Below are 55,237 nucleotides of genomic sequence, written 5' to 3' on the forward strand. Positions count from 1 at the left end.
TGGCAGGCGGGCGGCGGCGACTGGCTGCTGCGGGTCACCGGGGCATCGAAGGATGTGGCGATCAGCGCGGCGCGCTTCTGGTCGCTCAACTATTTGGTGTTCTACGCTTACTATCTGTTTTGCGTCGGCGTGTTTGCGCTGTTCTGGTTTGTCTACTGCCCGCATCGCTGGCAGTACTGGTCGATTCTCGGCACGTCGCTCATCATCTTCGTCACCTGGTTTCTGGTGGAAGTGGGGGTGGCGATCAACGCCTGGTATGCGCCGTTCTATGATCTGATCCAGAGCGCGCTGGCCACCCCGCATAAGGTCAGTATCAACCAGTTTTATCATGAGATCGGCATCTTTCTCGGCATCGCGCTCATCGCGGTGATCATCGGCGTGATGAACAACTTTTTCGTCAGCCACTACGTCTTCCGCTGGCGCACGGCGATGAACGAACACTACATGGCCCACTGGCAGCATCTGCGCCATATCGAAGGCGCCGCGCAGCGTGTGCAGGAAGATACCATGCGCTTTGCCTCCACCCTGGAAGATATGGGCGTAAGCTTTATCAACGCGGTGATGACCCTGATCGCCTTCCTGCCGGTGCTGGTGACGCTCTCCGAACACGTTCCTGACCTGCCCATCGTCGGTCACTTGCCGTATGGCCTGGTGATTGCCGCGATCGTCTGGTCGCTGATGGGGACCGGCCTGCTGGCGGTGGTGGGGATTAAGCTGCCGGGTCTGGAGTTTAAAAACCAGCGCGTGGAAGCGGCCTATCGTAAAGAGCTGGTCTACGGCGAGGACGATGAAACCCGCGCCACGCCGCCGACGGTGCGCGAGCTGTTCAGCGCGGTGCGTCGCAACTATTTCCGTCTCTATTTTCACTATATGTACTTCAATATTGCCCGCATTCTCTATCTGCAGGTGGATAACGTTTTCGGCCTTTTCCTGCTGTTTCCGTCGATCGTTGCCGGTACGATTACCCTCGGGCTGATGACGCAAATTACCAACGTTTTCGGCCAGGTGCGCGGTTCGTTCCAGTACCTGATCAGCTCGTGGACGACGCTGGTGGAACTGATGTCCATCTACAAACGTCTGCGCAGCTTTGAGCGCGAACTGGACGGCAAGCCGCTGCAGGAAGCAATCCCGACATTACGTTAATCAAGACAAGGAAGCAGGATGGCCGCACGTTTATCGCGCATTATACCCGGTTCATTGACGCTGCTGGCGGCCGTGGTGCTCAGCGCCTGTACCAGCCAGCAGGCGCCGGTGCTGAAAGAGGGTGAGAAGCCCGTTGACGTGGCGTCGGTGGTGCGGCAGAAAATGCCCGCCAGCGTCAAGGATCGGGAGGCCTGGGCGCAAGCCATCGCCACCGCCTTTGACAGCCAGAAGCTGGCGCCGACGGAAGAGAACGTCTGCTCGGTGCTGGCGGTCGCGCAGCAGGAGTCCAATTATCAGTCCGATCCGGTGGTGCCGGGGCTGAATAAAATCGCCTGGCAGGAGATCGACCGCCGGGCGGAAAAAATGCACATTCCGCTGTTTCTGGTCCATACCGCGCTGAAGATCACCTCGCCAAACGGCAAAAGCTACAGCGACCGTCTGGACAACGTGAAGACGGAAAAGCAGCTGAGCGCTATTTTTGATGACTTTATCGGGATGGTGCCGATGGGGCAGAAGCTGTTCGGCTCCCTGAACCCGGTGCACACCGGCGGCCCAATGCAGGTCAGCATCGCCTTTGCTGAGCAGCATACTTCCGGCTACCCGTGGAAAATGAACGGTACGGTGCGCCAGGAGGTCTTCAGCCTGCGCGGCGGCCTGTGGTTTGGTACCTATCATCTGCTGAACTACCCGGCCAGCTACAGCGTGCCGTTGTACCGTTTTGCCGACTTTAACGCCGGCTGGTATGCCAGCCGTAACGCCGCCTTCCAGAACGCGGTGGTGAAAGCCAGCGGGGTGAAACTGGCGCTCGACGGCGACCTTATCCGCTATGACAGCGATGAGCCGGGCAGCACCGAGCTGGCGGTACGTCGCCTGGCGGGCCAGCTGGGGATGAGCGACAGCGAGATCCACAGCCAGCTGAAAAAGGGCGACAGCCTGGCGTTTGAGAAGACCGACCTCTATCAACAGGTTTTCCGTCTCGCTGATAAAAAAGCGGGCAAAACCCTGCCGCGGGAGATGTTACCGGGGATCCAGCTTGAGAGTCCGAAAATCACCCGTAATCTGACGACGGCGTGGTTTGCGAAACGGGTCGATGAGCGGCGGGCAAGCTGTATGGCGCGGCGTTAACGGCGCCGACGCCAGCGTACAATGATCGCCAGCAGCCCGATGAACGCGCAGCCGACCAGGAAAGGGATCAGGCCAAAGAGGGTGCCAACGGCGAGACTGATGTCGACCTGCGGACGGCTGGCGTCCTGGGCCTGCATCAGGCGCTCAAACACCCCCGGGGCGTGGATCAGCATGCTGAGCATCTGCGCACCGGCCCAGCAGCAGATCAGCACGAACAGCCCGTAGGCGACATGGCTGCCGGTCAGCGCCCCTCTTTTTTTATTTCCCAAAAGCGATTTTGAAAAACTGAATTCAGCCATAGGCCCTCCCACCTCTGTACTGCTGGTTTTTTCTCCAGCTCTATGGCAGGTATTCTGGCAGTGCGACGCCGTCGCCAGTATCAGATTGCTGGTAATTGCCCTCCAGGAATAATCCTGTTTTCGCCGTTGTGTTAACCGCGCCACAGGAAGGGAAAAGGGAGACCGGCGTCGCAATCCAGCAACATTCTCCATATCGCTACAGACCGCCGCGGGCGGCTATGCGAAGATGCGTTTTTTGCTGTTGGAGGCCGCATGAAGCTCACTGATAAAATTCGCCGCGACTGGCACTACTACGCGGTGGCGCTGGGGTTAATTTTTATTCTTAATGGCGTGGTGGGGCTGCTGGGGTTTGAGACGCAGGGCTGGCAATCCTACGCCGTCGGTCTGGTCACCTGGGTGATAAGCTTCTGGATTGCGGGCTTTGTGATCCGCCGCCGCCCGGCAGAAGAGGCCTGAGGCCGCCGCTGCCAGGCGGGGTAAAACGCGTTTTAGTTCATGGAGGTTTTCAGCGCCCGGTCCGCGGCATGGCGCTCCAGCGCCAGCTCAATCAGGCGGGTGATCAGACTGGTGTAATCGAGGCCGCTGGCCTGCCACAGCTTCGGATACATACTGATATTAGTGAAGCCCGGCAGGGTGTTGATCTCGTTGATCACCACCTCGTTGTCGGCGGTGAGGAAGACGTCGACGCGGGCCATGCCGCTGCAGCCCAGGGTCTGGTAAGCCTGCACCGCGATAGCGCGGATCTTGTCGTTGATCTCCGGGGCGATGGCGGCCGGGACCACCACCTTCGCGCCCTGGTCGTCGATATACTTGGTGTCGTAAGCGTAAAACTCGCTGTTGAGGACAATTTCACCGCAGGTGCTGGCTTGCGGATGGTCGTTACCCAGCACCGCACACTCAATTTCCCGCCCTTTAATGCCTTGCTCCACCACCACTTTATGGTCAAATTCAAAGGCCAGGGCCACCGCCTGATGGTACTGCTCTTCGTTTTTAACTTTGCTGACGCCAACCGACGATCCCTGGTTGGCCGGCTTAACGAACAGCGGCAGGCCCAGCTTCGCTTCGACATCGGCAAAGCTGAACTGCGCGCGGTTGGCGCGGGTTAGGGTGATAAACGGCGCAACGGCGAGACCGGCGTCGCGCAGCAGGCGTTTGGTCACATCTTTGTCCATACAGGCCGCAGAGCCCAGCACATCGGATCCGACGAAAGGCAGATTGGCCATGCGCAGCATCCCCTGCAGGGAACCGTCTTCGCCCAGCGTGCCGTGGACGATGGGGAAAATTACATCGATGGCCGCCAGCGGCTGGCCGCTTTCGGCGTTAATCAGTTGCTGCGCCTCGCGGCCCGGGATCTGCGCCAGGGTCACCGTTGAAGGGCGCAGGGCGATGCGGGCAGGATCCTGAGCGTTGAGCAGGTAGTTGCCGGCGTCGTTGATGTGCCATAGCCCCTGTTTATCAATCCCCAACAGAACCACATCGAAGCGTGATTTATCAATCGCTTCCACGATATTCTTCGCTGACTGCAGCGACACTTCATGCTCTGCCGACTTACCGCCAAAAACGATCCCAACCCTCATCTTTGCCATTTCAACTTCCATCCAGATTACATCAAAGGGCATAACATACCATGTGAAACCGCCGCCTGCCTGCCATAATATTTACCTGATCAATTGACGGGAGCGGGCGTGAGAGGAAAGACGCTGCTGGTGCTGGCCGGGCTGCTCGGCGCGGGCCTTGTGGGATATCGCTATCTGCCGCCACACCTGAATCCGCTGGCGCCGCTGGCCCTTGACGATCCCCCGGGCTGGCTGACGTCGTTCAAGCTGCGCAGCCTGACGGCCGACCAGTGCGCCTCCCTGCTGGCGGAGGCCAACCGCCGGCGGCTCATCGCCAGCCAGCCGGTGGCCGACAGCGAGGGCGCCTGCCCGCTGCGTAATGTGGTGCGGGTGGCTAATTTTGGCTCGGTGCAGTTGAGCAGTAGTTTCCTCGCCAGCTGCCCGCTGGCGCTCAGCAGCGCGCTGTACGTCGAGCAGCAGGCGAAGCCGCTAACCCGTCAGCTGATGGCCAGCGATCTGCGCCAGATCGATCATCTCGGCAGCTTCGCCTGCCGCAATATCTACCATCGGGAACAGGCGCGGCGTAGTGAACACGCGACGGCGGATGCCCTTGATGTTAGCGGCTTCCGCCTGACGGACGGCAGACGCATCAGCGTCCTGCAGGGCTGGCGCAGCGCTCGCTCTCACCCCTGGCTGGCGGCGCTGTTAAGCAACAGCTGCCCTTACTTCGGCAACGCGCTGGGGCCGGAGTACAACGCGGCGCACGCCAACCATTTTCACTTTGGAATGCGCGGGCAGGGCTTCTGCTTTTGAGCATAAAGCCCTGTGAGCAGCCTGAATGACCAGAAAATGCTTCGTCAGCCTCTCATGCGCAGTCATAAAACACCAAACTCACCGCCAGCGCATCTATGGTAGTACACCAGTGCAATGAAATTGCTAAGCTAGGTAATAATTGGCAAATCATTAATGAATACGCGTAGTTATGGAATCCTGGAAGGTTAATCTTATCTCCGTCTGGTTTGGTTGCTTTTTTACCGGCCTGGCGATCAGTCAAATTCTCCCCTTTTTACCGCTCTACGTCTCCCAGCTGGGCGTCACCTCGCATGAAGCGCTGTCGATGTGGTCGGGGCTGACCTTCAGCGTCACCTTCCTGGTCTCGGCGATCGTCTCGCCGATGTGGGGGAGCCTGGCGGACCGCAAAGGCCGCAAGCTGATGCTGCTGCGCGCCTCGCTGGGAATGGCGATCGCCATTTTGCTGCAGGCCTTCGCCACCAACGTCTGGCAGCTGTTTATTCTGCGGGCGATCATGGGCTTAACCTCCGGTTATATCCCTAACGCCATGGCGCTGGTGGCCTCCCAGGTGCCGCGCGAGCGCAGCGGCTGGGCGCTGAGCACCCTGTCGACGGCGCAAATCAGCGGCGTGATCGGCGGCCCGCTGCTGGGCGGCTTCCTGGCGGACCACGTCGGGCTGCGAATGGTCTTTTTTATTACGGCGATCCTGCTGACCATCAGTTTTCTGGTGACCCTGTTTCTGATTAAAGAGGGCGTTCGCCCGCAGGTCAGCAAAAGCGATCGTCTCACCGGGAAACAGGTCTTTGCCTCCTTGCCCTATCCGGGGCTGGTGATCAGCCTCTTTTTCACCACTCTGGTGATCCAGTTGTGCAACGGCTCAATCGGCCCGATTCTGGCGCTGTTTATCAAGTCGATGGCGCCGGACAGCAACAATATCGCTTTTCTGGCCGGGATGATCGCCGCGGTGCCCGGGGTGTCGGCGCTGATCTCTGCGCCACGTCTGGGTAAGCTTGGCGACCGCATCGGCACCTCGCGGATCCTGCTGGCAACGCTCTGCTGCGCGGTGGTGATGTTCTTCGCCATGTCCTTTGTCACCACCCCGCTGCAATTAGGTACGCTGCGTTTTCTGCTCGGCTTTGCCGATGGCGCGATGCTTCCGGCGGTGCAGACCCTGCTGCTGAAATACAGCAGCGACAGCGTCACCGGGCGCATCTTTGGCTATAACCAGTCGTTTATGTATCTTGGCAACGTCGCCGGGCCGCTAATTGGCGCTTCCGTATCAGCGATGGCCGGCTTCCGCTGGGTGTTTATTGCTACCGCCATTATCGTTTTCATTAACCTCTGGCAACTGGCATGGATGCTGCGCCGTACCCGCCGGGCGAATGCCTGAACCTCTGCTGACGGTATTTAACGCAATACCGTCAGCGTTATTCAACGTCGGTCGATTTACCATTACTTTTTGTTATCGCCATTGCGTGAGCGCTATTCCATTTTATTATTTCCGACGTCATTTAGTTATAAACAGACCCGGTTGTGATTAAACAATACTATTTATAGTGGTATTTTGTTGTGGTAAAACGTTTCGCTGTATATTGGGTGTTGCGACGATTCTTATTTTAAGTAATTCTGGGGTCCGTCATCAGGTATGACATCTCAATCGAAAAACAGGCCTCGCATAAGGAACTGGTGCTATGAAGAATCTCATTGCTGAGTTACTGGTTAAACTGGCGCAAAAAGAAGAAGAAGCAAAGGAACTGACGGTGCAGGTTGAAGCGCTGGAGATCGTGGTCACCGCATTATTGCGCCATATGGAGCATGATGCCCAGCAGGCATTGATTCAGGATATTGAGCAGGCGATAGACCAGGTGACGCCTTGTCCGCCGGTCAACGACCAGGATGCCATCCTGCTGCAGCAATATCTAAAGAAGCTGTTGCGGCATCCTCGTAGCTAATCTTTGCGACGCGACAAGGATGCCGTCATTTTTCTGTCATCTCCCTTTTATAAAGTCTCCCACGTTTTGTTTTTTTAAGTATTTTTTACATGGAGATGACAAAAGTGAAATTAAGCGCCCTGTTTATTGCCCTGCTGCCTCTGCTGGGCTCGCCGGTTATTCATGCGGAAACCACGACCGCGCCGGTTCTGGAAAATCGCGCTGCCCAGGGAGATATCACCACTCCCGGCGGCGCGCGTCGTTTAACGGGCGATCAAACCGAAGCGCTGCGCGCCTCGATAATCAATAAGCCGGCCAAAAACATTATTTTGCTGATTGGCGATGGGATGGGCGATTCTGAAATTACCGCTGCGCGAAATTATGCGGAAGGGGCGGGCGGTTTCTTTAAAGGCATTGACGCCCTGCCGTTAACCGGGCAGTACACGCACTATTCGCTGGATAAAAAAACCGGTAAACCGGACTACGTCACCGACTCGGCGGCCTCCGCCACCGCCTGGACCACCGGCGTGAAGACCTATAACGGCGCGCTGGGCGTCGATATTCATGAGAACGCGCATCAGACCATCCTCGAACTGGCGAAAGCGGCGGGACTGGCCACCGGCAACGTTTCCACCGCCGAGCTGCAGGACGCTACCCCCGCGGCGCTGGTGGCGCATGTGACATCGCGTAAATGCTACGGCCCTACGGTTACCAGCGAAAAATGCCCCAGCAATGCGCTGGAGAAAGGGGGCAAAGGCTCCATTACCGAACAGCTGCTGAACGCCCGGCCGGATGTCACCCTGGGCGGCGGCGCGAAGACTTTTGCCGAAACGGCGACGGCGGGCGAGTGGCAGGGCAAAACCCTGCGTGAGCAGGCGGAAGCGCGCGGCTACCAGATTGTGACCGACGCGGCCTCTCTTGCCGCCGCGACGGAAGCCAGCCAGGATAAACCGCTGCTGGGACTCTTCGCCGACGGCAATATGCCGGTACGCTGGGAAGGGCCCAAGGCGTCTTATCACGGTAATATCGATAAGCCGCCGGTAACCTGTACCCCAAACCCGAAACGCGACGCCTCGGTGCCGACGCTGGCGCAGATGACGGAGAAAGCGATTGACCTGCTGAGCCGCCACGAGAAAGGCTTCTTCCTGCAGGTGGAAGGTGCCTCCATCGATAAGCAGGATCATGCGGCGAATCCGTGCGGCCAGATCGGCGAAACGGTTGATCTCGACGAGGCGGTGCAGAAGGCGCTGGAATTTGCCAAAAAAGACGGCAATACCCTGGTGATCGTCACCGCCGACCATGCGCACGCCAGCCAGATCATCCCGGCGGATAGCAAAGCCCCGGGCCTGACTCAGGCTCTGAATACTCGCGATGGCGCAGTGATGGTCATGAGCTACGGCAACTCAGAGGAAGAGTCGATGGAGCACACCGGCACCCAGCTGCGCATTGCGGCCTACGGTCCGCATGCGGCTAACGTCGTCGGCCTGACCGATCAGACCGACCTCTTCTCAACTATGAAAGCTGCCCTGAGTCTGAAATAAGTCGCTGCCGGTGGCGAAATCGCGTCACCGGCTGGTTTTTTTTCTATCTGCGTCCAGACTTACAACGATCCACTCACAGAAGGATGGTGCGATGAAAATAACCTTACTGATGACCCTACTGTTTGGCTTGATCTTTATCAGCGCGGTTGGCGCGGCAGAAAAAACGCCCACTCCTCAGCAGCAAAGGATGACGGACTGCAATCAGCAAGCGTCAGCCAAAACGCTGAAAGGGGAGGAGCGCAAAACCTTTATGAGTCAGTGCCTCCAAAAAGAGACCACGACCTCGCAAGGAAAGCCCCTCACGCCCCAACAGCAGAAGATGAGCGACTGCAACAAAGCGGCTTCGGCAAAATCACTGAAGGGCGATGAACGCAGTACCTTCATGAGTAGCTGCCTGAAGAAAGCCTGAAAAAAAGGGAGCGCACGCGCTCCCTTGTTCTTTGACCTCTCAGGGCTTGCAGCCCGCCAGCTCAGCTTCAGGAGCGGCTCAGCTTCTCTGATTTTTCCATGCACTGGCTGATGGCTTCGATCACCGCGGAGCGGAAGCCTTTTTCTTCCAGCACGCGCACGGCTTCGATGGTGGTCCCGCCAGGAGAGCAGACCATATCTTTCAGCGCTCCCGGATGCTCACCGCTCTCCAGCACCATTTTGGCAGAGCCCATCACCGCCTGCGCGGCGAATTTGTAGGCCTGGGCGCGCGGCATCCCGCCGAGAACGGCGGCATCGGCCATCGCTTCGATAAACATAAAGACATAGGCTGGCGCCGAACCGCTCACACCCACCACCGGATGGATCATCGGCTCGGCAATTTGCTCCGCCTGGCCAAAGCAGCGGAAAATGGTCAACACTTCAGCCACATCTTCGCTGCTCACCAGCGCGTTTGGCGTAACGGAGGTCATGCCGGCGTTAACCAGCGACGGGGTATTGGGCATCGCGCGAATAATTTTGCGATCGTGGCCGAGCGCGCGCGCCAGCTGGTCAAGCGTGACGCCGGCGGCGATGGAGACCACCAGCGACTCTTTATTCAGGCTGGAGGCGATATCGCCCAGCACTTTGGTCATGATCCCCGGCTTCACCGCGCCGAAGACGATATCGGCAATTTGCGCCACTTCCTGGGCGCTATCGGCGGCGTTGATGCCGTACTGGTCGCGCAGAGCCGCAACCTTGTCCGGCGACGGGGTGTAGACCCAAATTTGTCCCGGCTGTACCTGGCCGCTGGCGATCAGTCCACCCAGAATGGCCTTACCCATATTGCCGCAGCCGATAAAGCCAATTTTCTTATCCATCACCATTCCCCTCTGCTTTTTTCGTTACGATCTGATTAGCTTATCATCCTGGCGCTTTCATGGGGGAGAAAAGCAGGTAACATTGGCGACACTTATTGCAGGTAACAGGAGCTGGCATGGCCATTTGGGTGGATGCAGACGCGTGTCCGAACGTGATTAAAGAGATATTGTTCCGCGCGGCAGAGCGGACCCAGACGCCGCTGACGCTGGTGGCGAACCAGCCGCTGCGCGTACCGCCGTCGCGTTTCATCCGCACCCTGCGGGTTGAGCAGGGTTTTGACGTGGCGGATAACGAAATTGTCCGTCAGTGCGCGGCGGGGGATTTAGTGATCACCGCCGATATTCCGCTGGCGGCGGAGGTGCTGGCGAAGGGCGGGGCGGCGCTCAATCCGCGCGGAGAGCGCTACAGCGAAGCGACGATCCGCGAGCGGTTGACGATGCGGGATTTTATGGAGACATTACGGGCCAGCGGCGTTCAGACCGGCGGCCCGGATAGTTTATCGCAGCGCGATCGGCAACAGTTTGCCGCCGAGCTGGAGAAGTGGTTGCTGGCGGTTAAACGTCAGCAGGGTTAAACCCAACTGTCGTCATCGCTGCCAATATCATCATCGCCAAAGCCGGCGTCGAAGTCGTCGTTCCAGGTGTTGTCGGCAAGGAACTGATCGTCTCCCTGACGGAACGGATCGTCACCCGCGGCGGTCTCCTGTGCGGCGGGGGCGTCAGCATCAGGCTGCGGCTTCTCTTCGATGATATTCACAATCTCCTGCGGGTGCGAGCCGCTGAACATGCTGGTCAGCATATTGCCCAGCACCACCCCGCCCGCTACGCCTGCGGCCGTTTGCAGCGCGCCCGCCATAAAGCCGCCGCCGCGTGCGGCAGCCTGCGGGGCATAGCTCTGCTGCTGCTGTGGGGCATACTGCGGCTGTGAGCTGGCCTGCGGGCGACCGTATTGCTCCGCGCCCGGGATCGGGTCAGAACCGCGTGACGAGCCGCCGCCGCCAAACAGGCCGGAGAGGAAACCGCCGCTGCTTGGCTTCGCCGCCTGCAGCTGGCTGACCTGGCTCTCCAGCGCCTGGATGCGATCGTTGAGCTGTTTAATCGCGGCTTCCTGGATAAGGATGGTTTGCGCCATATAGTAGGGGGCAGCCGGCTGCGCGCTCACGTGTTGGGCAATCCGCTCCTCGGCGCTGGCATCGCGCGATGCACTGTGCGCCTCAGCCTCTTTCAGCCGGGAAAACAGTCCATCAATAAGGCGTTGTTCTTCAGATTGCATGTTACATTCCTCTGTCACACTGTCGAATAGGCATCAGGGTGCGTCTGAAACACGATGTTGTAAATATGTTGCTTCGTAAAGCTATGCATAAATGTGTTACCGTTTACGCCAGCAGTGGATAAAAAATAACGCCAGGCAGAAAAGTAAAGCTGGTTAAACACCAAATGCAATGATAAGTTTACATCAAGAGCCCTTTGCCTCACTGCGGTGATGGGGTGTAAAGAAGTTGTGTAACGTTTTATTTACGACTACGTTGCGGAACAGACAGCGATAATACGTTCTTTCGTTTTCCTTTTTTTGCGACAGACGGAACCAGGGGGTCTTCGGTTATGACACAGCCAATCTTTCTCATCGGGCCACGCGGCTGCGGTAAAACCACCGTCGGCCATGCGCTGGCGCGAGCGCGACATTTTCAGTTCTCCGATACCGATCATCGGCTGCAGGCCCATGAGCAGCGGACGGTGGCGGAGATCGTGCAGGCGGAAGGGTGGGCGCGCTTTCGCGAGCTGGAGACCCTGTCGCTGAAGGCCGTGACCCTGCCGAATACGGTGATCGCCACCGGCGGCGGCATCATCCTCGCGGAATGTAACCGTCAGTTTATGCGGGAGAACGGCGTGGTGATTTATCTTCAGGCGTCGGTGTCGGCGCTGATTGACCGTCTGGAAGCCTACCCGAAAGCCGAACAACGGCCGACGCTCACCGGGAAACCGGTGCGTGAGGAAGTGGGCGAGGTGCTGGCGCAGCGTGAAGCGTTATACCGTGATGCTGCCCATCATATTGTCGATGCTACAGCCTCCCCAGATCGGGTGGTGGAGCAAATTATGACCATGCTGTGCGGCGCGACGGCAGCTCCGGTAAGTTAAGAATTTACTTACATTAAGGCGGCGAGGGGCGCCTATACTTGATAGTTCTGATACCGGAAGAAGGAAGAACTATGCCAAACAGACCCCCATATCCGAGAGAAGCGCGCGTGGTTGCGGTAGAGAAAGGTCCTCAGGGTCAGACGGTGACCTGGTATCAACTCCGCGCGGACTATCCTGAGCCCGATTCGCTAATCAGCGAACATCCTACCGAGCAGGAAGCCGTGGATGCCAAGCGGCGTTATGAAGATCCCGACAAGTCTTAACCCCTGAGCCCGGATTGCCTGTCCTGCGGGCAATATCGGGCGTATCTCACATTTTTTATTTATCAGTCGTACTAATGAATTTCTAACACACGGATTTTTCAGGCACGCCGCCGCCGCCCGGTAATCTTTACATTCAACCGCGGCGTGGAGCTGCTACGCTTCTCGACGGTTGATTTTTACTCACCAGGGGGGCGAATGCTGTGTGTGGTAAGCCTGTGTTGAAGCAGTGGTAGTGAAAAGGTACATGATATGAGTAGTGCAACGATGGCAATTTTGACCATCGGCGTTGTGCCGCTGGCGGGAGTATTACCGCTCCTGACCGAACATATCAGGGAAGAACAGATCGCTCACATCAGCCTGCTGGGCGAGATGACGCGTGACGACGTGATGGCAGAGTACGCCGTGGGTGACGGCGAACAGGGTCTGTTGACCTTGCTCAGCGATAACCAGCTGGTGATGGTGTCGCGACAAAAAATTGAACGTGATGTTCGCAGCGTGATCGCCATGCTGGATCGACAGCATTTTGATGTGATCCTGCTGCTCAGCTCCGAACAGCTGACCGGTTTTACCACCCACCACGCGATCCTCCTCGAGCCGCAGCGGATCATTCCGCCGCTTGTGGCGTCGATCGTCGATGGGCACCAGGTCGGGGTGATCGTGCCGGTGGAAGAGATCATGCCCATGCAGCGACAAAAGTGGCATTCACTGGAGAAGTCACCGTACTACGCGTTGGCCAACCCGTTTACCGGTAGCGACAGTGAGCTGTTAACCGCCGGTAAAGCGCTGCTGGAGCAGGGGGCCGACGTGCTGGTCCTCGACTGTCTCGGTTACTATCAGCATCATCGCGATGTGTTACAAAAAGCCCTTGATGTCCCGGTTTTGCTGTCGAATGTGCTGGTTTCCCGACTGGCGGCAGAACTATTAGTCTAATGTGTTAATTTCACGTGACAGGGGCAAGGAGCGCCCCCTATATTGAGCCTTTCAACGACGATCAGAAGGGCTTGTTTATGCTTCAAAGCAATGAATACTTTGACGGAAAAGTGAAATCCATTGGCTTCACCAGCAGCAGTACCGGTCGCGCCAGCGTTGGCGTGATGGCGGAAGGAGAATACACCTTTGGTACGGCGCAGCCGGAAGAGATGACGGTGGTCAGCGGGGCGCTGAATGTCCTGCTGCCGGGTGAGACTGAGTGGAAAGTATACGCCGCCGGCGAAGCCTTCAATGTGCCAGGCAACAGCGAATTCCATCTGCAGGTGGCTGAGCCAACCTCCTATCTGTGCCGCTATCTGTAAGTCAGCGTAACGCCCGGCGCTTGCCGCCGGGTTGTATTTTTTTCCTGTCAGGCAGGAAAGAAAGCGGCGCTTAGCGCTGCGCTTCGCCGCCGAGCCCTTCCACCAGGCTTTGGATCAGGGCAGCCAGTTCGCCGGTCATTAAGATAAAGTCGGCGTCAAAGCGCTGGGCGAAATCTTCCCGATCGATATCTTCGTTTTGGTCGCGTAATTCATCGCAGAACTTGAGGCGCTTAATTGACGCGTCGTCGCAGATCACAAACTGAATACGCTGCTGCCAGTCCAGCGCCAGCTTGGTGACGACCTTCCCGGCCTCAATGTGCACAGCGATTTCGTCGCTGACCAGATCCTGCTTCTTGGCGCGGATCACGCCGCCATCTTCCAGCATCGCTTTCAGCTCGGCTTCGTCCAGCAGCTGGAAGCCCTGCGCTACGGTGCCGGAGCGGACCCACTCGGTCAGCGTCAGCTCGATCGGATTCTCCAGGGTCAGCGGCACCACCGGCAGCGAGCCGAGGGTTTTACGCAGCAGGGCCAGGGTATCTTCCGCTTTTTTCGCGCTGGCGCAGTCCACCATGATCAGGCCGTTGACGGTGTCGATCCACATCATCGTCTGGCTGAAGCGGCTGAAGGCGCGCGGCAGCAGCGAGTGCAGCACTTCATCTTTCAGGGAATCTTTCTCAGTCTTCTTCAGCTTGCGCCCCTGATCGGCTTCGAGCTTCTGGATCTTCGCCTCCAGCGCCTGCTTGATCACCGGCGACGGCAGGATCTTTTCTTCTTTACGCGCGCAGATAATGATCTGGCCGTTCGCCGTATGCGTCAGCGCGTCGCTGTGCGATCCCATCGGCGATACCCAACCGGTTTTCGCCATATCCTGGCTGCCACAAGGGGTAAATGTCAGCTCGGCCAGCTGTTTTTCCATCTCCTCGGCGCGCAATTCGATATCGCGGCTGAGACGGTAAACCATTAAATTTTTGAACCACAGCATGATAATTTCCACGGCTTTGTCGTTAAATCAGGCGGGCATGATAGCGAATTGTCGCTATGCTTGCATTGTTAATCGGGGTGAGGAGCTGAGCGTGCGTATTGGTATTGATTTAGGTGGTACAAAAACCGAAGTGATAGCCCTGAGCGACCAGGGAGAGCAGTTGTTTCGCCATCGGTTACCCACGCCGCGGGAGGATTACCGGCAAACCATCGAGACTATCGCTACCCTGGTGGCGATGGCCGAGCAGGCGACCGGACAGCGTGGCACCGTGGGGATGGGGATCCCGGGCTCGATTTCGCCCTATACCGGGGTAGTGAAAAACGCCAACTCGACCTGGCTCAACGGCCAGCCCTTTGACAAGGACCTCAGCCTGCGCCTTGACCGCGAAGTCCGGCTGGCTAACGACGCCAACTGTCTGGCGGTGTCGGAAGCGGTGGACGGCGCGGCGGCGGGGGCGCAAACGGTGTTCGCGGTGATTATCGGCACCGGCTGCGGCGCGGGCGTAGCGCTCAACGGGCGGGCGCATATCGGCGGCAACGGTAACGCCGGCGAGTGGGGACATAACCCATTGCCGTGGATGAACGACGATGAGCTGCGCTACCGTGCGGAAGTGCCTTGCTACTGCGGTAAACAGGGGTGTATCGAAACCTTTATCTCCGGCACCGGCTTTGCCACTGACTATCAGCGGCTGAGCGGCAAGGGGTTAAGCGGCAGCGAGATTATGCGCCTGGTGGGTGAAGGTGACGAAAAAGCTGAACTGGCGCTGAGCCGCTATGAACAGCGGCTGGCGAAATCGCTCGCCCACGTGGTGAACATCCTCGATCCGGACGTCATCGTGCTCGGCGGCGGGATGAGCAACGTCGAGCGGCTGTATCAGACGGTGCCGGACCTGGTGAAACAGTGGGTCTTCGGCGGCGAGTGTGAAACGCCGATCCGTAAAGCGATGCACGGCGACTCCAGCGGAGTACGCGGCGCGGCATGGCTGTGGCCGCTACAGGGGACCTGAACCACTCCCCCTCACCCCGGCCCTCTCCCGGAGGGAGAGGGGGAAAGGCGGCGTCGGTGGTTGGGGGTGTGGCAGGAACCCCCGGTCTCTTGCGGGGAGAGGGGTAATCGCAACAGCGTACGAAACGGAAAACCAGCGCCGGACGGTTCCCTCTCCCCCCGGAGAGGGTTAGGGTGAGGGAACATCGTAATGACTCAGACCTCACTCCACCGCAAACGCTCTATCCAGCCGACTGTAGCCCAGGCCATTTATCTTTTTCACTTTGATCTGCACCGGAATGCGATCTTTCATCGCCTCCACGTGGCTGATCACCCCGATAATCTTGCCGCTGGCGTTGAGGGCATCCAGCGCGTCCAGCGCCGTGTCCAGCGTTTCGCTGTCGAGGGTGCCGAAGCCCTCATCAAGAAACAGAGAGTCAATCCGCGTCTTATGGCTCACCAGGTCTGACAGCGCCAGCGCCAGCGCCAGGCTGACGAGGAAACTTTCGCCGCCGGAGAGGGTGCGGGTGTCGCGCACGGCGTCGGCCTGCCAGGTATCGACCACCTCCAGCTCCAGCGCTTCGCTGGCTTTGCGCTGCAGCAGATAGCGCCCGTGCAGGCGGTTAAGCTGCTGGTTTGCCAGCCAGACCAGATTATCCAGCGTCAGCCCCTGGGCGAATTTGCGGAACCGATCGCCGGTGCTGGAGCCGATCAGCGAGTTGAGATAGCCCCAGTCATCCGCCAGCTGCGCCGCCTCTGCAATCTGCCGCTCCAGCGCCTGCTGATGCTGACGGCTCTCTGCGTCCTGCCTGAGCTGCTGACGGATCTCGCCCTGGCGGGTGGTGTTGTCCCGCAGCCGCTGGGCCAGGTCGTGCAGCTGAGTTTGCAGGGCGGGGATGTCCGCGTCCGTCCCTTGCGGACGCAGCGCCAGGTGCGCCTGCTGCTGCCGGGTCGCCTGCTCGCAGAGCGCCGTCGCCTGCTGAAGCTGCTGCTCCAGCGTCTGTTTTAACTGCGTTAGCCGCTGGGCGGTCTCGTCGTCCAGCAGCGCGGCGAGGAACGCCTGCCGATCGTTAAAGCGGCTGGCGGCCAGGGCGGCGGTAAATTGCGCCTGCGACTGGTCCAGGCGCGCCTTCTCTTCGGTCTCCAGCTGCTGCTGGGCGACAAGCTGGCTGTGCAGCGCCAGGCACTCTTCGTGGATCGCGCGCCAGTTGTCGGGGATCGCCGGTTCCGCTTCAGCTTCAGCCTCTGCCTCGTCGCTGGCTGGCAGCGTCTCGAGCAGCGGCTGCAGGGCGGCAATCTGCTCCTGAATGGCGCCATGCCGGGTCTGTTGCGCCTGCCACTGGGAAAATTCGCTTTCGCGAGCGTTCAGCCAGGCGGATTCTGTCCCTTCTTCCGGTAGGGTCAGCGTCAGGGCCTGCAGGGCGCTCTCCAGCCCCTGGCGCGTGGCCGTCAGCTGCTGCAGAGCCTGGCGCTCCAGCGCCTCCTGATCGTTGAGCTGGCTTTGCAGCATCAGGCGCTGGCTGAGCTGGTAGAGCTGTTGCTCGTAGCGCTCCTGCTCCTGGATCCAGTCGTTTATCTCTTGCGCAATATCCCGCGTGACCTGCAGAGAGGCGCAGGTTTCCTGCCATGCTTTAGTGAGCGCTTGCTCTTCCTCAGCGAGCCGCCCGGCCGCTTCGGTCTCACGCTGGAGCTGCTGCGTCAGGGCGTTGACCTGCCCGAGGATCAGCAGACCTTCTTCTTTTAGCGCGGCGACCTCTTTTTCCAGCGCATCGCGGCGGCGCTGATTATCCGTGACTGTTAGCGAGGCGTATTGCTCAATCGCCGGATGTTCACAGGAGCCGCACAGCGGGCAGGGCTTACCCGCCTCAAGCCGGGCGCGGTAATCTTCCAGATCTTTAATCGTTTCTTCCCGCTGGCAGAGCGCTTTCAGGTCGAGATAGTGCTGGTTTTTGTCTTTGTACTGCGCCCGGCGTTGCGCCAGGGTAGCGTTGAGTTTTGCCTGCTCCGCCTGCGCCTGCTGTACGCTTTCGGCGTTCTGGCGCAGACGCTTGCGCAGCAGCTGATGCTGTTCATGCAGGGAGAGCAGCCGCTGGCGCAGCGGTCGCGACTGGGTTTGCTGCGCTATCGCCGCCGCAACGTCATCGGCGCTCAGCGACAAAGGGCTGGCCGGCAGCGCGGTCAGCTTCTCGCGCAGCGCGGCCAGGCGGCTGGTCTGGGCCGTCAGCTGCTGTTTATCCCGCGTTAGCTGCGAAAATTGCGCCCGCCAGCCGGCAATCTCCTGGCCCCACAAGCGGAATCGCTCATGGGCCGCCAGCCACTGCGCCAGATCGGTCAGTTCAGCCTGCCGCTGCTGCTGGGCGTGCAGGGCGCTGCGGCGGATGCGCGCGCGCAGCGCCGTGCTGGCAAGTAAGCGAGCATTTACTTCATTGATTCGCTGGCGGGTTTGCTCCAGGCCTGCCGCGTGCTCCTGATGGCGCTCCCACAGGGGGCGCAGCTGGGCGACGGGCTGGGCCAGCTCAAGCTTCGCCAGCGCCGGCGCGGCGTCGGCCAGCGCCTGGCGGGCCTGCTGCTGGCCGCTGACCGCCTGCTGCTGCTGCTGCGCCAGCTCGTCGCGGCGCGTTAGCCACTGGAGCTGCCGCTGCTGGTTTTGCTGCTGCGCCAGCAGGGCTTTCTCTTCGTCAGTAAGCACCTGCAAACTTTCCTGCAGCGCCTGCTGCTGGGCCTCCGTCAGCAGGACGATGCCCGCCGCCTGGGCTTCGAACTTCTCCAGCGTATGGCGAGCGGCTTTGTGCTGCTCATAGACCATCGCCGAAATCTGACCGTAGATTTCCGTGCCTGTCAGCTCCTCCAGCAGCTCCGCGCGATCGCTCGGCTTCGCGTTCAGGAAGGCGGCAAATTGTCCCTGGGAGAGTAGCATCGAGCGGGTGAAGCGGCCATAGTCGAGGCCGGTGAGCGTCGCGGTTTGCTCCAGCTTATCCGAGACCTTATCGGCGAGGATTTTGCCGTCGGCGCAGCGCGCCAGCTCTACGCGGGGCGCCTGCAGATTGCCATCCGGCTGGTTACGCGCCCGGTTCTGGCTCCAGAAGGCGCGGTAGGCGATGCCCTTCACTTCAAACTCCACCTCCGCCAGACACTCGGCGGTATCGCGGGTCATCAGGTCGTTTTGCGACTGGGAGACTTTATTCAGGCGCGGCGTCTCATGATAGAGCGCCAGGCAAATGGCGTCGAGCAGGGTGGTTTTCCCGGCGCCGGTGGCGCCGGTAATGGCGAACAGGCCGTTGCTGGCGAACGGCTCGGCGGTAAAGTCTATCTTCCATTCCCCTTTCAGGGAGTTGAGGTTTTTCAGACGCAGACTGAGGATTTTCATGCGTTTTCGTCCTCCGCGGTGAGCGTATGCAGCGTATGGGCGAACAGCTCGTGCAGCCGGGCGCGCTTCTCATCGTCAATCTCGGTCAGCGCCAGCCGGCGCTCGAACACCTCTTCCACCTTCAGTTCGCTGAGGGTCTCCCGCTGGGCGTTGAGCAGTATTTTCTCGCGCTGCTCGCGGCTGCGGCGCACCAGCAATACTTCCACCGGCAGATCCTCCGTCAGCGCCTGAATTTGACGCTGAATATCGTGCAGGTACTCCTCGGTGGTGATTTCGATATCCAGCCACACCGGCGGGTCCTGTTCAACGCCGCGCCAGTGCTCCAGCTGGGCGGTGATGGCGGCCAGATCGCCTTTGATGACCGCCAGCGGCTGGGTGACGGGCACCTCGAGGGTTTCCACGGCGCTGAGTCGCCCATCGCTAAAGCTCACCAGATGCACCGATTTCGCTTTGCCGGTTTCATCAAAGCTCAGCGGCAGCGGCGAGCCGCTGTAGCGGATGTGCTCGCAGCCGCCGACCACCTGCGCCCGGTGAATATGGCCCAGCGCAATGTAGTCGGCAGGGGGGAAGTGCTGCGCCGGGAAGGCATCCAGCGTGCCGATATAAATGTCGCGAACGGCATCGCTTTTGCTGGCGCCGACGGTGGTCAGATGGCCGCTGGCAATGACGGGCAGCGGGCGATCGCCGCGCAGCGCGCAGGCCTGCTGATACTGTTCCTGATAATAGTCGCTGATGGCGTGCAGCAGCTGCTGCTGTTTTTCCCGACCGGAGTGGCCGGCCTGGCTGATGACCAGCTCGCGCGGGCGTAAAAACGGCACCGGGCAGAAGATAGCCCCAGGGGTGCCGTCGCGCCGCGGCAGCTCAATGGGCGGGCAGCCGGCGTTCGCCACGACGGTGGTGTGTAAAAAGGCGAGGATATCGCGGGATTCATTGAGCATTGCCACCGAATCGTGGTTGCCCGCCAGCACCACCAGGCGACAGCCGGTCTGCTGCAACTGGACGACAAAGCGGTTATACAGTTCGCGAGCGTAGCTCGGCGGCGATCCGGTATCAAAAATATCGCCGGCCACGATGATGGCGTCGACTTCATGCTCCTGCGCGCGGGCCAGCAGCCAGCTCAGGAAGGCGTCATGTTCGGCCGCACGGCTTTTGCTGTAAAAATTCTGGCCCAGGTGCCAGTCGGAGGTGTGAAGGATGCGCATAAATCTTCCCTAGCGAAAAAAGCATGAGCGGCAGTATACCATTTGTCGGAGAGGGGTAAGTCCGCGTCATGCTTCAAAATACCCGATCATCAGACGGTCATTTTTTTCATAAATCTGTCACAAAAGTGACGCATAATGACGCCGCACTTCTATACTGATGGCTAAAAAACACAGGGTAAATAATGGCGAGAAGAATTCTGGTCGTTGAAGATGAAGCTCCAATCCGCGAAATGGTCTGCTTTGTTCTGGAGCAAAATGGCTTTCAGCCTGTCGAAGCGGAAGATTATGACAGCGCGGTGAATCAACTCAATGAACCCTGGCCTGATTTGATTCTCCTTGACTGGATGCTGCCGGGCGGTTCGGGGCTGCAGTTTATTAAGCTGCTCAAGCGCGAGGCGATGACCCGTGATATTCCGGTGGTGATGCTGACCGCGCGCGGAGAAGAAGAGGATCGCGTTCGCGGCCTGGAGACCGGGGCGGACGACTACATTACCAAGCCTTTCTCACCGAAGGAGCTGGTGGCGAGAATCAAAGCGGTGATGCGCCGTATTTCGCCGATGGCGGTGGAAGAGGTGATTGAAATGCAGGGGCTGAGCCTCGATCCCTCATCGCACCGGGTGATGACCGGCGAAAGTCCGCTGGACATGGGGCCAACGGAATTTAAATTATTGCATTTCTTTATGACCCATCCAGAGCGGGTGTACAGCCGCGAGCAGCTGCTGAACCACGTTTGGGGAACCAACGTCTATGTGGAAGACCGCACGGTGGACGTCCATATTCGTCGCCTGCGCAAAGCGCTGGAACACAGTGGCCATGATCGGATGGTGCAAACGGTTCGCGGCACGGGGTATCGTTTCTCCGCCCGTTTCTGAATTTTGACAGGAGTGTGACCCGTGCTGGAACGGCTGTCATGGAAAAGGCTGGCGCTGGAGCTCTTTTTAGCGTGTATTCCGGCCCTGATTCTGGGGGCGTTTGTGGGTCATTTGCCGTGGTTTTTACTGGCGGCAGTGACCGGTTTGCTGATCTGGCATTTCTGGAATTTGATGCGCCTGTCGTGGTGGCTGTGGGTGGACCGGAGCATGACCCCTCCGCCCGGCCGCGGCAGCTGGGAGCCGCTGCTGTATGGTCTGCACCAGATGCAGATGCGTAATAAAAAGCGTCGACGTGAGCTGGGAAGCCTGATTAAACGCTTCCGCAGTGGAGCGGAATCGTTGCCGGACGCGGTGGTCCTGACCACGGAGGAGGGGGCCATTTTCTGGTGTAATGGCCTGGCGCAGCAGATTTTAAACCTGCGCTGGCCGGACGACAGTGGGCAAAACATTCTTAACCTTCTGCGCTATCCTGAATTCGCCACCTACCTGAAACAGCGTGATTTTTCAAAACCGCTCAATCTGGTGCTGAATAATGCCCGTCATCTGGAAATTCGCGTGATGCCCTACAGCGACAAGCAGTGGCTGATGGTGGCGCGCGACGTGACGCAGATGCACCAACTGGAAGGGGCGCGGCGTAATTTCTTCGCTAACGTCAGCCATGAGCTGCGCACCCCGCTGACGGTGCTGCAAGGCTATCTGGAGATGATGCAGGAGCAGGTGCTGGAAGGGGCGACCCGTGAAAAGGCCCTGCACACCATGCGTGAGCAAACCCAGCGTATGGAGGGGCTGGTGAAGCAGCTGCTCACGCTGTCGCGTATTGAAGCCGCGCCGGCGCTGGCGATGAATGACCGCATCGACGTGCCGATGATGCTGCGGGTGGTGGAGCGCGAGGCGCAGACTCTCAGCCAGGATAAGCAGACGCTGTTTTTTACCGTCGATGAGCAGCTCAAGGTGCTGGGCAACGAGGAGCAGCTGCGCAGCGCCATTTCTAACCTGGTTTATAACGCGGTGAACCACACCCCGCCGGGCACTGAAATTCGCGTCAGCTGGCAGCGAACGCCGCAGGGGGCGCTGTTCAGCGTCGAAGATAATGGGCCAGGCATTGCCCCGGAGCATATTCCCCGTCTGACCGAGCGTTTCTATCGGGTGGATAAAGCCCGCTCCCGGCAAACGGGGGGGAGCGGCCTGGGGCTGGCGATTGTCAAACACGCGGTCAACCATCATGACAGCCGACTGGAAATAGAGAGTACGGTGGGCAAGGGAACCCGTTTTAGCTTCCTGCTCCCGGAACGATTAATTGCCAGAAACGACACCTGAGCGGCGCACTGTCAGCTTATCTTGCCAATGACCAGCTTCGGCTGGTCATTTTCATTGGCAGTCATTTTCCCCTCGCCTATTTAATGAACGTGCGCTGCTTTTTTGTTCGCATGATAAGCCACGGGTTTTCCATCAATATGGTAAATGATTCTGGTGTTAAACTGATAATTGGCATAATCATCTGCTTTTGCGATCGTGCCTTGCTTTAAAACGTTATAAGCGTTTAAATTGCGCCTGCGCAGTCGATGACAGACTGCTTTTGCGTGGTAATACCAAAAACAATTCTTTCCCACGCCGCTTCGGGAGCATATCTCGCTGAGTTTACCGGCAATCGCCGCTGTATCGTCCCTGAGAGGGTAGCGCGGTATTTTTCCATTTTTTTACAACACCACATCCACAGGCAGTAATGAATTTATGACCCATCAGTTAAAATCTCGCGACATCATAGCGTTGGGCTTTATGACCTTCGCGTTGTTCGTTGGCGCAGGCAATATTATTTTCCCTCCGATGGTTGGCTTACAGGCGGGCGAGCACGTCTGGACGGCGGCGATCGGCTTCCTGATCACTGCGGTGGGTCTGCCGGTGCTGACGGTGGTGGCGCTGGCGAAAGTCGGCGGCGGCGTTGAAAGCCTGAGCACCCCGATTGGTAAAGTGGCGGGTATCCTGCTGGCGGTGGTGTGTTATCTCGCGGTAGGACCGCTGTTCGCGACCCCGCGCACCGCGACCGTCTCTTTTGAGGTCGGGATTGCGCCGCTGACCGGCGACGGCCCGTTGCCGCTGCTGATCTACAGCGTTATCTACTTCGCGCTGGTGATCCTGGTCTCACTCTATCCGGGTAAACTGCTGGATACGGTGGGAAATTTCCTTGCGCCGCTGAAAATTATCGCCCTGATTGTGCTGGCGGTCGCCGCGGTTGTCTGGCCGGCGGGCCCGATCAGCGACGCGATGGAAGCGTATCGTACCGCGCCATTCTCCAATGGCTTCGTTAACGGCTACCTGACCATGGACACCCTCGGCGCGATGGTGTTCGGGATCGTGATTGTCAATGCCGCACGCTCCCGCGGCGTCAGCGAAGCGCGTTTGTTGACCCGCTACACCGTCTGGGCGGGCCTGATGGCAGGCGTCGGTCTGACCCTGCTGTATCTGGCGCTGTTCCGTCTGGGCTCTGATAGCGCCACCCTCGTGGACCAGTCCGCTAACGGCGCGGCAATCCTCCACGCTTACGTGCAGCATACCTTCGGCGGGGCGGGTAGCTTCCTGCTGGCAGCGCTGATCTTCATCGCCTGCCTGGTGACGGCGGTGGGTCTGACCTGCGCCTGCGCTGAGTTCTTTGCCCAGTATCTGCCGTTCTCCTATCGCACGCTGGTCTTCATCCTCGGCCTGTTCTCGATGGCGGTCTCCAACCTTGGTCTGAGCCACCTGATTCAGGTGTCGATTCCGGTGTTGACCGCTATCTATCCGCCGTGTATCGCACTGGTTGTATTAAGCTTTACCCGCAGTTGGTGGCATAATTCGTCACGTGTTATCGCGCCGGCCATGTTTATCAGTCTGATGTTTGGTATCATTGACGGGATTAAGTCATCGGCGTTTGCCGCTATCCTGCCGGCCTGGACCGCGCGTCTGCCGCTGGCGGAGCAAGGTCTGGCCTGGCTGATGCCGACCGCCGTGATGGCAATCCTCGCGGTGATCTGGGACCGTGCCGCCGGACGTCAGGTGACCTCCAGCGCGCACTAACCGGCGTTGAGGACAAGCGTTTAACCACGGGACTTCGGGTTCCGTGGTTTTTTATTTTTTGTGTTAAACGGCATTGAAAAACCACGATGGAAAGTAGTAACAAGCTTAAGCGCGGGCTAAGCACCCGGCACATCCGCTTTATGGCCCTGGGTTCCGCCATCGGCACCGGGCTTTTTTACGGTTCAGCCGACGCGATTAAAATGGCCGGACCCAGCGTACTGTTGGCCTACATTATCGGCGGCGTCGCGGCATATATCATTATGCGCGCGCTCGGTGAGATGTCGGTGCATAACCCTTCCGCCAGCTCATTCTCCCGCTATGCTCAGGAAAACCTCGGCGGACTGGCGGGCTATATCACCGGCTGGACCTACTGCTTTGAAATCCTGATCGTCGCCATCGCCGACGTCACCGCCTTCGGTATCTACATGGGCGTCTGGTTCCCGACGGTGCCGCACTGGATCTGGGTGCTCAGCGTGGTGCTCATCATCTGCGCCGTCAACCTGATGAGCGTCAAGGTGTTTGGCGAGCTGGAGTTCTGGTTCTCGTTCTTCAAAGTGGCCACCATCATCATTATGATCCTCGCCGGGTTCGGCATCATTATCTGGGGGATCGGCAACGGCGGCCAGCCGACGGGCATTCATAACCTCTGGAGCAACGGCGGCTTCTTCAGCAACGGTTGGCTGGGAATGGTGATGTCGCTGCAGATGGTGATGTTCGCCTACGGTGGTATCGAAATCATCGGTATTACCGCCGGTGAGGCGAAAGATCCGGAGAAATCCATTCCACGCGCTATCAACTCGGTGCCGATGCGCATTCTGGTGTTCTATGTCGGCACGCTGTTTGTCATTATGTCTATCTATCCGTGGAACCAGGTGGGTACCGACGGCAGCCCCTTTGTCCTGACCTTCCAGCATCTGGGCATTACCTTCGCGGCCAGCATTCTTAACTTCGTGGTCCTGACGGCCTCGCTGTCGGCGATTAATTCCGACGTGTTCGGCGTGGGTCGTATGCTGCACGGCATGGCCGAGCAGGGGAGCGCGCCGAAGGTGTTCGCTAAAACCTCGCGTCGCGGTATTCCGTGGGTGACGGTGATGGTGATGACCATTGCGCTGCTGTTTGCGGTATACCTCAATTACATCATGCCGGAAAACGTCTTCCTGGTGATCGCCTCGCTGGCCACCTTCGCCACCGTGTGGGTGTGGATTATGATCCTGCTGTCGCAGATTGCCTTCCGCCGCCGTCTGTCGCCGGAGGAGGTCAAAGCCCTGAAATTCAAAGTTCCCGGTGGGGTGGCAACCACGGTTGTCGGCCTGCTGTTCCTGGCGTTTATTATCGCCCTGATCGGCTATCATCCGGACACCCGCATCTCGCTGTACGTCGGTATGGCGTGGATTGCACTGCTGCTGCTGGGCTGGGTCTTTAAGACCCGTCGTGAGCGCCGCCTGGCGCAGGCACAGTAATCAACATCGCCCCGGTCTGCATCGCGCGACCGGGGCGGCTTGCCGACCCGCGTCCTCCCCCGTTATCCTCCCCCAAAAAATCCTGTGACGATGAGTTCTGCGCCTGACGGCTATGGCAAGGTGTGCCCATTCTGCACAATGAGGATTCACGATGTTGAAGGCATGGCACCTTCCGGTTGCACCCTTTATCAAGGTGCAACAGGACCGACTGTTTATTACCCTGTGGTTGAGCGGTGAGTCGCTGCCGCAGCGGATCACGCTGCGCGCGGAAGAAGATAACGAAGAGCTGTCGCTGCCGATGCAGCGCCTCCGCCAGGCGCCGAGGCCGGGTGTGGTGGCATGGCGCGGCGAAATCTCTCTCGCCAGCGGTCAGCCGCGCCGCCGCTACAGCTTTAAGCTACTGTGGGCCGACCATCAGCGCTGGTTTACGCCGCAGGGCTTCAGCCGTTTCCCGCCGGCCAGGCTGGAGCAGTTCGCCGTCGACCTGCCGGACGCCGGCCCGCAGTGGGTGGCCGATCAGGTTTTCTACCAGATTTTCCCCGATCGCTTTGCCCGCAGCGCTGCGCGTGACGCCGAACAGGATGCGGTCTATTACCATCACGCGGCGGGACGGGAGATTGTGCGCAAGGCGTGGGACGAACCGCTTACCGGCGAGGCGGGCGGGTCGACGTTCTACGGCGGGGATCTCGACGGCATCAGCGAAAAACTGCCTTACCTGAAGCAGCTCGGCGTCACCGCCCTGTATCTGAACCCGGTCTTCGCCGCCCCCAGCGTGCATAAATACGACACCGAGGATTATCGGCGCGTCGATCCGCAGTTTGGCGGCGACGCGGCGCTGCTCCGCTTGCGCCACAACACCCAGCGGGCGGGGATGCGCATGATCCTCGACGGCGTGTTCAACCATACCGGCGATTCCCATCCCTGGTTCGATCGCCACCAGCAGGGCAGCGGCGGCGCCGGCCACCATCCGGACTCCCCGTGGCGCGACTGGTTTACCTTCTCCGGGGAGGGGCAGGCGCACAACTGGCTGGGCTATGCCAGTCTGCCGAAGCTCGACTATCGGTCGACCAGCCTGGTCAACGAGATCTATGCCGGCGAGGACAGCATCGTACGCCACTGGCTGAAGGCGCCGTGGAGTATGGACGGCTGGCGTCTGGACGTGGTGCATATGCTCGGCGAAGGCGGCGGGGCGCGGAATAACCTGCGGCATATCGCCGGCATCACCCAGGCGGCGAAACAAACGCAGCCGGAAGCCTTTGTCTTTGGCGAACATTTTGGCGACGCGCGCCAGTGGCTGCAGGCGGATGCCGAAGATGCGGCAATGAACTACCGCGGCTTCACCTTCCCGATCTGGGGATTCCTCGCCAATACCGATATCTCTTACGATCCGCAGAAGATAGACGCCCAGACCTGTATGGCGTGGATGGATAATTATCGCGCCGGGCTGTCGCATCAGCAGCAGCTGCGGATGTTCAACCAGCTCGACAGCCATGATACGGCGCGTTTTAAATCTCTCCTTGGCAAAGACGTAGCGCGTCTGCCGCTGGCGGTGGTGTGGCTGTTCAGCTGGCCCGGGGTACCGTGCATCTACTACGGCGATGAGGTGGGCGTAGATGGTAATAACGATCCGTTCTGCCGCAAACCGTTCCCGTGGGATCCGGCGCTGCAGGATACCCAGCTGCTGGCGCTGTATCAGCGAATGGCGAAACTGCGTAAAGCCCACCAGGCGCTGCGCTACGGCGGCTGCCAGGTGATTTACGCCGAGGATAACGTGGTGGTGTTTGTCCGCGTCTACAAACAGCAGCGGGTACTGGTGGCGATTAACCGCGGCGAAGCCTGCGAAGTGGTTATCGAGGATTCGCCGCTGTTGGACGTGGGGGGCTGGACGCTGCAGGAAGGCGCTGGCGCCTTCCATGACGGGGTGCTGACCCTCCCGGCTATCTCCGCCTGCGTCTGGTCAGGCCGTTAACGATAGAGCTGGCTCAGCAGGTCGTCGCAGAGGAGCGCCTCCCGCCACCAGCGCTGAGCCAGTCCGTCATTCCCGCTGCGCCAGGCCATGTAGGTGATATCTTTTTCCCGCCAGCCGGCGACGCTTTTCTCCACCAGACAGCCTTTTTCCAGCCACGGGCGGGCGATATGACGCGGCAGAAAGCCGCAGCCCAGCCCGGCGCACAGCAGTTCGACTTTGCTGGCGAAATCATCGACGCCGATTTGCGGCTGTTCATCAAGCAGATTGCTGTTCAGCGGATGGCAATAGCGGGCGCTGTCGCGGATCACCACCGCCCGGTGCTGGCTGAGCTGCTTATTGCTGAGCGGCGTTTCCGCTCCGGCCAGCGGGTGGGCCGGGGCGACCACGAAAATGTTATCCAGCGCGCCGAGGGTTTGCCATGACCACTCGGCAGAGGTGGGCGGCTCATTGATGGCGCCGAGGATAATATCCGCGCCATGGTGGGTCAGCTCTTCCCATGAACCGGCGAGGGTGTGATGACTGAAGTTCAGCCGGGTCTGCGGGTTTTGCGCGTAGAACTCGGCGATCAGCGGCAGCAGGGCCGAAAAGGGAAACGAGGCGTCGAGGGCGATCGCCAGCTCTCGCTCCCAGCCCGCGCTCAGCTGCTGGGCCTGCTTTTCCAGATCTCTGGCGGCGCTTAAAAGCTGTCGCCCCTTCTCCAGCATCAGCCTCCCGGTATCAGTAAATTTTGCCCGATGGCCGGAACGATCCAACAAGACGATCTCCAGATCGCTCTCCAGCTTCTGGATCATATAGCTCAGAGCGGCGGGGGTTTTATACAGCGACTCTGCGGCGGTGGCGAAGGATCCGTGTCGGTCCAGCGCATCAAGGATCATCAGAACATCAAAGTTTACGCGCATCAGGAGTTTCCATTCATTAATTTCCCCTTGTTGTACCTAAGCGCAATAATCAATGCCAGTGAATAAATCAGAACAGTTTGCCGTAAAATTTTGATGAACGCTGGCATGAGTAAATACTAACCGCTGACAAAATATAAACCACAAAAAAACTTTAATAACTTGTTAGAAATAACTGGCTATACTCACCATGCTTTATCAGTCAGGATCTACACGACGCATTAACCATCATGTCATCTTTTTAACTAATTGATTAAGAAGGTATTTAATGTCTATTCGTGAACTGCTCGATCCCACTAATTCCGCCCTTATCTTTATTGATCATCAGCCACAGATGTCATTTGGCGTGGCGAATATCGATCGCCAGACCCTCAAAAATAACACCGTGGCGCTGGCTAAAGCCGGCAAAATTTTTAATGTACCGGTGATTTACACTTCCGTAGAGACCAAAAGCTTCAGCGGTTATATTTGGCCGGAATTATTGGCCGTGCATCCTGACGTCAAGCCGATTGAGCGTACTTCAATGAACTCCTGGGAAGACGATGCCTTCGTTGCGGCGGTGAAAGCGACCGGCCGTAAAAAGCTGGTGATCTCCGCTCTGTGGACCGAAGTTTGCCTGACGTTTCCGGCGCTGATGGCCCTGGAGGCGGGCTACGAAGTGTATGTGGTCACCGATACCTCCGGCGGTACCTCTGTCGACGCCCATGAGCGCTCCATTGACCGGATGGTGCAGGCGGGCGCGGTGCCGGTGACCTGGCAGCAGGTGCTGCTGGAGTACCAGCGCGACTGGTCGCGCAAAGCGACTTACGATGCGGTGATGGACCTGGTGCGCGAACACAGCGGCGCTTACGGGATGGGCGTGGATTACGCTTATACCATGGTGCATGGCGCGCCAGAGCGTAAAGCTTAAATACACTTCACCCTTCAGGCTGCCTCTTTGTTAGCTGGGTTTGCCCGCCCCGGTCACTGACTTATGTCAGCTCCCGGGACGTGCCGGCTTGCCGCCTCGACGCAGCATGAATGACGTTGTGTATGGTCATCTATGGCTAATGGCGAGAATCATCCTGCCATTCCCCTGAAGCAAGGAATCTTTATGGCGCAGCAAAAATCGGTGACCCTGGTCATCAGCCATCTGCTCGATCCGCAACACGGCCAGCGCTACGAAGAGTGGCTCGGCAAAATCATGCCCATCGCGGCTGAGTTTCCCGGCCATCTCGGGGCGAATGTGATCCGGCCCGCCGCAGGGCAGAATCTGTGGAGCGTGATTATCCGCTTCGACACCCTGGAGCATCTCTATGCCTGGACGCAGTCGGAAACCCGTCGTCAGCTGGTGGCGGAAATTGCCCCGCTGCTGACGGAGGGCGATCGGACGGAGGTGCGGACCGAACCGGCCTTCTGGTTTACTCCGCCGGTGGCGAATGTGCGCCAGCCGCGGCGCTGGAAACAGTTTCTGATCACCCTGCTGGTGATTTTCCCCAGCACCAACCTGGTGCCGACGGTGACCGGCATGCTGTTGCCGTCGCTTAAGGGGAGCCTGCTGCTGCACCTGATCAATGATGCCTGCGTGGTTGCGCTGGTGGTCTGGTTCTGGATGCCCATCGTGACCCGCCTGTTTGCTGGCTGGTTGAAGAAAAACTGAGTCAGCCTCCCCAAGGAGTGTGTTATGTCGCAAACTGCCACACTGATTCTGACCCACGGCCAGATTCATACCCTCGATCGTGCGAATCCGCTGGCGGAAGCCGTGGCCATCGCCGACGGAAAAATTGTTGCCACCGGAAGCCACGATCGGATCATGAGCTTTGCCGCCGAGGGAACGCAGATCGTCGATCTCAAAGGGCATACGGTGATCCCGGGCCTCAACGATTCTCACCTGCATCTGATCCGCGGAGGGTTGAACTACAACCTTGAGCTCCGCTGGGAGGGCGTGCCCTCTCTGGCCGATGCCCTGCGAATGCTTAAGGATCAGGCGGATCGCACACCGTCGCCGCAGTGGGTGCGGGTGGTCGGCGGCTGGAGCGAATTCCAGTTCGCCGAACGACGGATGCCGACCCTGGAAGAGCTAAACGACGCGGCGCCCGATACGCCAGTGTTTGTGCTACATCTCTACGATCGCGCACTGCTGAACCGCGCGGCGCTGAAAGCCGTGGGGTATAGCAAAGAGACGCCGGATCCGGTTGGCGGAGAGATCGTCCGCGATAGCCACGGCAACCCGACCGGGATGTTGATTGCCAAACCAAACGCCATGATCCTCTACGCCACCCTGGCCAAAGGGCCGAAGCTGCCGCTGGATCTGCAGGTGAACTCCACCCGTCAGTTTATGCGCGAGCTGAACCGACTGGGGCTGACCAGCGCCATCGACGCCGGGGGCGGTTTCCAGAACTACCCGGAAGATTACGAAATTATCGAGCAGCTGCACGCAAAAGATCAGATGACCGTGCGCATCGCCTACAACCTGTTTACCCAGCGACCGAAGCAGGAGCTGGAGGACTTCGAGCGCTGGACCGATATGCTGAAGCCGGGGCAGGGAACCGATTTCTATCGCGCCAACGGCGCCGGCGAGATGCTGGTGTTTTCGGCGGCGGATTTTGAAGATTTCCTGCAGCCGCGGCCGGATTTGCCGCAAGGCATGGAAGATGAGCTGGAGCGGGTGGTGCGCCATCTGGTTGAACATCGCTGGCCGTTCCGCCTGCATGCCACCTACGACGAGTCCATCAGCCGGATGCTGGACGTGTTTGAGAAGGTGAACCGTGACATTCCGTTTAATGGCCTGCACTGGTTCTTCGATCATGCCGAGACCATTACCGAGCGCAACATTGAGCGGGTGAAGGCGCTGGGGGGCGGCATTGCGGTGCAGCACCGGATGGCCTTCCAGGGCGAATATTTTGTCGATCGCTACGGCAAAGAGGCGGTGAAACATACGCCGCCGGTAGCGAAAATGCTGGAGCTGGACGTACCGGTAGGGTTAGGGACCGATGCCACCCGCGTCGCCAGCTATAATCCGTGGACCGCGCTGTACTGGCTGGTCTCCGGGCGCACCGTTGGCGGGATGGCGATGTATGACGACAACAACCGCCTGCCGCGCGATGTCGCGCTGGAGCTGTGGACGGCGGGCAGCGCCTGGTTCTCCAGCGAGCAGGGTAAAAAGGGGCGTCTGGCCGCCGGTCAGCTTGCCGATCTGGTGGTGCTGTCGAAGGACTATTTCAGCGTCGCGGAAGAGGAGATCAAAGGCATTGAGTCGGTGCTGACGGTGGTTGATGGCAAAGTGGTGTACGCCGCCGGTCACTTCTCGCCGCTGGCGCCGCCGCCGATCCCGGTGCTGCCGGAGTGGTCGCCGGTGGTGAAGGTCCCGGGCCATTACCGTTCCGCTCCGCCAGCGGCGGCCAAAATTGGCGCCATAGTCCAGATGCACCAGTGCTGCGGTAGCTGCGGTGTCCACGGCCATCAGCATGATATCGCGCGGAAATCGTCGATCCCGGTCTCCGACGAGCAGGCCTTCTGGGGCGTGCTGGGTTGCTCCTGCTTTGCCTTCTGATGCCTGACGCCTCCGCCCCGGTTGCTAAGGGCGGATGGTCTCAGCCACCTTTCACGCATCAATAGCGCTGCTGTGAGCCAAAAAGCGCCATGCGGCGGGCAATCATTTCGCGTACTGGCTGCAGTCCCTGGGCGATCACTTTCCGCGGATCGTTCACATCGTGCCCGGTATCGGCAGCAAAGATCGCCTTCACCTGCTGGCACCAGGCGTACATATTTTCGGTATTAACGTTAATCTTGGCGGTGCCGCAGGCAATCGCCCGGCGCATATCCTCATCGGCAATACCGGTGCCGCCATGCAGCACCAGCGGAACCTTCACCCGCTCGGCAATGGCTTTCATCTCGGTAAATCCCAGTCGGGCTTTGCCTTTATACAGGCCATGGGTGGAGCCCAGCGCGGCGGCGAGGCAATCCACCTGGGTTTCTGTCACCAGGGTGTAGCACTCCTGCGGATCGGCGTAGATGACTTCGGAATTGACAATGCCGTCTTCACTGCCGGCGATAGTCCCCAGTTCGGCCTCCACGGAGATACCTTTGCTGTGCGCCAGCGTCACCAGATGGCGAGTAATAGCCAGGTTTTCCCTGAACGGCAGATGCGAGCCATCAAACATAATGGAACTGAAGCCGGCGGCGATCGCCGCTTCGCAGGCCTCCCGGGAGGTGCCATGATCCAGATGCAGCGCCACCGGAACATCAATATGCAAATACTCCATGGCGTTAACTACGATGTCATGAATACATTTTAACCCGAGCATATGCTTAACCGTGCCGCCGGACACGCCCAAAATAACCGGTGAGCGGCACTGCTGGGCGGTGCTTAATACGGCGCCGACCCATTCCAGATTATTAATGTTGAACTGACCGACGGCGTAGCCGTCCCGCAGGGCATGCTGAAGCATGTCCTTCATCGACACTAACATATTCACCTCTTGATATTTATTAAATGCAGTTATTCTTCAAAATATTGCTTTAAGTTTCTCTCGTAGTTATTTAACGAGTGGTGGACGACCGCCAGGTCCGGCATAGATTCCCGTACCCCTTTTTTCTCAATAGAAATGGCGGCGGTCAGGCTGGCAAATAAAATAATATTATCTATGTGCCATGAGTAGTGGACGCCATAGGTGAAGGCACCGTGAAATACATCTCCGGCTCCGGTGGTATCAACGGCATTGCACAGCCAGGAAGGAACGATCTGCAGCATACCGCTTTTTAAAAAAGCGCAGCCTTTTTCGCCAAGGGTAATAAATGCTTCACCGCGGCAAATTTTATTCAGCTCAATCAGCGCCGCTTTAATTTCTGCTTCGGTGCTCAGCGAGCGATAGCTCATATAATCGCGGGCAAAATGTTCGCTCACTACAAAATAGTCGGTCCAGGCTGCGAGTTTTATATTGCTGGCGCGCAGTGACCCGCCGTCCATCACGACTCTGGCGTTCGGCAGTTTCTTAATTAAATATTCACTGATTTCCGGCTCATGGCCGTCAATTAAAATGGTGACCGGCTCCTCGGCGGCAATCAGTCGTTCGGCGAGGTCGTCCAGTTTGAGCTTTTGATCGTAGGTCAGGGAAGGCGGTGTCTGCATCTTGCGGGTAATAATCGTTCGCGAACCCGTTAAGCGATTGACCAGCACCGAGGCCAGCGGGGTGATCATGTCATCGGAGAAAACCACCTGGCTGGTATCCACCCCCGCTTCGGCAAACTCATCGATAATGCGCTGACCGTAAAGGTCCTGATGCAGATGGCCGATGTAATAGACCTCCTCACCCCATAATCCCAGCAGCCAGGCCGCATTGGCCGCCGGGCCGCCGCCGCTTTCTATAAAATCATGACAAAAGTTTTTGGTATTCTCCTGGGGCCATTCATTGAGAAAGAAAAACTGATCGAAACAGGCAAATCCAATGGACAAAATAGCCATAACCACTCCTGATTATTTGTCAGCGGCGGGAAGCGTGACCTTCCCGCAGGGAAAAATGACCTCGCTTATTCATTTTTCTGCTTGGCAGTAAGCTCCTCATAGCTGAGCGTGTTGCCCACTACCCGTACCTGACGGAAGCAGAAAGGCACCAGCAGCGCGACGAGCAGCGCCAGACAAATCAGGTAGATAGTGACCTGGCCAAACTGGGTGAACGCGTTACCGATAATGATGCCCCACACTGCGAAGTCGAAATCGGCGAAGGTGCTGTTTTCAAACCCGAGGTTGCCGAGCGCCGGCAGCAGCATCGCCGGCAGGAAGGCGAGGAAGATCCCGCCGATAAAGGCGGCGATGATACACCCGCGCTTACCGCCCAGCTTGTCGGCAAAGACCCCGGAGGTGCCGCCGCAGAAGAAGTGCGGCACCATGCCGGGAATAATCAGCGCCATGCCCAGTCCGCCGAGCATGAGCATCCCGACCAGACCGCCCACAAAGGAGCTGATGAATCCCACCACCACCGCGGTGGGGCTAAAGGTGAAGAACACCGCGCAGTCAACGGCCGGGATGGAGTCCGGGATCAGTTTCTGGCTGATGCCCTGGAATGCCGGCACCAGATCGCCGAGGATCAACCGCACGCCGTTGTAGACAATGGCTACGCCAACGGCGAACTGCAGACCGGTCAGCACGGAGAAGATCAGCATATTCTGGTCGGTGATGGTGCTCAGGTACGCCGACCCGGCGACAGCGCTGCAGATGAAGTAGATAACAAACATCACGATACCGGTGGTGACGGTGGTATCGCGCAGAAATCCCCATTTCTCTGAGATTTCGGTATCGGCGAAGGAGTTTGCCGGATTGCCGGTCCGGCTGGCGATCCACGCCGAGAGGTAGTAGCCCAGGGAGCCGAAATGGCCCATGGCGATCCCGCCGTCTTCGGTTACCTGCCTGGTGTAACGCTGGCCAATGGCCGGGGAAATGGCCGACCATGAGCCCAACAGGAATCCGCCGATCAGGATCAACATCCAGCCCTGGAACTCCGCCGCCTGCAGGACGGCGGAGAACAGGCAGGCGAGAAAGAACGAATGATGGCCGGTGAGAAAGATATATTTATATTTGGTGCAGCGGGCTATGATCAGGTTGAAAATAAAGCCCAACAGCAAAATACTCATGGTTTCCACGCCCAGCATTTTCTGGGCGACGGAGACAATGGCTTCATTGTTAGGAATAACGCCGCGGATATTAAATCCAGCTTCGATAATACCGCCCAGCGGGTTGAGATTGGCAACGATAACGCCTGCGCCAGCGCTCAGCATCAAATAGCCTAAAATCGGCTTTAATGTGCCGGTAAGGAGTTTGTTGCCGGGGGAGCGCAGCGCCACTAAGCCAACGAAGGCGATAAGCCCCATTAAAAAAGCGGGTTGACTGAATATTTCCGTTAAGAAACTAAGAATAGCCTGCATGGTCGTTCCCTCTATGCTGATTAAGAGTGAGTCGCAGCAATTTTCATCAGCGCGTCGGTAATATCCTCGGCGATTTTTGCTTTATGGACGTAGCTGCGAATAATGGCGACATGACAGTGGGCCGGAAATTGATTTGCCAGTTCTTTGATCGTGACGTAAAGGTCGGCTTTTTCCCCGACGGCGTTAGCAAAATCGACCGAAGCGACGTCCGCTTTGATACCTAATTCTTCACAGATCTTCTTCACATTATTCGCAGCCATCAATGAACTGCCAATACCGTTACCACAAACCGTTCTGATAACTAACATAATGACTACTCCATTTGTTTTTGGATGAAATGTAAGACTGAATTCACGTCATTTTCCTGCTGAAGAAAAGTCACGATATCTGACTCGATCAGCGAGGCAATCAGTTGGATCATTTTGATATGACTGTCAGCATCGGCGCCGGCGATCGCGATGACGACGGTAACCGGATCGAACTCATCGTGGCCGAAGGTCACTGGTGTGGCGGTGGTGACAAGCGAAAATCCGGTCTGCAATGCCCCTTTTTCCGGGCGGGCGTGCGGCATGGCAATCCCGTCATCTATCACGATGGCGGCGCCAAAATCCTCGTATACTGTCAGCATCTCGTTGACATATTCGGCGCTGCAAATCTGGCGCCTGGCGAGTAATGAACCCGCCAGTTCGATGGCCTCCTCCGCATGGGAAATATTCTGCTTCAGGGCGATTAACGTCGGGTCAAAAATAATATCCATTCTCTTCTCCTGAACGTATTCCTGTTCCTGAGTAAAATCATGACCAAATACATTGATAAAAATGATGGATGAGATCACATCCGCGGTTTTAAATATTGATGGCGATCACATCGACGGCAAAGTGCTGGCTGAAAATCATATAATTAATTTATTTGTTTTTCAGACTGTTATGAAGTGGTTGAGATTTAACGCTGAAATTTGACAGAGAAAAAATGAGAGGCAGAGCGAAATTTTTCAGCAGAAGTGTATTGCTGGTCACAAATATCAGCGGGTCATTTTCTTAAATTTTGACGCCGCTAACAAAAAAGGCCCGCTTGAGCGGGCCTTTTATAAAAACGTGTGCCGATTACAGGCTGGAGACGTTTTCGGTCAGGTATTTTGCCACGCCTTCCGGAGAGGCAGCCATACCTTCTTTTCCTTTTTCCCACTGCGCCGGGCAGACTTCGCCGTGCTCTTCGTGGAACTGCAGCGCGTCAACCATGCGCAGCATTTCGTCGATGTTACGGCCCAGCGGCAGGTCGTTAACCACCTGGTGGCGAACCACGCCGTTGGCGTCGATCAGGAAGGAGCCGCGCAGCGCTACGCCTTCGTCCGGATGCTCGATACCGTAAGCTTTCTGGATTTCACGTTTGATGTCGGCAACCATCGCGTATTTAACCGGGCCGATACCGCCCTGGTCTACCGGGGTATTACGCCATGCGTTGTGCACGAACTCGGAGTCGAAGGAAACGCCAACCACTTCCACGCCGCGTTTCTGGAATTCTTCGTAACGTTTGTCGAACGCGATCAGCTCAGACGGGCAAACGAAGGTGAAGTCCATCGGCCAGAAGAACAGAACGGTAGGTTTACCGTTGGTGTGCTGTTTGAAATTGAATTTCTCAACGATCTCACCATTACCCAGCACAGCGGCTGCAGTAAAATCCGGCGCTTGACGAGTGACCAGAACCATTTGATTCTCCTGTAATTACTAAGGTTATTTGGAACGCAACGCGGGCAAGTATAGAGCCTGTCCGCCAATAACACAAAGAGGCGCTGACAATCGTTCAGCCAGCTTTTACCTATCAATGTCGCAGCGATTACAGCTGTTTGTTTTTCGCCTGACGCATCATCTGCGGATAAAAGCGCCAGAACTGCCCCTCCAGCCGGTCGTAGTGAGTATCCAGATCCTGCCAGGAGTCGCGCAGCGCCTCGAGACGCGGGCGGCGGCTGGCCATGCCATTGAGCACGCGCTGAATAAAATCCATCTCCTGATAGCGCTCCAGCCAGCGCTCCGACCAGAGGTATTGATTGAGATTGACGAAGCGGGGCGGCGAGTCGGGCAGGATCGGCACGATCTGCCGCTCGGCGTAGCGCACGAACTCGTCCAGCGGCAGGTCAGGGGAGAGTTGCGCCCAGTGCTGCGACAGGAAATGATCCCACATGACGTCGAGGGTGATGGGGGCGACGCGGCGGGTCTGCGGGCGAAACCACTCCCGCGCCTCTTTGACTTCCGCCAGGTTGTCAGTCAGCACGTCAATTCGCCGATGCATATAGATGCCATCGACGATCGCCGCCGGATAGTCGCCCTGCGGGTTGCCGCGCACAAAGTCGGCCATCAGATTGCCGGGCAGCGAACTGTCGGCGAGATGGGCCAGGTGCAGGTGGGCGAGAAAATTCATAGCGACGACATCCTTTAAATACTTTATGGCGAGCAGAGTGAGCGGTGTAGCGCTGCGCGTCGCCCTGAACGGCAGCCCCGGTGCCCGAATGGCGTGCTGTCTGGCCGCGCGCGGCCCTCTGCCACCGGTGATGCATTCGGCTGCCGCATGGCGGCATTCGGAATGATTTGGAATATAGATTATGTCATTCGTCCGGAGGGGTAAAGGTTGCAGGCAGAACGCCCCGGCACTAGACTACCCGCCTCTTTATTCAGTCTGAGTTACCGTCATGCGCGTTACCGATTTTGCTTTTGAACTACCCGAATCTCTGATCGCCCACTATCCGATGCCTGAGCGCAGCAGCTGCCGCTTACTTTCCCTGGACGGGCCGACGGGCGCGCTGACGCATGGCACCTTCACCGACATCCTCGATAAGCTCAATCCCGGCGATCTGCTGGTGTTTAACAACACCCGGGTGATCCCGGCGCGTCTGTTCGGTCGTAAGGCCAGCGGCGGCAAGATCGAAGTGCTGGTGGAGCGGATGCTGGATGATAAGCGCATCCTCGCCCATATTCGCGCCTCGAAAGCGCCGAAGCCGGGCGCCGAGCTGCTGCTGGGCGACGACGAGAGCATTCAGGCCACCATGCTGGCGCGTCACGGCGCGCTGTTTGAAGTGGAATTTAACGACGAGCGCCCGGTGCTGGAGATCCTTAACGGGATTGGCCATATGCCGCTGCCGCCCTACATTGACCGCCCGGATGAAGACGCTGACCGCGAGCTCTATCAAACCGTCTACGGCACCAGGCCGGGCGCGGTAGCCGCCCCGACCGCTGGTCTGCACTTCGACGAACCGCTGCTGGATAAACTGCGCGCCAAAGGCGTTGAGATGGCGTTTGTCACCCTGCACGTGGGCGCGGGTACCTTCCAGCCGGTGCGCGTCGACAGCATTGAAGAGCACACCATGCACTCTGAATATGCGGAAGTGCCGCAGGAGGTAGTCGATGCGGTGCTGGCGGCTAAGGCGCGCGGCAATCGCGTGATCGCGGTGGGCACCACCTCGGTACGCTCGCTGGAGAGCGCGGCGCAGGCGGCGAAAGACGCCCTGATTGCGCCGTTCTTCGACGATACGCAGATTTTCATCTACCCGGGTTATCAGTACCAGGTGATCGATGCGCTGGTAACCAACTTCCATCTCCCTGAATCCACATTGATTATGCTGGTGTCGGCGTTTGCGGGTTATCAGCACACCATGAACGCCTATAAGGTAGCGGTGGAGCAGAAATATCGCTTTTTTAGCTACGGGGATGCGATGTTTATCACGTACAATCCGCAGGCTATTTCTGAGCGTCCCTGAAGAGGCCGGCCCGCCGGCTTTTTGGACGCCATGACGCATTTTTTTAGCCACGGAATCATTCCGTGGCGAGTATGAAAACGTCGGACTGTTTTTCTGACGCAGGAGCAAGCATGAAATTTGAACTGGATACCACCGACGGTCGCGCCCGCCGCGGTCGCCTGGTGTTTGAGCGCGGCGTGGTCGAAACACCGGCCTTTATGCCCGTTGGCACCTACGGCACCGTCAAAGGGATGACGCCGGAAGAGGTGGAAGCCACCGGCGCGCAGATTATTCTCGGCAACACCTTCCACCTGTGGCTGCGCCCGGGTCAGGAGATCATGAAGCTGCACGGCGATCTGCACGATTTTATGCAGTGGAAAGGACCGATCCTGACCGACTCCGGCGGCTTCCAGGTGTTCAGCCTTGGCGATATCCGTAAGATCACCGAGCAGGGCGTGCATTTCCGCAACCCGATCAACGGCGATCCGATTTTCCTCGATCCGGAAAAATCCATGGAGATTCAGTACGATCTCGGCTCTGATATCGTGATGATCTTCGACGAATGTACGCCGTATCCGGCGGACTGGGATTACGCCAAGCGCTCAATGGAGATGTCTCTGCGCTGGGCGAAGCGCAGCCGTGACCGTTTCGATAGCCTTGGCAATAAAAATGCGCTGTTCGGCATCATTCAGGGCAGCGTTTACGAAGATTTACGTGATATCTCGGTGAAAGGTCTGGTAGAGATTGGCTTTGATGGCTACGCTGTCGGCGGTTTGGCGGTCGGCGAGCCGAAGGAAGACATGCACCGTATTCTGGAGCACGTCTGCCCGCAGATCCCGGCCGATAAACCACGATACCTGATGGGCGTCGGGAAGCCGGAAGATCTGGTGGAAGGGGTACGTCGCGGTATCGATATGTTCGACTGCGTCATGCCGACGCGCAACGCGCGTAACGGCCACCTGTTCGTCACCGACGGCGTGGTGAAAATCCGCAACGCGAAGCACAAAAGCGATACCGCGCCGCTGGACGCCGAGTGTGATTGCTATACATGTCGCAATTATTCACGCGCTTACTTGCATCACCTTGACCGTTGCAACGAAATATTGGGCGCGCGTCTCAATACCATTCATAACCTGCGCTACTATCAGCGTTTAATGGCTGGTTTACGCAAGGCTATCGAAGAGGGTAAATTAGAGAGCTTCGTGACCGATTTTTACCAACGTCAGGGGCGTACCGTGCCTCCTTTGAACGTTGATTAATTTTAATAATGAGGGAATTTCAATGAGCTTTTTTATTTCTGATGCGGTAGCGGCAACGGGTGCACCGGCGCAGGGCAGCCCGATGTCTCTGATTCTGATGCTGGTGGTGTTCGGTCTGATTTTTTACTTCATGATCCTGCGTCCACAGCAGAAGCGCACCAAGGAACATAAGAACCTGATGAACTCCATCGCCAAAGGTGATGAAGTGCTGACCAACGGCGGTCTGGTCGGTCGCGTGACCAAAGTAGCGGAAACTGGCTACATTGCTATCGCGCTGAACGATACCACTGAAGTGGTTATCAAACGTGACTTCGTTGCTGCCGTTCTGCCGAAAGGCACCATGAAGGCGCTGTAATCTAACTTTTCCCAAAGGGAACTGCCGTGTTAAACCGTTATCCTTTGTGGAAGTATGTCATGCTGGTCGTCGTCATTGTCGTCGGCCTGATCTATGCGCTTCCCAACCTGTATGGTGAGGATCCGGCTGTTCAAATCACTGGCGCGCGCGGCGTCGCCGCCAGTGAGCAAACGCTGATCCAGGTCCAGAAAACTTTACAAGAAGAAAAAATTACCGCGAAGTCTGTGGCACTGGAAGAGGGCGCTATTCTTGCGCGCTTCGACACCACTGATACCCAGCTGCGCGCGCGTGAAGCGCTGCTTACCGTGCTGGGTGACAAATACGTCGTGGCGCTAAACCTTGCTCCGGCAACCCCACGCTGGCTGGCGGCACTCTATGCCGAACCGATGAAGCTGGGTCTTGATCTGCGCGGCGGCGTGCACTTCCTGATGGAAGTCGACATGGACACCGCGTTAGGCAAACTGCAGGAACAGAACATCGATAGCCTGCGCAGCGAGCTGCGCGACAAAGGCATTCCTTACGCGACCGTGCGCAAGGAAGACAACTACGGTCTGAGCATCGTCTTCCGCGACAGCGCGGCGCGCGACCAGGCTATCTCTTATCTCAGCCCTCGCCATCGCGATCTGGTGATCTCCTCTCAGGGTGACAACAGCCTGAAAGCGGTGATGACCGATGAGCGCCTGAAAGAAGCCCGTGAGTACGCGGTTCAGCAGAACATTAACATTCTGCGTAACCGTGTGAACCAGCTAGGCGTCGCCGAACCGCTGGTTCAGCGTCAGGGCGCTGACCGCATCGTCGTTGAGCTGCCGGGTATCCAGGATACCGCGCGGGCGAAGGAGATCCTTGGCGCGACCGCGACCCTCGAGTTCCGTCTGGTCAATACCAACGTTGACCAGTCCGCCGCCGCCTCTGGCCGCGTACCGGGCGACTCGGAAGTGAAGCAGACGCGTGAAGGCCAGCCGGTGGTGCTGTACAAGCGGGTGATCCTGACCGGTGACCATATCACCGACTCGACCTCCAGCATGGATGAGTACAACCAGCCGCAGGTCAACATCTCGCTGGACAGCGCGGGCGGTAACATCATGTCCAACTTCACCAAGGACAATATCGGCAAGCCGATGGCGACCCTGTTCGTGGAGTATAAAGACAGCGGTAAGAAAGACGCCAACGGTCGGGCTATCCTGGCGAAAGAGGAAGAGGTGATTAACATCGCCAACATCCAGTCGCGTCTGGGTAACAGCTTCCGTATTACCGGTATCAGCAACCCGAACGAAGCGCGCCAGCTGTCGCTGCTGCTGCGTGCCGGCGCGTTGATTGCGCCGATTCAGATCGTCGAAGAGCGGACTATCGGCCCAACCCTTGGTATGCAGAACATCAAGCAGGGTCTGGAAGCCTGTCTGGCCGGCCTGGTGGTCTCCATCCTGTTCATGATCCTCTTCTATAAGAAGTTCGGTCTGATTGCGACCTCGGCGCTGATTGCCAACCTGGTGCTGATTGTCGGCATTATGTCCCTCATCCCGGGGGCGACGCTGACCATGCCGGGCATCGCGGGTATCGTGTTAACCCTTGCGGTGGCGGTCGATGCTAACGTTCTGATCAACGAGCGCATCAAAGAAGAGTTGAGCAACGGGCGTACCGTTCAGCAGGCGATTGACGAAGGTTATCGCGGCGCGTTCAGCTCGATCTTCGACGCCAACGTGACGACGCTTATCAAAGTGATCATCCTGTACGCGGTCGGTACCGGTGCCATTAAAGGGTTTGCGATTACTACCGGTATCGGTATCGCGACCTCAATGTTTACCGCTATCGTCGGCACCCGTGCCATCGTGAACCTGCTGTACGGCGGCAAGCGCGTTAAAAAGCTGTCTATCTGAGGAGTGCGTTGTGGCACAGGAATATACTGTTGAACAATTGAACCACGGCCGTAAAGTCTGGGACTTTATGCGCTGGGACTACTGGGCCTTCGGCATTTCAGGTTTTCTGCTGATTGTGTCGATCGCCATCATCGGCGTCCGCGGCTTTAACTGGGGTCTCGATTTCACCGGCGGTACGGTGATCGAAATTACCCTTGAGAAGCCGGTCGATCTCGACCAGATGCGCGATTCCCTGCAAAAAGCGGGCTTTGAAGAGCCGCAGGTGCAGAACTTTGGCAGCAGCCGCGACATCATGGTACGTATGCCGCCGGTGCATGACGCCAACGGCAGCCAGGAGCTGGGCAGTAAGGTCGTGACGGTGATTAACGAATCGACCAGCCAGAACGCGGCGGTGAAGCGCATTGAGTTTGTCGGCCCGAGCGTCGGTGCGGACCTTGCGCAAACCGGCGCCCTGGCGCTGATTGCCGCGCTGGTCTGTATCCTGATCTACGTCGGCTTCCGCTTCGAATGGCGTCTGGCGGCGGGGGTGGTTATCGCCCTGGCGCACGACGTGGTGATCACCATGGGCGTGCTGTCGCTGTTCCATATCGAAATCGACCTGACCATTGTGGCCTCGTTGATGTCGGTTATCGGCTACTCGCTGAACGACAGTATCGTGGTATCGGACCGTATCCGTGAAAACTTCCGTAAGATCCGCCGCGGTACGCCGTACGAGATCTTCAACGTGTCGTTGACCCAGACGCTGCACCGTACCTTGATCACCTCCGGGACCACCCTGATGGTGATCCTGATGCTGTTCCTGTTCGGCGGCCCGATTCTGGAAGGCTTCTCGCTGACCATGCTGATCGGTGTTTCCATCGGTACGGCTTCTTCTATCTACGTCGCCTCCGCGCTGGCGTTGAAGCTGGGCATGAAGCGCGAGCATCTGCTGCAGCAGAAGGTGGAAAAAGAAGGGGCGGACCAGCCGTCAATTCTGCCGTAATACGGTTCAGTTGAAATGAAGCAATCCCGGCCCAGGCGGCCGGGATTTTTTTTGCCCGCGACAAAACCTGCTGACAGTATGCTGTCAGGAGCCCTCCCATACACTCCTTTTGAACTCAATAACGAGCAGGAGGAAGTATGAATAACGTGATTAATTGGTTTGAAATTCCGGTCGCCGATATGGATCGCGCCGTCGCGTTTTATGAGCCGGTGATGCAGGTGACGCTGCGTCGCGAAACCATGGACTGCGCCGAGCTGGCGGTGTTCCCGCATCAGGACCCGGCCCCCGGCGGCGCGCTGGCCAAATTTGAGGGTATCGCGCCTTCAGCGCAGGGCGCTATTATTTACCTGCATACAGACCATCTTGCCGCCACACTCGACCGCGTCGCCTCGGCGGGTGGGGCGTGTGTTTTCGGGCCGCTGACGCTGCCGAATAATATTGGCACCATCGCGCTGTTTACTGACAGCGAGGGCAACCGCGTCGGCCTGCACCAACCGGCTTAACCTGAACTTTTTGTGAATTGAAACATGACCCGACGCGCCGACCGTTTATTTCAGATTGTGCAGATCCTGCGCGGCAGGCGGCTCACCACCGCCTCGCTGCTGGCGGAGCGGCTGGGCGTGTCGGAGCGCACCGTGTATCGCGATATTCGCGATCTCTCCCTCTCCGGCGTGCCGGTGGAGGGGGAGGCGGGTAGCGGCTACCGGCTGCTGGCGGGCTACGATCTGCCGCCGCTAATGCTGACCACCAAAGAATCCGAAGCGCTGATCGCCGCGATCCGGCTGCTGAAAACCTGGGGCGGCGAGGCGCTGTCGCAATCGCTGGAATCCGCACAGGAGAAGATGCTGGCGATCCTGCCGGAGGCGCGCCGACGCCAGGCGGAGCAGACCCGCCTGTTTGCCCCCGATCTCGGCGCCCATCGCTATGCCAAAACCTTCTTTGACATCATTCATCAGGCGGTCTCCGGCCAGCAGGTGCTGGCGTTGCGCTATCAGGATGAGTCCGGTCGGGTGACCGAGCGCGACGTGCTGCCGCTGGGGCTGTTTTTCTGGGGGGAGCGCTGGCTGCTGGTAGCCTGGTGTGAGCTGCGCAATGATTATCGCAACTTTCGCCTCGACCGCTGTCTGGCGGTCAGGGCGACCGAGCGTCGATTCAGCGAGTGCGCCGACCGCTCGTTAAGCGATTTTCTGCGCAAGGTCCGGTGCGACGTGTGGGAGAAATAAAAACGCCCGGATGGCCCGGGCGCTGTCTTGCCGTTTCAGCAATTAGAAGTTGTAACCAACCACGAAGTAACCACCCCAGCCGGTTGAGCGGACGCTGAAATCGCCATCGCCGAAGTTCAGCTTGGCATCGTCAGCCCACTGGCCGCCGTTATGGAAGTAACGGGCCACTACCGAGTAGTGCCAGTGCGCGTAGTTCAGCGCCAGGATGTGGCTGGAGGCGATGGAGTTGCTGGTGCGCGCGTGCTTCCCGTTCAGATCGTAGAAGTTGTCATCGCCGAGGTCAGAACCCCAGTCGAAGTTGGTGAAGCCGATGTAGCTCAGCGAACCGCCCCACAGGTCGGTCAGCGGCACAAAGTATTTCACTTTGAAGCGGTAGCCGTCCCACTCGTTCTCATTGGACGCGCCGTAGTTCTGCCACTGGTATTTGGCGTAGACGTTCAACGACAGGCTCATCGGCAGGCCGGTGTCGATATCGGTACCCAGACCCATATACCAGGTGCTCTGCTCCTGGGAATCATTGCGGCCCATATCGTAGATATAGTTGTTCGCGAAATACCACTCTTTGAACGGCCCAAAGCTCAGATCGGTGTTGGTCAGCTTGTCGATAGAGAAGCGCGGTTCGATCTCCATAAACAGCGGAGAACCGTTGTTCCAGATACCTTTTGCCGTGCTATTGCCGCCGAAGAACACCGGAGCATCGATATAGCCGTAAAAATCAAACCAGTCTTTTTTGGCGAACGCTTCGTATTCCAGATAGGTATCGTTACGGATCTGCGGTCCGAAACGGGTGTGGTAGCTCCCTACCACGTTAACACTCTGGTGCCACCAGTCAGACAGATACTGCGGTTTGTCGTTTTCTGCCGCGCCCGCGGTAAAAGAAGTGGAGAGCGCCACAACCGCACCCGCTGCCAGTAATGTTTTTTTCATAGTAATGCCACTGTTTAAATTGAGCCTGAAGGCGTTAAAAGAAGTGCCGAAGCGTTTCTAAATATTTCGTCTTTCTGTGGGGGTCTATTATAGGAATCATTGCTCACAAAAATACGTGTTGTTTCACATAACCAGAACATGCGTAATCGATTGCGTTCACGATTCTATGCATTTCTTGACAAAATGCTACTGAAAATCGCGATGCAGAACGATTTCTAATGAACTCTTGTGAAAAGTTGTAAGTGGAGAAGAATGACGGGGCAGGATGTCGCCGGGCAGGGGAAAGCCCGGCGCAAAGGCTTACTGTGCGGCGGCGGGCTGGATATCGTGGACGCGAATAAAACCGACTTTGTCCGGCGTCACGTTCAGGCGCAGCGGGATGTTGACATCGCTGGGTGCGAGGATGCTGGCCGGGGCGCTGATCAACTGATCCTGAACATTTACTTCCTGGTAGCTGTGGGTAGTGCCGGTGATCTGTCCGGAGGCGACGGTGGCGGTAAAGGCCGGCAGCGGATCGTTGGATTCGCCCTGAATACGCAACGTCAGGCGTGACCCGTCGCCATCCGGCGTAATGCTCGCCACCGACATGCGCAGGGTGCCGATCTGGCTCTCCAGCCGCGCCGGGGTTTTCGCCTCCGGCAGCAAATAGACGCCGCGGGTAGATTTCGCGTTCAGCGCGTTTTGCTGGGTAATTTTGATCGTTTGCTGATTGAGCTGGGTCATCTCCTGGCTCAGGGTGCTCACGCTCTGGTGCATCTGGCGGATTTCGCTTTGCTGGGCGCAGGCGGTAAGGGTAAACAGGCTGCCCGCGATGGCGAGTTTCAGGTAACGTCTTGTCATGGTCAGGATTCCGTTTGCAGAGGATGCTTAATGGTAGCCAAACCGCCTGTCTCTCCCATAGATCCTTTGTCTCAAAAGCTCTTTCTTTGTAGTCAGGTCACTTCGCGGTAAACTACCCTTCAGTTTAACTACCTGTCAGGACGCGCTATGCATTGCCCTTTCTGTTTCGCCGTGGATACCAAAGTGATTGACTCTCGTCTGGTGGGGGAAGGCTCTTCCGTGCGTCGCCGTCGGCAGTGTCTGGTCTGTAATGAGCGCTTTACCACCTTCGAAGTGGCGGAGCTGGTGATGCCCCGGGTGGTGAAGAGTAACGATGTGCGTGAACCCTTCAACGAAGACAAGCTGCGCAGTGGGATGCTGAAAGCGCTGGAGAAACGTCCGGTCAGCGCCGATGACGTCGAAATGGCGGTCAACCATATCAAAACCCATCTGCGCGGCACCGGCGAGCGCGAAGTGGCCAGCAAAATGATCGGCAATCTGGTGATGGAACAGCTGAAAAAACTGGATAAAGTCGCCTATATTCGCTTCGCGTCGGTCTATCGCAGCTTCGAAGATATCAAAGAATTCGGCGAAGAGATCGCCCGCTTACAGGACTAAGCCATGCAGGACGAAATGTACATGGCGCGTGCGCTTAAGCTCGCCGCCCGCGGCCGCTTTACCACCCATCCTAACCCTAACGTTGGCTGTGTCATTGTAAAAGACGGCGAGATCGTCGGCGAAGGGTTCCACTATCGCGCCGGCGAGCCGCACGCCGAAGTGCACGCCCTGCGGATGGCGGGGGAACAGGCGCGAGGCGCCACCGCCTATGTCACCCTTGAGCCCTGCAGCCACCACGGCCGTACGCCGCCGTGCTGCGATGCGCTGATTGCCGCCGGCATCAGCCGCGTGGTCGCCGCGATGCAGGATCCGAACCCGCAGGTGGCGGGGCGCGGCTTGTACCGTCTGCAGCAGGCCGGTATTGAAGTCAGCCACGGGCTGATGATGAACGAGGCGGAAGCGCTGAACAAGGGCTTCCTGAAGCGGATGCGCACCGGTTTTCCCTGGGTGCAGCTCAAGCTGGGTGCTTCGCTGGACGGCCGCACGGCGATGGCCAGCGGCGAAAGCCAGTGGATCACCTCCCCGCAGGCGCGACGCGACGTGCAACGTCTGCGCGCACAGAGCCATGCCATTCTGACCAGCAGCGCCACCGTACTGGCGGACGATCCGGCGCTGACCGTGCGCTGGCAGGAGCTGAGCGCCGATACCCAGGCGCTGTATCCCCAAGAGAATTTGCGCCAGCCGCTGCGCGTCGTGATCGACAGTCAGAACCGCGTCACGCCTGAGCATCGTATTGTGCAGCAGGCGGGGGAAACGCTGTTTGCCCGCCTGGGCGCCGATGAGCGCCAGTGGCCGGACAGCGTGCGCACGCTGCTGGTTCCGGAACATAACGGCCATCTCGATCTGGTGCTGCTGATGATGCTGCTTGGCAAACAGCAGATCAACAGCGTCTGGGTGGAGGCGGGGGCCACGCTTGCCGGGGCGCTGCTGCAGGCGGGGCTGGTCGACGAGCTTATCGTCTATATTGCGCCTAAACTGTTAGGCAATGCGGCGCGTGGATTATGCGCGCTGCCGGGGCTTGAAGAACTGAGCCAGGCGCCCCATTTTAAATTCAATGAGATACGTCAGGTTGGCCCGGATGTCTGCCTGCATTTAACCACTGCGTGAGGCTTTCCTGATTATTAGGAAGCAGCGCTCAGAATAATATGATAAAATCCGCCCCCCTTGCGGGGCACATGAACCCGAAGGAAGAGTATGAACATTATTGAAGCTAACGTTGCTACCCCGGACGCCCGCGTCGCCATCACCATTGCGCGTTTCAACAACTTTATCAATGACAGCCTGCTGGAAGGTGCGATTGACGCCCTGAAACGCATTGGTCAGGTAAAAGATGAAAACATCACCGTTGTTTGGGTTCCAGGCGCGTATGAGCTGCCGCTGGCGGCTGGCGCACTGGCGAAAACCGGTAAATATGACGCGGTGATCGCGCTGGGTACGGTGATTCGCGGCGGTACCGCCCACTTTGAATATGTGGCAGGCGGTGCCAGCAATGGCCTGGCGCACGTCGCTCAGGACAGCGAAATCCCGGTAGCCTTTGGTGTTCTGACCACTGAAAGTATTGAACAAGCCATTGAGCGCGCTGGCACCAAAGCCGGTAACAAAGGCGCAGAAGCTGCGCTGACCGCGCTGGAAATGATTAACGTATTGAAAGCCATCAAGGCCTGATTTTTGTAAGGGGAATTCCGTGAAACCTGCTGCTCGTCGCCGCGCCCGTGAGTGTGCCGTTCAGGCGCTCTACTCCTGGCAGTTGTCCCAGAACGACATCGCTGATGTCGAATACCAGTTCCTGGCGGAACAGGACGTAAAAGATGTTGATGTTCTGTATTTCCGCGAACTGCTGTCCGGAGTGGCGACTAACAGCGCGTACCTCGACGGCCTGATGAAGCCCTACCTGTCCCGTCAGCTGGAAGAGCTGGGTCAGGTGGAAAAAGCGGTGCTGCGTATCGCGCTGTTTGAGCTGTCCAAACGCGATGACGTACCGTATAAAGTGGCCATCAATGAAGCTATCGAACTGGCGAAAACCTTCGGCGCTGAAGATAGCCACAAGTTCGTCAACGGTGTGCTGGACAAAGCGGCTCCGGTAATTCGTCCCCACAAGAAGTAAACTGCAGGCCGGGTTTTGCGAGGGTCGTCTCGCAACCCGGCCTTATTTATTATTTTGCTGAGGCATAACGTATGGCATGTGGCGAATTCTCCCTGATTGCCCGTTATTTTGATCGCGTTAAAAGCGCTCGTCTTGATGTCGAGACCGGTATCGGCGACGACTGCGCTCTCCTGAATATTCCCGAGAAAAAAACGCTGGCAATCAGCACCGACACTCTGGTGGCGGGCAATCACTTCTTACCCGATATCGACCCGGCCGACCTCGCCTATAAAGCCCTGGCGGTGAACCTGAGCGACCTCGCAGCGATGGGCGCGGAGCCGGCGTGGCTCACCCTGGCGCTGACCTTGCCGGAGGTGGATGAAGCCTGGCTGGAAGCCTTCAGCGACAGCCTGTTTGTCCAGCTTGACTACTACGATATGCAGCTGATTGGCGGCGACACCACCCGTGGCCCGCTCGCCATGACTCTGGGTATCCACGGCTTTGTGCCGCCTGGGCGCGCCATGAAACGTTCAGGTGCGAAGCCGGGAGACTGGATCTATGTCACCGGTACCCCGGGGGACAGCGCCGCCGGCCTGGCGCTGTTGCAGAACCGGCTGACGGTGGATACGCCGACTGACGCCGACTATTTGCTGGCCCGTCACCTGCGTCCGATGCCCCGCGTGCTGCAGGGCCAGGCGCTGCGCGACCTGGCGACGTCGGCGATCGATCTCTCCGACGGCCTGATCTCCGATCTGGGTCATATTCTCAAAGCCAGCGGCTGTGGCGCGCGCATCGATCTTGATGCCATGCCGTACTCTGACGCGATGCTACGCCAGGTTGATTCTGAGCAGGCGCTGCGCTGGGCGCTCGCCGGTGGCGAAGACTACGAGCTGTGCTTTACCGTACCGGAACTGAACCGTGGGGCGCTGGACGTGGCCCTTGGCCATCTTGGCGCGCGTTTTACCTGTATCGGACAGATTGCGCCGGAGAGCGAAGGTCTGCAGTTTATCCGCGACGGTAAGCCGGTCACGCTTGATTTAAAGGGATACGATCACTTTGCGTAGTCGAGACGAGGCGCTTAGCCGCCTGAGTATGCGTAATCCATGGCATCTGCTGGCGACCGGTTTTGGCAGCGGCTTAAGCCCGGTGGTGCCGGGCACGATGGGGTCGCTGGCGGCGATCCCGTTCTGGTATCTGATGACTTTTCTCCCCTGGCAGCTCTACTCGCTGGTGGTGATGATGAGCATCTGTATCGGGGTCTATCTGTGCCATCGCACGGCCAAAGATATGGGCACCCATGACCACGGCAGCATCGTCTGGGACGAGTTCGTCGGGATGTGGATCACCCTGATGGCGCTGCCGACCCTGGACTGGCAGTGGGTGGCCGCCGGCTTCGTCATTTTCCGTATCTTCGATATGTGGAAACCGTGGCCGATTCGCTGGTTTGACCGCAATATTCACGGCGGAATGGGGATCATGGTGGATGATATCGTCGCCGGCGTGATCTCCGCCGGCGTGCTGTATGTTATTGGCCATCACTGGCCCATCGGTCTGCTTTGACCGCTTCTCCCCGGCAGCGCCATGCTGTCGGGGAAATCACGCCCGTCACTTAAATCCCACCACCGGGTGCGGCTGATAGGGCGCCTCCAGTTTGTCGATCTGTTCCGGCGATAGCGTCAAATCCACCGCCTGCAACAGGTCATCGAGCTGTTCCTGACGCGACGGACCGATAATTGGCGCGGCGACGCCGGGCTTGCTTAACAGCCAGGCGAGGGCGACCTGCGCGCGACTGGCGTCGAGCTCTTCCGCCACGTCCGCGAGATTCCCGGCGATCTGCGCGTCGTTCTCTTCGCTGGTGCTGTAAAGCGATTTGCCGAACTCATCCGAGACCAGCCGGGCGGTGGTCTCACCCCATGGGCGGGTCAGCCTGCCGCGCGCCAGCGGGCTCCACGGGATCACCGCTACGCCGTTACGTTGGCACAGGGGCAGCATCTCATTCTCTTCTTCCCGGTAAATCAGGTTGTAGTGATCCTGCATGGTGACGAAGCGCGCCCAGCCGTTCTGCTGCTGAAGCGCCAGCGCCTGGGCAAACTGCCGGGCATGCATGGACGAGGCGCCGATATAGCGCGCTTTGCCGGCTTTCACCACCTCGTCCAGCGCTTCGAGCGTCTCTTCAATCGGGGTGCTGTAGTCCCAGCGGTGGATCTGCAACAGGTCAACATAGTCCATACCGAGACGGCGCAGGCTGTCGTCGATAGAGCGCAGGATCTGCGCCCGGGAAAGCCCTTCCGCCAGATCGCCGACCTGGTGATAGACCTTGGTGGCGACAACCACCTCGTCGCGGCGGGCAAAGTCGCGCAGAGCGCGGCCGACGATCTCTTCGCTACTGCCGTCGGAGTAGCTGTTTGCGGTATCGAAGAAGTTGATGCCGCCTTCAATGGCGTGCTGGATGAGCGGGCGACTGCTCTCTTCCGGAAGCGTCCAGGCGTGTCTGCCGCGGTCCGGCTCGCCGAAAGTCATGCAGCCGAGGCAGAGTCGGGAAACACGTAAGGCAGTATCGCCGAGGGGGATATAGTGCATGGTGCGCTCCTGCTATTCATCAAGGGTATCCCTTAAGCATAGCAGGAGCGGGAGGGGCGATTATGCCAGCCAGTCGAGGATTTTGGCTTCAATACCGGCGGCATCGAGGCCGAGGTCGGCGCGGATCTCTTCCTGAGTGCCCTGCGGAATAAAGACGTCCGGCAGGCCAATATTGAGCACCGGTACCGCCCGGCGATGGGCCATCAGCACTTCATTCACGCCGCTGCCGGCGCCGCCCATAATGGCGTTCTCTTCCAGCGTCACCAGAACGTCGTGCTCGCCTGCCAGCTGCAGGATCAGCGCGGTATCCAGCGGCTTCACAAAGCGCATGTCCACCAGGGTGGCGTTGAGTTTGTCCGCCACCGCTGCGGCCTCCGGCAGCAGGGTGCCGAAGTTGAGGATCGCTACCTTCTCGCCCTGGCGTTTCACTACCCCTTTGCCGATCGGCAGCGATGCCAGCGGCTCCAGCGTCGCGCCGGTGCCGCTGCCGCGCGGATAGCGCACCGCGCAGGGGCCGTCGCTGTAGTGGTAGCCGGTGTACAGCATCTGGCGGCATTCATTTTCATCGCTCGGCGTCATCACCACCATATCCGGAATACAGCGCAGGAAGGAGAGATCGAACGCCCCCTGATGCGTCTGGCCGTCTGCGCCGACAATCCCGGCGCGGTCGATGGCAAACAGCACCGGCAGCTTCTGAATAGCCACATCGTGGATCACCTGATCGTAGGCTCGCTGCAGGAAGGTGGAGTAGATGGCCACCACTGGTTTGTAGTCGCCAATCGCCAGTCCGGCGGCGAAGGTGACTGCATGCTGCTCGGCGATGGCGACATCAAAGTACTGATCGGGGAATTTCTTCGAAAATTCCACCATCCCTGAACCTTCGCGCATCGCCGGGGTGATGGCCATCAGCTTGCTGTCTTTGGCCGCCGTTTCGCACAGCCAGTCGCCGAAGATTTTCGAATAGGAAGGGAGACCGCCGCTGCTTTTGGGCAGTACGCCGCTGGTATGGTCGAACTTTGGCACCGCGTGGAAAGTGATCGGGTCTTTCTCGGCGGGCTCATAGCCGCGGCCTTTTTTGGTCATAATATGCAGGAACTGCGGGCCCTTCAGGTCGCGCATGTTCTTCAGGGTGCTGACCAGACCGAGCACATCGTGGCCATCCACCGGGCCGATGTAGTTAAAGCCCAGCTCTTCAAACAGCGTCCCAGGCACCACCATGCCTTTGATATGCTCTTCGGTCCGCTTAAGCAGTTCTTTAATCGGCGGTACGCCGGAAAAGACCTTTTTGCCGCCTTCGCGCAGGGTGGAGTAGAGCTTACCGGAGAGCAGCTGCGCCAGATGATTATTCAGCGCCCCGACGTTCTCGGAGATCGACATTTCATTGTCATTCAGCACCACCAGCAGGTCGGGTTTGATATCCCCGGCGTGGTTCATCGCTTCAAACGCCATCCCGGCGGTGATCGCCCCGTCGCCAATCACGCACACCGCGCGCCGCTGTTTATCCTCTTTCGCGGCGGCGATAGCCACCCCGATGCCAGCGGAAATGGAGGTGGAGGAGTGACCGACGCTCAGCACGTCGTACTCGCTTTCACCGCGCCACGGGAAGGGGTGCAGGCCGCCTTTCTGGCGAATGGTGCCGATTTTGTCGCGGCGGCCGGTCAGAATTTTATGCGGGTAGGCCTGGTGACCGACGTCCCAGATCAGGCGATCGAAGGGCGTGTTATAGACGTAGTGCAGCGCCACGGTCAGTTCCACCGTGCCGAGGCCAGAGGCAAAGTGACCGCTGGAGCGGCTGACGCTGTCCAACAGGTAGCGCCGCAGCTCATCACACAGCTTCGGCAGGCTCTCTTTTGGCAACAGGCGCAACTCCTGGGTGGAATCTACCAGCGCCAGGGTCGGGTATTTGGCAATATCAAAACTCATCAGAGACTCATTTATTGTTTATTTATCGCGCTGAATAATGTAATTCGCGAGCGCTTCCAGTGCCGAAGTATCCAGAGATTGTGCGGCCAGTTCATCTAACGAACGGCGGGCATCAGCGATCAGGTCGTGCGCTTTCTTCCGGGCTTGCTCAAGACCCAGGAGGGCGGGATAGGTGCTTTTACCCAATTGCTGGTCGGCACCCTGACGTTTGCCAAGGGTCGCAGTATCCCCTACCACGTCGAGAATGTCATCCTGGACCTGGAAGGCCAGGCCGATATTTTCCGCATAGCGATCCAGCGCGGGCAGGGCGGCACGCCCGCGCTCGCCGGCGCTCAGCGCCCCCATGCGGACGGCGGCGCGGATTAGCGCGCCCGTTTTGTGGCGGTGGATACGTTCCAGCGCCTGCAGATTCACCTGCTGTCCTTCCGCCTGTAGATCCAGCGCCTGGCCGCCGCACATGCCCGCCACGCCGCTGGCCTGCGCCAGTTCGGAAACCATCGCCAGACGATCCCGGTCAGGGACGTCCGTCATCGGCGCATCACTGAGTATAGAGAACGCCAGCGTTTGCAGGGCATCTCCCGCAAGAATTGCGTTGGCTTCGCCAAATTTAATATGGCAGGTCGGCAGTCCGCGACGCAGATCGTCATCATCCATCGCCGGCAAATCATCATGCATCAGAGAATAAGCATGAATGCATTCGACCGCGGCGGCAGGGGCATCCAGCGTGGTGCGGCTCACGCCGAACATCTCGCCGGTAGCGTAGACAAGGAAGGGACGCAGGCGTTTACCGCCTAAGAGTGCGCCATAATGCATCGCTTCCACCAGCGGAGTGTTCTGAAAGGGCTGCGGCGCGATAAAACGGCGCAGCGCCTCGTTAGCCTGTTCCACACAGGCCTGCAATTGTTGCGGGAAATCCATTTATTCAGCGTCCGGCGTAAAAGGCGTGGTCGGGGAATCTTCACTATCCGCCAGCAGGATCTGCACGCGCTGTTCGGCCTGCTGCAGCTGGCTTTGCCCCTGGCGGGCCAGCTGGACCCCGCGCTCAAATTCGCTGAGCGCTTCTTCTAACGGCAAATCGCCGCTTTCCAGACGGTTTACGATCTGCTCCAGTTCGCCCAGTGCAGTTTCAAAGCTGGCCGGGGCCTCATTTTTCTTTGGCATAGTGAATATAGACTCTTGTTATTTCGCGACGGCAATACCGGGTATGGTAACGAAGTCACGCGTGTAAGCAAATAACGCGCAATGGTGATATACTCCGCGCCCAGGATGCAGGCACCGGTGTGCGCTGCTTTACAACTTTTGCTTAAAGCCCCGTCGGGCTTGCCAACGAACTATTGTCGCCATGAAGTTTATCATTAAATTGTTCCCGGAAATCACCATCAAAAGCCAATCTGTGCGGTTGCGCTTCATTAAAATCTTAACCGGGAACATTCGTAACGTTCTCAAAAACTATGACGAGACGCTGGCCGTCGTTCGCCATTGGGATCATATCGAAGTTCGCGCGAAAGATGAAAATCAGCGCCCGGCTATTCGCGATGCGCTGACCCGTATTCCCGGCATCCACCATATTCTGGAAGTCGAAGACGTACCGTTCACCTCGCTGCACGATATTTTTGAGCAGACGCTGCCGCTGTGGCGCGAGGCGCTGGAAGGCAAAACCTTCTGCGTGCGGGTGAAGCGTCGCGGCAAACATGAATTCACCTCAATTGAGGTGGAGCGCTACGTCGGCGGCGGCCTGAATCAGCATATTGAAACGGCGCGCGTGAAGCTGACCGACCCGGACGTTACCGTCAATCTTGAGATTGAAAACGATCGCCTGC

Annotated in this window: 58 protein-coding genes and 1 pseudogene (2 of these 59 cut by a window edge); 38 read left to right on the plus strand and 21 right to left on the minus strand. The window is 58.4% G+C overall.

From position 1 onward, the window contains the following. Positions 1–1,143 carry the 3' portion of a peptide antibiotic transporter SbmA gene (gene sbmA, locus KHQ24_RS02220; protein WP_004204884.1) on the plus strand. It extends 78 nt beyond the left edge of the window, so the window shows 1,143 of its 1,221 coding nt (coding positions 79–1,221); the start codon falls outside the window, past its left edge; it ends in the stop codon at positions 1,141–1,143. Positions 1,144–1,161: 18 nt separating this feature from the next. Then, positions 1,162–2,268, plus strand: a complete 1,107-nt coding sequence (locus KHQ24_RS02225) for a DUF1615 domain-containing protein (RefSeq protein WP_017898945.1) — start codon at positions 1,162–1,164, stop codon at positions 2,266–2,268. Here the strand turns inward: KHQ24_RS02225 and KHQ24_RS02230 are convergent. Beyond that, complete coding sequence (locus tag KHQ24_RS02230) at positions 2,265–2,567, minus strand: YaiY family protein (RefSeq protein ID WP_017898944.1); 303 nt, start codon at positions 2,565–2,567, stop codon at positions 2,265–2,267. The two genes, KHQ24_RS02225 and KHQ24_RS02230, sit on opposite strands and share 4 nt — an antisense overlap. Before the next feature lie 252 nt (positions 2,568–2,819). Between KHQ24_RS02230 and KHQ24_RS02235 the strand changes: the two genes are divergently transcribed. Next, positions 2,820–3,023, plus strand: coding sequence for a DUF2754 family protein (locus KHQ24_RS02235; protein WP_004204881.1), 204 nt, complete (start codon positions 2,820–2,822; stop codon positions 3,021–3,023). Between the two features lie 32 nt (positions 3,024–3,055). Here the strand turns inward: KHQ24_RS02235 and ddlA are convergent, their stop codons facing one another. After that, a complete protein-coding gene (gene ddlA / locus KHQ24_RS02240; protein WP_004204880.1) occupies positions 3,056–4,153 on the minus strand; it encodes a D-alanine--D-alanine ligase in 1,098 nt (365 codons plus the stop codon). Between the two features lie 99 nt (positions 4,154–4,252). Between ddlA and KHQ24_RS02245 the strand changes: the two genes are divergently transcribed. From KHQ24_RS02245 to KHQ24_RS02265, 5 genes are all read left to right on the plus strand, one after another. Then, the gene (locus tag KHQ24_RS02245) at positions 4,253–4,936 is read left to right on the plus strand and encodes an extensin family protein (protein ID WP_048323135.1); all 684 of its coding nucleotides are present in this window, start codon (positions 4,253–4,255) and stop codon (positions 4,934–4,936) included. A gap of 169 nt (positions 4,937–5,105) precedes the next feature. Then, complete coding sequence (locus KHQ24_RS02250; RefSeq protein WP_004204877.1) at positions 5,106–6,305, plus strand: multidrug efflux MFS transporter; 1,200 nt, start codon at positions 5,106–5,108, stop codon at positions 6,303–6,305. Positions 6,306–6,606: 301 nt separating this feature from the next. Further along, a complete protein-coding gene (gene iraP, locus KHQ24_RS02255) occupies positions 6,607–6,867 on the plus strand; it encodes an anti-adapter protein IraP (protein WP_004204875.1) in 261 nt (86 codons plus the stop codon). 89 nt (positions 6,868–6,956) lie between these two features. Beyond that, a complete protein-coding gene (phoA, locus tag KHQ24_RS02260) occupies positions 6,957–8,387 on the plus strand; it encodes an alkaline phosphatase (protein WP_162994649.1) in 1,431 nt (476 codons plus the stop codon). 91 nt (positions 8,388–8,478) lie between these two features. After that, the gene (locus KHQ24_RS02265; protein ID WP_211777110.1) at positions 8,479–8,796 is read left to right on the plus strand and encodes a PsiF family protein; all 318 of its coding nucleotides are present in this window, start codon (positions 8,479–8,481) and stop codon (positions 8,794–8,796) included. A gap of 67 nt (positions 8,797–8,863) precedes the next feature. Here KHQ24_RS02265 and proC read toward each other — a convergent pair whose 3' ends face one another. Next, on the minus strand, positions 8,864–9,673 hold the full coding sequence (proC, locus tag KHQ24_RS02270) for a pyrroline-5-carboxylate reductase (protein ID WP_004204871.1): 810 nt from the start codon (positions 9,671–9,673) through the stop codon (positions 8,864–8,866). A 116-nt stretch (positions 9,674–9,789) separates the two neighbouring features. Between proC and KHQ24_RS02275 the strand changes: the two genes are divergently transcribed. Continuing rightward, positions 9,790–10,248, plus strand: coding sequence for a YaiI/YqxD family protein (locus KHQ24_RS02275; protein WP_004204870.1), 459 nt, complete (start codon positions 9,790–9,792; stop codon positions 10,246–10,248). Here KHQ24_RS02275 and KHQ24_RS02280 read toward each other — a convergent pair. Then, on the minus strand, positions 10,245–10,946 hold the full coding sequence (locus KHQ24_RS02280; protein ID WP_004204868.1) for a DUF2076 domain-containing protein: 702 nt from the start codon (positions 10,944–10,946) through the stop codon (positions 10,245–10,247). The two genes, KHQ24_RS02275 and KHQ24_RS02280, sit on opposite strands and share 4 nt — an antisense overlap. 329 nt (positions 10,947–11,275) lie before the next feature. Between KHQ24_RS02280 and aroL the strand changes: the two genes are divergently transcribed. The 4 genes from aroL (at position 11,276) to ppnP (ending at position 13,364) form a co-directional block, all read left to right on the plus strand. Next, positions 11,276–11,809, plus strand: a complete 534-nt coding sequence (aroL, locus tag KHQ24_RS02285) for a shikimate kinase AroL (protein WP_023319827.1) — start codon at positions 11,276–11,278, stop codon at positions 11,807–11,809. A 71-nt stretch (positions 11,810–11,880) separates the two neighbouring features. Beyond that, positions 11,881–12,072, plus strand: coding sequence for a YaiA family protein (locus KHQ24_RS02290; RefSeq protein WP_002890278.1), 192 nt, complete (start codon positions 11,881–11,883; stop codon positions 12,070–12,072). Between the two features lie 249 nt (positions 12,073–12,321). Further along, positions 12,322–13,002, plus strand: coding sequence for an AroM family protein (locus tag KHQ24_RS02295; protein ID WP_072096489.1), 681 nt, complete (start codon positions 12,322–12,324; stop codon positions 13,000–13,002). Between the two features lie 77 nt (positions 13,003–13,079). Then, positions 13,080–13,364, plus strand: coding sequence for a pyrimidine/purine nucleoside phosphorylase (ppnP, locus tag KHQ24_RS02300; RefSeq protein ID WP_004204865.1), 285 nt, complete (start codon positions 13,080–13,082; stop codon positions 13,362–13,364). A 70-nt stretch (positions 13,365–13,434) separates the two neighbouring features. On the opposite strand, the gene rdgC is transcribed toward ppnP, so the two are convergent. After that, entirely contained in the window at positions 13,435–14,346 is a 912-nt protein-coding gene (gene rdgC, locus KHQ24_RS02305) for a recombination-associated protein RdgC (RefSeq protein WP_002890285.1), read from the minus strand. A 91-nt stretch (positions 14,347–14,437) separates the two neighbouring features. On the opposite strand from rdgC, the gene mak reads away from it, so the two are divergent. Next, positions 14,438–15,352 (plus strand): fructokinase, encoded by a 915-nt coding sequence (mak, locus tag KHQ24_RS02310; RefSeq protein ID WP_004204864.1) that lies wholly within the window; start codon positions 14,438–14,440, stop codon positions 15,350–15,352. A gap of 201 nt (positions 15,353–15,553) precedes the next feature. On the opposite strand, the gene sbcC is transcribed toward mak, so the two are convergent. Both sbcC and sbcD read right to left on the minus strand, forming a co-directional pair. Beyond that, positions 15,554–18,697, minus strand: a complete 3,144-nt coding sequence (sbcC, locus tag KHQ24_RS02315) for an exonuclease subunit SbcC (protein ID WP_211777111.1) — start codon at positions 18,695–18,697, stop codon at positions 15,554–15,556. Continuing rightward, positions 18,694–19,899: an exonuclease subunit SbcD gene (sbcD, locus tag KHQ24_RS02320; protein ID WP_053810712.1), complete on the minus strand. Its 1,206-nt coding sequence runs from the start codon at positions 19,897–19,899 to the stop codon at positions 18,694–18,696. The genes sbcC and sbcD overlap by 4 nt, the downstream gene beginning before the upstream one ends. A 182-nt stretch (positions 19,900–20,081) precedes the next feature. On the opposite strand from sbcD, the gene phoB reads away from it, so the two are divergent. The 5 genes from phoB (at position 20,082) to malZ (ending at position 27,251) form a co-directional block, all read left to right on the plus strand. Continuing rightward, positions 20,082–20,771 (plus strand): phosphate response regulator transcription factor PhoB, encoded by a 690-nt coding sequence (phoB, locus tag KHQ24_RS02325; RefSeq protein WP_004204861.1) that lies wholly within the window; start codon positions 20,082–20,084, stop codon positions 20,769–20,771. 21 nt (positions 20,772–20,792) lie between these two features. Next, positions 20,793–22,088, plus strand: a complete 1,296-nt coding sequence (gene phoR, locus KHQ24_RS02330) for a phosphate regulon sensor histidine kinase PhoR (RefSeq protein WP_017898936.1) — start codon at positions 20,793–20,795, stop codon at positions 22,086–22,088. 414 nt (positions 22,089–22,502) lie between these two features. Continuing rightward, on the plus strand, positions 22,503–23,822 hold the full coding sequence (gene brnQ / locus KHQ24_RS02335) for a branched-chain amino acid transporter carrier protein BrnQ (protein WP_004204859.1): 1,320 nt from the start codon (positions 22,503–22,505) through the stop codon (positions 23,820–23,822). 86 nt (positions 23,823–23,908) lie between these two features. Further along, positions 23,909–25,282, plus strand: coding sequence for a proline-specific permease ProY (proY, locus tag KHQ24_RS02340; RefSeq protein WP_004204857.1), 1,374 nt, complete (start codon positions 23,909–23,911; stop codon positions 25,280–25,282). 151 nt (positions 25,283–25,433) lie between these two features. Continuing rightward, the gene (gene malZ / locus KHQ24_RS02345) at positions 25,434–27,251 is read left to right on the plus strand and encodes a maltodextrin glucosidase (RefSeq protein ID WP_064150611.1); all 1,818 of its coding nucleotides are present in this window, start codon (positions 25,434–25,436) and stop codon (positions 27,249–27,251) included. On the opposite strand, the gene KHQ24_RS02350 is transcribed toward malZ, so the two are convergent. Beyond that, complete coding sequence (locus tag KHQ24_RS02350) at positions 27,248–28,150, minus strand: LysR substrate-binding domain-containing protein (protein ID WP_182948125.1); 903 nt, start codon at positions 28,148–28,150, stop codon at positions 27,248–27,250. The two genes, malZ and KHQ24_RS02350, sit on opposite strands and share 4 nt — an antisense overlap. Positions 28,151–28,415: 265 nt before the next feature. Here KHQ24_RS02350 and KHQ24_RS02355 point away from each other — a divergent pair, with 265 nt between their 5' ends. The 3 genes from KHQ24_RS02355 (at position 28,416) to KHQ24_RS02365 (ending at position 31,679) form a co-directional block, all read left to right on the plus strand. Further along, the gene (locus KHQ24_RS02355) at positions 28,416–29,057 is read left to right on the plus strand and encodes a hydrolase (RefSeq protein WP_002890357.1); all 642 of its coding nucleotides are present in this window, start codon (positions 28,416–28,418) and stop codon (positions 29,055–29,057) included. Between the two features lie 183 nt (positions 29,058–29,240). Further along, positions 29,241–29,786 (plus strand): antibiotic biosynthesis monooxygenase, encoded by a 546-nt coding sequence (locus KHQ24_RS02360; RefSeq protein ID WP_004204853.1) that lies wholly within the window; start codon positions 29,241–29,243, stop codon positions 29,784–29,786. 24 nt (positions 29,787–29,810) lie between these two features. Beyond that, positions 29,811–31,679 carry an amidohydrolase gene (locus tag KHQ24_RS02365; protein ID WP_017898933.1) on the plus strand — a complete coding sequence of 623 codons (1,869 nt, stop codon included), beginning with the start codon at positions 29,811–29,813 and terminating at the stop codon, positions 31,677–31,679. A gap of 58 nt (positions 31,680–31,737) precedes the next feature. On the opposite strand, the gene fba is transcribed toward KHQ24_RS02365, so the two are convergent. The 5 genes from fba to KHQ24_RS02390 all read right to left on the minus strand — a co-directional run bounded on the left by fba (position 31,738) and on the right by KHQ24_RS02390 (position 35,804). Then, complete coding sequence (fba, locus tag KHQ24_RS02370; RefSeq protein ID WP_074423857.1) at positions 31,738–32,592, minus strand: class II fructose-1,6-bisphosphate aldolase; 855 nt, start codon at positions 32,590–32,592, stop codon at positions 31,738–31,740. Between the two features lie 35 nt (positions 32,593–32,627). Then, the gene (locus tag KHQ24_RS02375; RefSeq protein ID WP_004204849.1) at positions 32,628–33,590 is read right to left on the minus strand and encodes a carbohydrate kinase family protein; all 963 of its coding nucleotides are present in this window, start codon (positions 33,588–33,590) and stop codon (positions 32,628–32,630) included. Positions 33,591–33,655: 65 nt separating this feature from the next. After that, positions 33,656–35,047, minus strand: a complete 1,392-nt coding sequence (locus KHQ24_RS02380; protein WP_004204848.1) for a PTS ascorbate transporter subunit IIC — start codon at positions 35,045–35,047, stop codon at positions 33,656–33,658. 20 nt (positions 35,048–35,067) lie between these two features. After that, positions 35,068–35,355 (minus strand): PTS sugar transporter subunit IIB, encoded by a 288-nt coding sequence (locus KHQ24_RS02385; protein WP_017898931.1) that lies wholly within the window; start codon positions 35,353–35,355, stop codon positions 35,068–35,070. Between the two features lie 5 nt (positions 35,356–35,360). After that, positions 35,361–35,804 (minus strand): PTS sugar transporter subunit IIA, encoded by a 444-nt coding sequence (locus tag KHQ24_RS02390; protein ID WP_004204845.1) that lies wholly within the window; start codon positions 35,802–35,804, stop codon positions 35,361–35,363. A gap of 55 nt (positions 35,805–35,859) precedes the next feature. Between KHQ24_RS02390 and KHQ24_RS02395 the strand changes: the two genes are divergently transcribed. Further along, entirely contained in the window at positions 35,860–36,006 is a 147-nt protein-coding gene (locus KHQ24_RS02395; RefSeq protein WP_032446996.1) for a hypothetical protein, read from the plus strand. A gap of 144 nt (positions 36,007–36,150) precedes the next feature. Here the strand turns inward: KHQ24_RS02395 and KHQ24_RS02400 are convergent, their stop codons facing one another. Further along, the gene (locus KHQ24_RS02400) at positions 36,151–36,753 is read right to left on the minus strand and encodes a peroxiredoxin (RefSeq protein ID WP_004178733.1); all 603 of its coding nucleotides are present in this window, start codon (positions 36,751–36,753) and stop codon (positions 36,151–36,153) included. 127 nt (positions 36,754–36,880) lie between these two features. Beyond that, positions 36,881–37,462, minus strand: coding sequence for an ACP phosphodiesterase (gene acpH, locus KHQ24_RS02405; RefSeq protein ID WP_004204843.1), 582 nt, complete (start codon positions 37,460–37,462; stop codon positions 36,881–36,883). Positions 37,463–37,550: 88 nt separating this feature from the next. Here acpH and KHQ24_RS02410 point away from each other — a divergent pair. From KHQ24_RS02410 to KHQ24_RS02445, 8 genes and pseudogenes are all read left to right on the plus strand, one after another. Continuing rightward, positions 37,551–37,666 (plus strand): annotated as a pseudogene (locus KHQ24_RS02410) (hypothetical protein). A 64-nt stretch (positions 37,667–37,730) separates the two neighbouring features. Beyond that, entirely contained in the window at positions 37,731–38,795 is a 1,065-nt protein-coding gene (queA, locus tag KHQ24_RS02415; RefSeq protein ID WP_004204841.1) for a tRNA preQ1(34) S-adenosylmethionine ribosyltransferase-isomerase QueA, read from the plus strand. A gap of 110 nt (positions 38,796–38,905) precedes the next feature. Then, positions 38,906–40,033: a tRNA guanosine(34) transglycosylase Tgt gene (gene tgt, locus KHQ24_RS02420; RefSeq protein ID WP_002890395.1), complete on the plus strand. Its 1,128-nt coding sequence runs from the start codon at positions 38,906–38,908 to the stop codon at positions 40,031–40,033. A 22-nt stretch (positions 40,034–40,055) separates the two neighbouring features. Further along, positions 40,056–40,388 carry a preprotein translocase subunit YajC gene (gene yajC, locus KHQ24_RS02425; RefSeq protein ID WP_002890398.1) on the plus strand — a complete coding sequence of 111 codons (333 nt, stop codon included), beginning with the start codon at positions 40,056–40,058 and terminating at the stop codon, positions 40,386–40,388. Between the two features lie 26 nt (positions 40,389–40,414). Continuing rightward, the gene (gene secD, locus KHQ24_RS02430) at positions 40,415–42,262 is read left to right on the plus strand and encodes a protein translocase subunit SecD (RefSeq protein ID WP_004204840.1); all 1,848 of its coding nucleotides are present in this window, start codon (positions 40,415–40,417) and stop codon (positions 42,260–42,262) included. Between the two features lie 10 nt (positions 42,263–42,272). Next, positions 42,273–43,244: a protein translocase subunit SecF gene (secF, locus tag KHQ24_RS02435; RefSeq protein WP_004204839.1), complete on the plus strand. Its 972-nt coding sequence runs from the start codon at positions 42,273–42,275 to the stop codon at positions 43,242–43,244. A gap of 137 nt (positions 43,245–43,381) precedes the next feature. Next, the gene (locus tag KHQ24_RS02440; RefSeq protein ID WP_004204838.1) at positions 43,382–43,747 is read left to right on the plus strand and encodes a VOC family protein; all 366 of its coding nucleotides are present in this window, start codon (positions 43,382–43,384) and stop codon (positions 43,745–43,747) included. Between the two features lie 24 nt (positions 43,748–43,771). Further along, on the plus strand, positions 43,772–44,467 hold the full coding sequence (locus KHQ24_RS02445) for a helix-turn-helix transcriptional regulator (protein WP_048294246.1): 696 nt from the start codon (positions 43,772–43,774) through the stop codon (positions 44,465–44,467). A gap of 42 nt (positions 44,468–44,509) precedes the next feature. Here the strand turns inward: KHQ24_RS02445 and KHQ24_RS02450 are convergent, their stop codons facing one another. Together KHQ24_RS02450 and KHQ24_RS02455 are read right to left on the minus strand one after the other, a co-directional pair. Further along, complete coding sequence (locus KHQ24_RS02450) at positions 44,510–45,394, minus strand: nucleoside-specific channel-forming protein Tsx (RefSeq protein ID WP_004204836.1); 885 nt, start codon at positions 45,392–45,394, stop codon at positions 44,510–44,512. Between the two features lie 300 nt (positions 45,395–45,694). Next, on the minus strand, positions 45,695–46,234 hold the full coding sequence (locus KHQ24_RS02455; RefSeq protein ID WP_004204835.1) for a DUF3251 domain-containing protein: 540 nt from the start codon (positions 46,232–46,234) through the stop codon (positions 45,695–45,697). A gap of 147 nt (positions 46,235–46,381) precedes the next feature. Between KHQ24_RS02455 and nrdR the strand changes: the two genes are divergently transcribed. The 6 genes from nrdR to pgpA all read left to right on the plus strand — a co-directional run bounded on the left by nrdR (position 46,382) and on the right by pgpA (position 50,474). Continuing rightward, complete coding sequence (gene nrdR, locus KHQ24_RS02460) at positions 46,382–46,831, plus strand: transcriptional regulator NrdR (protein WP_002890417.1); 450 nt, start codon at positions 46,382–46,384, stop codon at positions 46,829–46,831. Positions 46,832–46,834: 3 nt separating this feature from the next. Then, positions 46,835–47,938, plus strand: a complete 1,104-nt coding sequence (ribD, locus tag KHQ24_RS02465) for a bifunctional diaminohydroxyphosphoribosylaminopyrimidine deaminase/5-amino-6-(5-phosphoribosylamino)uracil reductase RibD (RefSeq protein ID WP_004204834.1) — start codon at positions 46,835–46,837, stop codon at positions 47,936–47,938. A gap of 87 nt (positions 47,939–48,025) precedes the next feature. Continuing rightward, positions 48,026–48,496 (plus strand): 6,7-dimethyl-8-ribityllumazine synthase, encoded by a 471-nt coding sequence (gene ribE, locus KHQ24_RS02470; protein WP_001021161.1) that lies wholly within the window; start codon positions 48,026–48,028, stop codon positions 48,494–48,496. 19 nt (positions 48,497–48,515) lie between these two features. Further along, positions 48,516–48,935, plus strand: a complete 420-nt coding sequence (nusB, locus tag KHQ24_RS02475) for a transcription antitermination factor NusB (RefSeq protein WP_004204833.1) — start codon at positions 48,516–48,518, stop codon at positions 48,933–48,935. A 71-nt stretch (positions 48,936–49,006) separates the two neighbouring features. Beyond that, a complete protein-coding gene (thiL, locus tag KHQ24_RS02480) occupies positions 49,007–49,978 on the plus strand; it encodes a thiamine-phosphate kinase (protein ID WP_048323155.1) in 972 nt (323 codons plus the stop codon). Continuing rightward, positions 49,971–50,474 carry a phosphatidylglycerophosphatase A gene (pgpA, locus tag KHQ24_RS02485; protein WP_004177266.1) on the plus strand — a complete coding sequence of 168 codons (504 nt, stop codon included), beginning with the start codon at positions 49,971–49,973 and terminating at the stop codon, positions 50,472–50,474. The genes thiL and pgpA overlap by 8 nt, the downstream gene beginning before the upstream one ends. A gap of 45 nt (positions 50,475–50,519) precedes the next feature. Here pgpA and KHQ24_RS02490 read toward each other — a convergent pair whose 3' ends face one another. The 4 genes from KHQ24_RS02490 to xseB are packed head-to-tail and all read right to left on the minus strand — an operon-like array spanning position 50,520 to position 54,578. After that, complete coding sequence (locus KHQ24_RS02490; RefSeq protein ID WP_017898927.1) at positions 50,520–51,494, minus strand: aldo/keto reductase; 975 nt, start codon at positions 51,492–51,494, stop codon at positions 50,520–50,522. Between the two features lie 60 nt (positions 51,495–51,554). Continuing rightward, positions 51,555–53,417 (minus strand): 1-deoxy-D-xylulose-5-phosphate synthase, encoded by a 1,863-nt coding sequence (dxs, locus tag KHQ24_RS02495; protein ID WP_004204827.1) that lies wholly within the window; start codon positions 53,415–53,417, stop codon positions 51,555–51,557. 18 nt (positions 53,418–53,435) lie between these two features. Then, a complete protein-coding gene (ispA, locus tag KHQ24_RS02500) occupies positions 53,436–54,335 on the minus strand; it encodes a (2E,6E)-farnesyl diphosphate synthase (RefSeq protein ID WP_004204826.1) in 900 nt (299 codons plus the stop codon). Next, positions 54,336–54,578, minus strand: a complete 243-nt coding sequence (xseB, locus tag KHQ24_RS02505; protein ID WP_004204824.1) for an exodeoxyribonuclease VII small subunit — start codon at positions 54,576–54,578, stop codon at positions 54,336–54,338. A 181-nt stretch (positions 54,579–54,759) separates the two neighbouring features. Between xseB and thiI the strand changes: the two genes are divergently transcribed. Further along, positions 54,760–55,237, plus strand: partial view of a tRNA uracil 4-sulfurtransferase ThiI gene (thiI, locus tag KHQ24_RS02510; RefSeq protein ID WP_004204823.1) — the start only. 971 nt of this gene lie beyond the right edge of the window; 478 of the gene's 1,449 nt are visible here — the first part of the coding sequence; the start codon lies at positions 54,760–54,762; its stop codon lies beyond the right edge, outside the window.

Origin of the sequence: Klebsiella sp. 54 (assembly GCF_018223875.1) — a bacterium.
In the GTDB taxonomy this organism is placed as follows: domain Bacteria; phylum Pseudomonadota; class Gammaproteobacteria; order Enterobacterales; family Enterobacteriaceae; genus Klebsiella; species Klebsiella quasipneumoniae.

Bases quoted from the DNA above. Each gene is read 5' to 3' on its own strand.
- acpH (WP_004204843.1), bottom strand. From the start codon at position 37,462: ATGAATTTTCTCGCCCACCTGCACCTGGCCCATCTCGCCGACAGTTCG.
- KHQ24_RS02225 (WP_017898945.1), top strand. From the start codon at position 1,162: ATGGCCGCACGTTTATCGCGCATTATACCCGGTTCATTGACGCTGCTG.
- phoA (WP_162994649.1), top strand. From the start codon at position 6,957: ATGGAGATGACAAAAGTGAAATTAAGCGCCCTGTTTATTGCCCTGCTG.
- KHQ24_RS02235 (WP_004204881.1), top strand. From the start codon at position 2,820: ATGAAGCTCACTGATAAAATTCGCCGCGACTGGCACTACTACGCGGTG.
- KHQ24_RS02440 (WP_004204838.1), top strand. From the start codon at position 43,382: ATGAATAACGTGATTAATTGGTTTGAAATTCCGGTCGCCGATATGGAT.
- xseB (WP_004204824.1), bottom strand. From the start codon at position 54,578: ATGCCAAAGAAAAATGAGGCCCCGGCCAGCTTTGAAACTGCACTGGGC.
- ddlA (WP_004204880.1), bottom strand. From the start codon at position 4,153: ATGGCAAAGATGAGGGTTGGGATCGTTTTTGGCGGTAAGTCGGCAGAG.
- KHQ24_RS02350 (WP_182948125.1), bottom strand. From the start codon at position 28,150: ATGCGCGTAAACTTTGATGTTCTGATGATCCTTGATGCGCTGGACCGA.
- KHQ24_RS02250 (WP_004204877.1), top strand. From the start codon at position 5,106: ATGGAATCCTGGAAGGTTAATCTTATCTCCGTCTGGTTTGGTTGCTTT.
- queA (WP_004204841.1), top strand. From the start codon at position 37,731: ATGCGCGTTACCGATTTTGCTTTTGAACTACCCGAATCTCTGATCGCC.
- nrdR (WP_002890417.1), top strand. From the start codon at position 46,382: ATGCATTGCCCTTTCTGTTTCGCCGTGGATACCAAAGTGATTGACTCT.
- ispA (WP_004204826.1), bottom strand. From the start codon at position 54,335: ATGGATTTCCCGCAACAATTGCAGGCCTGTGTGGAACAGGCTAACGAG.
- malZ (WP_064150611.1), top strand. From the start codon at position 25,434: ATGTTGAAGGCATGGCACCTTCCGGTTGCACCCTTTATCAAGGTGCAA.
- KHQ24_RS02400 (WP_004178733.1), bottom strand. From the start codon at position 36,753: ATGGTTCTGGTCACTCGTCAAGCGCCGGATTTTACTGCAGCCGCTGTG.
- KHQ24_RS02290 (WP_002890278.1), top strand. From the start codon at position 11,881: ATGCCAAACAGACCCCCATATCCGAGAGAAGCGCGCGTGGTTGCGGTA.
- KHQ24_RS02295 (WP_072096489.1), top strand. From the start codon at position 12,322: ATGAGTAGTGCAACGATGGCAATTTTGACCATCGGCGTTGTGCCGCTG.
- KHQ24_RS02450 (WP_004204836.1), bottom strand. From the start codon at position 45,394: ATGAAAAAAACATTACTGGCAGCGGGTGCGGTTGTGGCGCTCTCCACT.
- tgt (WP_002890395.1), top strand. From the start codon at position 38,906: ATGAAATTTGAACTGGATACCACCGACGGTCGCGCCCGCCGCGGTCGC.
- proY (WP_004204857.1), top strand. From the start codon at position 23,909: ATGGAAAGTAGTAACAAGCTTAAGCGCGGGCTAAGCACCCGGCACATC.
- ribD (WP_004204834.1), top strand. From the start codon at position 46,835: ATGCAGGACGAAATGTACATGGCGCGTGCGCTTAAGCTCGCCGCCCGC.
- aroL (WP_023319827.1), top strand. From the start codon at position 11,276: ATGACACAGCCAATCTTTCTCATCGGGCCACGCGGCTGCGGTAAAACC.
- iraP (WP_004204875.1), top strand. From the start codon at position 6,607: ATGAAGAATCTCATTGCTGAGTTACTGGTTAAACTGGCGCAAAAAGAA.
- rdgC (WP_002890285.1), bottom strand. From the start codon at position 14,346: ATGCTGTGGTTCAAAAATTTAATGGTTTACCGTCTCAGCCGCGATATC.
- KHQ24_RS02490 (WP_017898927.1), bottom strand. From the start codon at position 51,494: ATGCACTATATCCCCCTCGGCGATACTGCCTTACGTGTTTCCCGACTC.
- yajC (WP_002890398.1), top strand. From the start codon at position 40,056: ATGAGCTTTTTTATTTCTGATGCGGTAGCGGCAACGGGTGCACCGGCG.
- KHQ24_RS02280 (WP_004204868.1), bottom strand. From the start codon at position 10,946: ATGCAATCTGAAGAACAACGCCTTATTGATGGACTGTTTTCCCGGCTG.
- KHQ24_RS02360 (WP_004204853.1), top strand. From the start codon at position 29,241: ATGGCGCAGCAAAAATCGGTGACCCTGGTCATCAGCCATCTGCTCGAT.
- KHQ24_RS02445 (WP_048294246.1), top strand. From the start codon at position 43,772: ATGACCCGACGCGCCGACCGTTTATTTCAGATTGTGCAGATCCTGCGC.
- KHQ24_RS02275 (WP_004204870.1), top strand. From the start codon at position 9,790: ATGGCCATTTGGGTGGATGCAGACGCGTGTCCGAACGTGATTAAAGAG.
- KHQ24_RS02455 (WP_004204835.1), bottom strand. From the start codon at position 46,234: ATGACAAGACGTTACCTGAAACTCGCCATCGCGGGCAGCCTGTTTACC.
- KHQ24_RS02230 (WP_017898944.1), bottom strand. From the start codon at position 2,567: ATGGCTGAATTCAGTTTTTCAAAATCGCTTTTGGGAAATAAAAAAAGA.
- KHQ24_RS02265 (WP_211777110.1), top strand. From the start codon at position 8,479: ATGAAAATAACCTTACTGATGACCCTACTGTTTGGCTTGATCTTTATC.
- KHQ24_RS02385 (WP_017898931.1), bottom strand. From the start codon at position 35,355: ATGTTAGTTATCAGAACGGTTTGTGGTAACGGTATTGGCAGTTCATTG.
- ppnP (WP_004204865.1), top strand. From the start codon at position 13,080: ATGCTTCAAAGCAATGAATACTTTGACGGAAAAGTGAAATCCATTGGC.
- proC (WP_004204871.1), bottom strand. From the start codon at position 9,673: ATGGATAAGAAAATTGGCTTTATCGGCTGCGGCAATATGGGTAAGGCC.
- phoB (WP_004204861.1), top strand. From the start codon at position 20,082: ATGGCGAGAAGAATTCTGGTCGTTGAAGATGAAGCTCCAATCCGCGAA.
- sbcD (WP_053810712.1), bottom strand. From the start codon at position 19,899: ATGCGCATCCTTCACACCTCCGACTGGCACCTGGGCCAGAATTTTTAC.
- KHQ24_RS02365 (WP_017898933.1), top strand. From the start codon at position 29,811: ATGTCGCAAACTGCCACACTGATTCTGACCCACGGCCAGATTCATACC.
- brnQ (WP_004204859.1), top strand. From the start codon at position 22,503: ATGACCCATCAGTTAAAATCTCGCGACATCATAGCGTTGGGCTTTATG.
- KHQ24_RS02380 (WP_004204848.1), bottom strand. From the start codon at position 35,047: ATGCAGGCTATTCTTAGTTTCTTAACGGAAATATTCAGTCAACCCGCT.
- ribE (WP_001021161.1), top strand. From the start codon at position 48,026: ATGAACATTATTGAAGCTAACGTTGCTACCCCGGACGCCCGCGTCGCC.
- KHQ24_RS02390 (WP_004204845.1), bottom strand. From the start codon at position 35,804: ATGGATATTATTTTTGACCCGACGTTAATCGCCCTGAAGCAGAATATT.
- dxs (WP_004204827.1), bottom strand. From the start codon at position 53,417: ATGAGTTTTGATATTGCCAAATACCCGACCCTGGCGCTGGTAGATTCC.
- KHQ24_RS02355 (WP_002890357.1), top strand. From the start codon at position 28,416: ATGTCTATTCGTGAACTGCTCGATCCCACTAATTCCGCCCTTATCTTT.
- thiL (WP_048323155.1), top strand. From the start codon at position 49,007: ATGGCATGTGGCGAATTCTCCCTGATTGCCCGTTATTTTGATCGCGTT.
- KHQ24_RS02375 (WP_004204849.1), bottom strand. From the start codon at position 33,590: ATGGCTATTTTGTCCATTGGATTTGCCTGTTTCGATCAGTTTTTCTTT.
- sbcC (WP_211777111.1), bottom strand. From the start codon at position 18,697: ATGAAAATCCTCAGTCTGCGTCTGAAAAACCTCAACTCCCTGAAAGGG.